The sequence below is a fragment of the Streptomyces sp. NPDC007896 genome (genome assembly GCF_042959425.1).
Taxonomy (GTDB): Bacteria; Actinomycetota; Actinomycetes; order Streptomycetales; family Streptomycetaceae; genus Streptomyces.
This window is the reverse complement of sequence record NZ_JBIBKX010000003.1, coordinates 1-54,993: the sequence shown is the minus strand read 5'-3', so window position 1 is coordinate 54,993 and position 54,993 is coordinate 1. Positions and strand designations below refer to the sequence as shown.

At 69.5% G+C, this 54,993-nt stretch carries 55 protein-coding genes, 1 rRNA gene, 1 pseudogene and 1 riboswitch (1 of these 58 only partly in view); of the genes and pseudogenes, 18 read left to right on the top strand and 39 right to left on the bottom strand.

Features of this window, described 5'->3' with window-relative positions:
- The 4 genes from ACFZDJ_RS11445 to ACFZDJ_RS11430 form a co-directional block, all read right to left on the bottom strand.
- A protein-coding gene (locus ACFZDJ_RS11445; RefSeq protein WP_391057961.1) for a nucleotidyltransferase crosses the window boundary here: on the bottom strand, positions 1–594 show its beginning. Its footprint begins 720 nt before the window's first position; the window shows 594 of its 1,314 coding nt (coding positions 1–594); its start codon is at positions 592–594; the stop codon falls past the left edge of the window.
- Positions 595–740: 146 nt separating this feature from the next.
- The gene (locus tag ACFZDJ_RS11440) at positions 741–1,832 is read right to left on the bottom strand and encodes an integrase core domain-containing protein (RefSeq protein ID WP_099923902.1); all 1,092 of its coding nucleotides are present in this window, start codon (positions 1,830–1,832) and stop codon (positions 741–743) included.
- A 518-nt stretch (positions 1,833–2,350) separates the two neighbouring features.
- A complete protein-coding gene (locus tag ACFZDJ_RS11435; RefSeq protein WP_143687851.1) occupies positions 2,351–2,818 on the bottom strand; it encodes a hypothetical protein in 468 nt (155 codons plus the stop codon).
- Between the two features lie 152 nt (positions 2,819–2,970).
- On the bottom strand, positions 2,971–4,206 hold the full coding sequence (locus tag ACFZDJ_RS11430; RefSeq protein WP_391057958.1) for an ImmA/IrrE family metallo-endopeptidase: 1,236 nt from the start codon (positions 4,204–4,206) through the stop codon (positions 2,971–2,973).
- Positions 4,207–4,662: 456 nt separating this feature from the next.
- On the opposite strand from ACFZDJ_RS11430, the gene ACFZDJ_RS11425 reads away from it, so the two are divergent.
- Complete coding sequence (locus ACFZDJ_RS11425; protein ID WP_391057955.1) at positions 4,663–5,433, top strand: methyltransferase domain-containing protein; 771 nt, start codon at positions 4,663–4,665, stop codon at positions 5,431–5,433.
- 154 nt (positions 5,434–5,587) lie between these two features.
- Here the strand turns inward: ACFZDJ_RS11425 and ACFZDJ_RS11420 are convergent, their stop codons facing one another.
- Positions 5,588–6,163, bottom strand: coding sequence for a hypothetical protein (locus tag ACFZDJ_RS11420; RefSeq protein ID WP_391057952.1), 576 nt, complete (start codon positions 6,161–6,163; stop codon positions 5,588–5,590).
- 512 nt (positions 6,164–6,675) lie between these two features.
- On the opposite strand from ACFZDJ_RS11420, the pseudogene ACFZDJ_RS11415 reads away from it, so the two are divergent.
- Positions 6,676–6,816 (top strand): annotated as a pseudogene (locus ACFZDJ_RS11415) (undecaprenyl-diphosphatase); the annotation flags it as partial.
- A gap of 35 nt (positions 6,817–6,851) precedes the next feature.
- On the opposite strand, the gene ACFZDJ_RS11410 reads toward ACFZDJ_RS11415, so the two are convergent.
- Positions 6,852–7,427 carry a carboxymuconolactone decarboxylase family protein gene (locus ACFZDJ_RS11410; RefSeq protein ID WP_390937116.1) on the bottom strand — a complete coding sequence of 192 codons (576 nt, stop codon included), beginning with the start codon at positions 7,425–7,427 and terminating at the stop codon, positions 6,852–6,854.
- A 251-nt stretch (positions 7,428–7,678) separates the two neighbouring features.
- Between ACFZDJ_RS11410 and ACFZDJ_RS11405 the strand changes: the two genes are divergently transcribed.
- Positions 7,679–7,972 carry a winged helix-turn-helix transcriptional regulator gene (locus ACFZDJ_RS11405; RefSeq protein WP_391057949.1) on the top strand — a complete coding sequence of 98 codons (294 nt, stop codon included), beginning with the start codon at positions 7,679–7,681 and terminating at the stop codon, positions 7,970–7,972.
- Between the two features lie 159 nt (positions 7,973–8,131).
- Complete coding sequence (locus ACFZDJ_RS11400; protein ID WP_075032584.1) at positions 8,132–8,311, top strand: hypothetical protein; 180 nt, start codon at positions 8,132–8,134, stop codon at positions 8,309–8,311.
- 60 nt (positions 8,312–8,371) lie between these two features.
- Here the strand turns inward: ACFZDJ_RS11400 and ACFZDJ_RS11395 are convergent, their stop codons facing one another.
- The 4 genes from ACFZDJ_RS11395 to ACFZDJ_RS11380 all read right to left on the bottom strand — a co-directional run bounded on the left by ACFZDJ_RS11395 (position 8,372) and on the right by ACFZDJ_RS11380 (position 11,825).
- Positions 8,372–9,112: an SDR family oxidoreductase gene (locus ACFZDJ_RS11395; RefSeq protein ID WP_390937112.1), complete on the bottom strand. Its 741-nt coding sequence runs from the start codon at positions 9,110–9,112 to the stop codon at positions 8,372–8,374.
- A gap of 205 nt (positions 9,113–9,317) precedes the next feature.
- The gene (locus ACFZDJ_RS11390; RefSeq protein WP_390937109.1) at positions 9,318–9,866 is read right to left on the bottom strand and encodes a hypothetical protein; all 549 of its coding nucleotides are present in this window, start codon (positions 9,864–9,866) and stop codon (positions 9,318–9,320) included.
- Between the two features lie 252 nt (positions 9,867–10,118).
- Positions 10,119–10,820 (bottom strand): 1,4-alpha-glucan branching protein, encoded by a 702-nt coding sequence (locus ACFZDJ_RS11385; RefSeq protein ID WP_384907840.1) that lies wholly within the window; start codon positions 10,818–10,820, stop codon positions 10,119–10,121.
- Between the two features lie 3 nt (positions 10,821–10,823).
- Positions 10,824–11,825, bottom strand: coding sequence for an MsnO8 family LLM class oxidoreductase (locus ACFZDJ_RS11380; protein ID WP_391057947.1), 1,002 nt, complete (start codon positions 11,823–11,825; stop codon positions 10,824–10,826).
- Positions 11,826–11,941: 116 nt separating this feature from the next.
- On the opposite strand from ACFZDJ_RS11380, the gene ACFZDJ_RS11375 reads away from it, so the two are divergent.
- Together ACFZDJ_RS11375 and lnt are read left to right on the top strand one after the other, a co-directional pair.
- Positions 11,942–12,427 carry a nuclear transport factor 2 family protein gene (locus ACFZDJ_RS11375; protein WP_390937104.1) on the top strand — a complete coding sequence of 162 codons (486 nt, stop codon included), beginning with the start codon at positions 11,942–11,944 and terminating at the stop codon, positions 12,425–12,427.
- Positions 12,428–12,554: 127 nt separating this feature from the next.
- Complete coding sequence (lnt, locus tag ACFZDJ_RS11370; protein WP_390937102.1) at positions 12,555–14,165, top strand: apolipoprotein N-acyltransferase; 1,611 nt, start codon at positions 12,555–12,557, stop codon at positions 14,163–14,165.
- Here lnt and ACFZDJ_RS11365 read toward each other — a convergent pair.
- Positions 14,083–14,994: a Gfo/Idh/MocA family oxidoreductase gene (locus ACFZDJ_RS11365; RefSeq protein ID WP_391057945.1), complete on the bottom strand. Its 912-nt coding sequence runs from the start codon at positions 14,992–14,994 to the stop codon at positions 14,083–14,085. The genes lnt and ACFZDJ_RS11365 overlap by 83 nt on opposite strands.
- Positions 14,995–15,174: 180 nt before the next feature.
- On the opposite strand from ACFZDJ_RS11365, the gene ACFZDJ_RS11360 reads away from it, so the two are divergent.
- Together ACFZDJ_RS11360 and ACFZDJ_RS11355 are read left to right on the top strand one after the other, a co-directional pair.
- Positions 15,175–15,687, top strand: coding sequence for a DinB family protein (locus ACFZDJ_RS11360; protein ID WP_384907851.1), 513 nt, complete (start codon positions 15,175–15,177; stop codon positions 15,685–15,687).
- Positions 15,688–15,818: 131 nt separating this feature from the next.
- Entirely contained in the window at positions 15,819–16,301 is a 483-nt protein-coding gene (locus ACFZDJ_RS11355; protein ID WP_391057941.1) for a hypothetical protein, read from the top strand.
- Positions 16,302–16,322: 21 nt separating this feature from the next.
- Here the strand turns inward: ACFZDJ_RS11355 and ACFZDJ_RS11350 are convergent, their stop codons facing one another.
- From ACFZDJ_RS11350 to ACFZDJ_RS11320, 7 genes are all read right to left on the bottom strand, one after another.
- A complete protein-coding gene (locus tag ACFZDJ_RS11350; protein ID WP_384907855.1) occupies positions 16,323–16,904 on the bottom strand; it encodes a hypothetical protein in 582 nt (193 codons plus the stop codon).
- Between the two features lie 156 nt (positions 16,905–17,060).
- Complete coding sequence (locus ACFZDJ_RS11345; RefSeq protein ID WP_351311953.1) at positions 17,061–17,744, bottom strand: uracil-DNA glycosylase; 684 nt, start codon at positions 17,742–17,744, stop codon at positions 17,061–17,063.
- A gap of 138 nt (positions 17,745–17,882) precedes the next feature.
- Positions 17,883–19,463 (bottom strand): ABC transporter substrate-binding protein, encoded by a 1,581-nt coding sequence (locus tag ACFZDJ_RS11340; protein WP_391057938.1) that lies wholly within the window; start codon positions 19,461–19,463, stop codon positions 17,883–17,885.
- Positions 19,464–19,672: 209 nt separating this feature from the next.
- Complete coding sequence (locus ACFZDJ_RS11335) at positions 19,673–20,434, bottom strand: SDR family oxidoreductase (protein ID WP_384907859.1); 762 nt, start codon at positions 20,432–20,434, stop codon at positions 19,673–19,675.
- A gap of 16 nt (positions 20,435–20,450) precedes the next feature.
- Positions 20,451–21,212 (bottom strand): 3-oxoacyl-ACP reductase FabG, encoded by a 762-nt coding sequence (gene fabG / locus ACFZDJ_RS11330; protein ID WP_099923884.1) that lies wholly within the window; start codon positions 21,210–21,212, stop codon positions 20,451–20,453.
- Positions 21,213–21,401: 189 nt separating this feature from the next.
- The gene (locus ACFZDJ_RS11325) at positions 21,402–21,785 is read right to left on the bottom strand and encodes a DUF3037 domain-containing protein (RefSeq protein WP_168507082.1); all 384 of its coding nucleotides are present in this window, start codon (positions 21,783–21,785) and stop codon (positions 21,402–21,404) included.
- Positions 21,782–22,546 (bottom strand): HipA family kinase, encoded by a 765-nt coding sequence (locus tag ACFZDJ_RS11320; RefSeq protein ID WP_168507084.1) that lies wholly within the window; start codon positions 22,544–22,546, stop codon positions 21,782–21,784. The genes ACFZDJ_RS11325 and ACFZDJ_RS11320 overlap by 4 nt, the downstream gene beginning before the upstream one ends.
- A gap of 197 nt (positions 22,547–22,743) precedes the next feature.
- On the opposite strand from ACFZDJ_RS11320, the gene ACFZDJ_RS11315 reads away from it, so the two are divergent.
- Positions 22,744–23,241, top strand: a complete 498-nt coding sequence (locus tag ACFZDJ_RS11315) for a Rieske 2Fe-2S domain-containing protein (RefSeq protein ID WP_391057936.1) — start codon at positions 22,744–22,746, stop codon at positions 23,239–23,241.
- Between the two features lie 18 nt (positions 23,242–23,259).
- On the opposite strand, the gene ACFZDJ_RS11310 is transcribed toward ACFZDJ_RS11315, so the two are convergent.
- Complete coding sequence (locus ACFZDJ_RS11310) at positions 23,260–23,898, bottom strand: isochorismatase family protein (RefSeq protein ID WP_391057933.1); 639 nt, start codon at positions 23,896–23,898, stop codon at positions 23,260–23,262.
- A 153-nt stretch (positions 23,899–24,051) separates the two neighbouring features.
- On the opposite strand from ACFZDJ_RS11310, the gene ACFZDJ_RS11305 reads away from it, so the two are divergent.
- Positions 24,052–24,519, top strand: a complete 468-nt coding sequence (locus ACFZDJ_RS11305) for a pyridoxamine 5'-phosphate oxidase family protein (protein WP_101407952.1) — start codon at positions 24,052–24,054, stop codon at positions 24,517–24,519.
- Between the two features lie 360 nt (positions 24,520–24,879).
- Here ACFZDJ_RS11305 and ACFZDJ_RS11300 read toward each other — a convergent pair whose 3' ends face one another.
- Positions 24,880–25,782, bottom strand: coding sequence for a LysR family transcriptional regulator (locus ACFZDJ_RS11300; RefSeq protein WP_384907922.1), 903 nt, complete (start codon positions 25,780–25,782; stop codon positions 24,880–24,882).
- Positions 25,783–25,856: 74 nt separating this feature from the next.
- Between ACFZDJ_RS11300 and ACFZDJ_RS11295 the strand changes: the two genes are divergently transcribed.
- On the top strand, positions 25,857–26,792 hold the full coding sequence (locus ACFZDJ_RS11295; protein WP_391057930.1) for an EamA family transporter: 936 nt from the start codon (positions 25,857–25,859) through the stop codon (positions 26,790–26,792).
- A gap of 64 nt (positions 26,793–26,856) precedes the next feature.
- On the opposite strand, the gene ACFZDJ_RS11290 is transcribed toward ACFZDJ_RS11295, so the two are convergent.
- Complete coding sequence (locus tag ACFZDJ_RS11290) at positions 26,857–28,188, bottom strand: aminotransferase class I/II-fold pyridoxal phosphate-dependent enzyme (protein WP_390937081.1); 1,332 nt, start codon at positions 28,186–28,188, stop codon at positions 26,857–26,859.
- Between the two features lie 35 nt (positions 28,189–28,223).
- Between ACFZDJ_RS11290 and ACFZDJ_RS11285 the strand changes: the two genes are divergently transcribed.
- Complete coding sequence (locus ACFZDJ_RS11285) at positions 28,224–28,913, top strand: pyridoxamine 5'-phosphate oxidase family protein (RefSeq protein ID WP_225900241.1); 690 nt, start codon at positions 28,224–28,226, stop codon at positions 28,911–28,913.
- A gap of 73 nt (positions 28,914–28,986) precedes the next feature.
- On the opposite strand, the gene ACFZDJ_RS11280 is transcribed toward ACFZDJ_RS11285, so the two are convergent.
- From ACFZDJ_RS11280 to ACFZDJ_RS11270, 3 genes are all read right to left on the bottom strand, one after another.
- On the bottom strand, positions 28,987–29,967 hold the full coding sequence (locus ACFZDJ_RS11280; protein ID WP_391057928.1) for an EamA family transporter: 981 nt from the start codon (positions 29,965–29,967) through the stop codon (positions 28,987–28,989).
- A gap of 228 nt (positions 29,968–30,195) precedes the next feature.
- Entirely contained in the window at positions 30,196–31,206 is a 1,011-nt protein-coding gene (locus ACFZDJ_RS11275) for an EamA family transporter (protein ID WP_391057925.1), read from the bottom strand.
- Positions 31,207–31,252: 46 nt separating this feature from the next.
- Positions 31,253–31,882 (bottom strand): Clp protease N-terminal domain-containing protein, encoded by a 630-nt coding sequence (locus tag ACFZDJ_RS11270; protein ID WP_391057923.1) that lies wholly within the window; start codon positions 31,880–31,882, stop codon positions 31,253–31,255.
- Between the two features lie 322 nt (positions 31,883–32,204).
- Here ACFZDJ_RS11270 and ACFZDJ_RS11265 point away from each other — a divergent pair, with 322 nt between their 5' ends.
- Entirely contained in the window at positions 32,205–32,633 is a 429-nt protein-coding gene (locus ACFZDJ_RS11265; protein WP_384907933.1) for an SRPBCC family protein, read from the top strand.
- Positions 32,634–32,734: 101 nt separating this feature from the next.
- Here the strand turns inward: ACFZDJ_RS11265 and ACFZDJ_RS11260 are convergent, their stop codons facing one another.
- On the bottom strand, positions 32,735–33,388 hold the full coding sequence (locus tag ACFZDJ_RS11260; protein WP_391057920.1) for a helix-turn-helix transcriptional regulator: 654 nt from the start codon (positions 33,386–33,388) through the stop codon (positions 32,735–32,737).
- A gap of 175 nt (positions 33,389–33,563) precedes the next feature.
- Between ACFZDJ_RS11260 and ACFZDJ_RS11255 the strand changes: the two genes are divergently transcribed.
- The gene (locus tag ACFZDJ_RS11255; protein WP_391057917.1) at positions 33,564–34,379 is read left to right on the top strand and encodes a PhzF family phenazine biosynthesis isomerase; all 816 of its coding nucleotides are present in this window, start codon (positions 33,564–33,566) and stop codon (positions 34,377–34,379) included.
- 140 nt (positions 34,380–34,519) lie between these two features.
- Here the strand turns inward: ACFZDJ_RS11255 and ACFZDJ_RS11250 are convergent, their stop codons facing one another.
- Positions 34,520–35,320, bottom strand: a complete 801-nt coding sequence (locus ACFZDJ_RS11250; protein ID WP_385374177.1) for a CPBP family intramembrane glutamic endopeptidase — start codon at positions 35,318–35,320, stop codon at positions 34,520–34,522.
- A gap of 198 nt (positions 35,321–35,518) precedes the next feature.
- Between ACFZDJ_RS11250 and ACFZDJ_RS11245 the strand changes: the two genes are divergently transcribed.
- Positions 35,519–37,288, top strand: a complete 1,770-nt coding sequence (locus tag ACFZDJ_RS11245; RefSeq protein ID WP_391057914.1) for a substrate-binding domain-containing protein — start codon at positions 35,519–35,521, stop codon at positions 37,286–37,288.
- Positions 37,289–37,474: 186 nt separating this feature from the next.
- Here ACFZDJ_RS11245 and ACFZDJ_RS11240 read toward each other — a convergent pair whose 3' ends face one another.
- A complete protein-coding gene (locus ACFZDJ_RS11240; protein ID WP_168507108.1) occupies positions 37,475–38,995 on the bottom strand; it encodes a glutamate-cysteine ligase family protein in 1,521 nt (506 codons plus the stop codon).
- A gap of 537 nt (positions 38,996–39,532) precedes the next feature.
- On the opposite strand from ACFZDJ_RS11240, the gene ACFZDJ_RS11235 reads away from it, so the two are divergent.
- Together ACFZDJ_RS11235 and ACFZDJ_RS11230 are read left to right on the top strand one after the other, a co-directional pair.
- Positions 39,533–40,117 carry a hypothetical protein gene (locus ACFZDJ_RS11235; RefSeq protein WP_101406377.1) on the top strand — a complete coding sequence of 195 codons (585 nt, stop codon included), beginning with the start codon at positions 39,533–39,535 and terminating at the stop codon, positions 40,115–40,117.
- Between the two features lie 391 nt (positions 40,118–40,508).
- A complete protein-coding gene (locus ACFZDJ_RS11230; protein WP_054229126.1) occupies positions 40,509–40,715 on the top strand; it encodes a DUF5999 family protein in 207 nt (68 codons plus the stop codon).
- Positions 40,716–40,814: 99 nt separating this feature from the next.
- Here the strand turns inward: ACFZDJ_RS11230 and gcvP are convergent, their stop codons facing one another.
- The gene (gene gcvP / locus ACFZDJ_RS11225) at positions 40,815–43,700 is read right to left on the bottom strand and encodes an aminomethyl-transferring glycine dehydrogenase (protein ID WP_391057910.1); all 2,886 of its coding nucleotides are present in this window, start codon (positions 43,698–43,700) and stop codon (positions 40,815–40,817) included.
- Between the two features lie 180 nt (positions 43,701–43,880).
- A riboswitch (glycine riboswitch) is annotated at positions 43,881–43,976 on the bottom strand.
- Between the two features lie 114 nt (positions 43,977–44,090).
- Here gcvP and ACFZDJ_RS11220 point away from each other — a divergent pair.
- The gene (locus ACFZDJ_RS11220; protein ID WP_054229128.1) at positions 44,091–44,462 is read left to right on the top strand and encodes a PRC-barrel domain-containing protein; all 372 of its coding nucleotides are present in this window, start codon (positions 44,091–44,093) and stop codon (positions 44,460–44,462) included.
- Between the two features lie 91 nt (positions 44,463–44,553).
- Here the strand turns inward: ACFZDJ_RS11220 and ACFZDJ_RS11215 are convergent, their stop codons facing one another.
- The 11 genes from ACFZDJ_RS11215 to rrf form a co-directional block, all read right to left on the bottom strand.
- The gene (locus ACFZDJ_RS11215; RefSeq protein ID WP_391057909.1) at positions 44,554–45,948 is read right to left on the bottom strand and encodes a DNA polymerase IV; all 1,395 of its coding nucleotides are present in this window, start codon (positions 45,946–45,948) and stop codon (positions 44,554–44,556) included.
- Between the two features lie 44 nt (positions 45,949–45,992).
- A complete protein-coding gene (locus ACFZDJ_RS11210) occupies positions 45,993–46,637 on the bottom strand; it encodes a MerR family transcriptional regulator (protein WP_390937055.1) in 645 nt (214 codons plus the stop codon).
- A 311-nt stretch (positions 46,638–46,948) separates the two neighbouring features.
- Positions 46,949–47,422 carry a bifunctional nuclease family protein gene (locus tag ACFZDJ_RS11205; RefSeq protein WP_006123076.1) on the bottom strand — a complete coding sequence of 158 codons (474 nt, stop codon included), beginning with the start codon at positions 47,420–47,422 and terminating at the stop codon, positions 46,949–46,951.
- Between the two features lie 86 nt (positions 47,423–47,508).
- Entirely contained in the window at positions 47,509–48,273 is a 765-nt protein-coding gene (locus tag ACFZDJ_RS11200; protein WP_101406373.1) for a MerR family transcriptional regulator, read from the bottom strand.
- A gap of 42 nt (positions 48,274–48,315) precedes the next feature.
- Positions 48,316–49,281, bottom strand: a complete 966-nt coding sequence (locus ACFZDJ_RS11195) for an FHA domain-containing protein (protein WP_101406372.1) — start codon at positions 49,279–49,281, stop codon at positions 48,316–48,318.
- A gap of 61 nt (positions 49,282–49,342) precedes the next feature.
- Complete coding sequence (locus ACFZDJ_RS11190; RefSeq protein ID WP_391057906.1) at positions 49,343–50,185, bottom strand: DUF881 domain-containing protein; 843 nt, start codon at positions 50,183–50,185, stop codon at positions 49,343–49,345.
- Between the two features lie 5 nt (positions 50,186–50,190).
- Positions 50,191–50,523: a small basic family protein gene (locus ACFZDJ_RS11185; protein ID WP_003988855.1), complete on the bottom strand. Its 333-nt coding sequence runs from the start codon at positions 50,521–50,523 to the stop codon at positions 50,191–50,193.
- The gene (locus ACFZDJ_RS11180) at positions 50,520–51,425 is read right to left on the bottom strand and encodes a DUF881 domain-containing protein (RefSeq protein ID WP_384907950.1); all 906 of its coding nucleotides are present in this window, start codon (positions 51,423–51,425) and stop codon (positions 50,520–50,522) included. The genes ACFZDJ_RS11185 and ACFZDJ_RS11180 overlap by 4 nt, the downstream gene beginning before the upstream one ends.
- 98 nt (positions 51,426–51,523) lie before the next feature.
- Positions 51,524–54,019 (bottom strand): mannose-1-phosphate guanyltransferase, encoded by a 2,496-nt coding sequence (locus tag ACFZDJ_RS11175; RefSeq protein ID WP_168507118.1) that lies wholly within the window; start codon positions 54,017–54,019, stop codon positions 51,524–51,526.
- Between the two features lie 116 nt (positions 54,020–54,135).
- Positions 54,136–54,744 (bottom strand): CDP-alcohol phosphatidyltransferase family protein, encoded by a 609-nt coding sequence (locus ACFZDJ_RS11170; RefSeq protein ID WP_054229135.1) that lies wholly within the window; start codon positions 54,742–54,744, stop codon positions 54,136–54,138.
- 166 nt (positions 54,745–54,910) lie between these two features.
- A 5S ribosomal RNA gene (gene rrf / locus ACFZDJ_RS11165) occupies positions 54,911–54,993 on the bottom strand; the annotation flags it as partial.

The following is a 54,993-nucleotide window of genomic DNA, read 5'->3' as shown; positions in this document are numbered from 1 at the left end:
GTAGACGAGGGTGTCGATGAGCAGGCCGCCCATGTTTACGCCGTTCGCGTTCTTCCATGCCCGTGCCATCCGGGCAAGGTGGCGCATGTTCGTCGAGGTGCGGTCGTTGCACTCCTTGGTCGCGGCGATCTCCTCGCGCGGCTTGGTGACCTTCCAGCTCTCAGCCTTCGTGTCGGGGTAGTCGAAGCTGCCATCGGCGTTCTCGAATGCCGGCTGGACCTCGAACTTGAAGGCGTTGGACGTGAATCGCACTCGGACGACGCACTGGTCGACACGGATCTCCGTGTTCTTATACCGCGCCTTGAGGTCGTCGCGGACCCTCTCGAGAATCCTCCGCGGGCCGGTGTCCCCCTCGTAGCTCGACCGGATCCCGGGCGGGAGGATGAAGATCATGTCGAGGTCGGACACTCCCTTGATCGCGGTGTGCCGGCCGAACGATCCGACCATCAGCTTGTAGTCGGTGCAGCCGTCCTTGTCGCGGAAGTCCTTGTTGAGCGCCTTCGTGATCTCGTCCCGGCGCGAGGCGACCGTCGTGGCCGTCTCCCCGACCTTCAGGTTCTGGAGCAGCGTGTCGAAGATCTCTGAGGTCTTCATCGTCATGCCTCGCCTTCGCCGAGCCGGAGCGCCTCCGGGAGGAAGAGGTCGATCTCGCGCGAGGTGAACGTCATCTCCTCGTTGTTTTGCAGCCCGCCCTGGGCGCGCGCGAACGCTGCGGGTGCCGATTATTACGTCCGAGCTGGTCAGGCCGCATGTGTGTACTCGTGGAAGTGGCCGCCGAGTCGGTCACGTCGACGGACGTCGAGGCGGTCGAGGCGATCAGGTTCGGTGATCGGTTCTGGGAGCGGCCGCAGGGGAGCCGCGCTGTGGAGGGTGCGGTGAGGCCGATTCTGGTTGTAAACCGACTCGAACTCGCCGAGCGCATGGAGCAGGTGGGCCTGGTTCAAGATCAAGGTGCGGTCGAGGAGCTCGTGCCGGCAGGTCTGCACCCAGCGCTCCATGATCGAGTTCATGCGGGGAACGCGGATGCCGGTGGTGACGACCTCGATGCCCTCGGCCTCGAAGACGGCATCGAACGCGCGGGTGAACTTGCTGTCGCGGTCCCTAATCAGGTGTCGGACGGCGGCGCCAGCATCCTGGAGGTCCATGACCAAGTTCCTTGCGGCCTGGGTGACCCAGTCCGTGGTGGGGTGGGCGGTCGCGCCGACGATGCGGATGCGGCGGTTGGCGTGCTCGATGACGGCGAAGACATAAAGGGCCGGTCCGTTAAGGGTGGTGGCGGTGAAGAAGTCGCAGGCCAGGATCGCGTGGGCTTGGCCGCGCAAGAACGCGGCCCAGGTCTGACGGACACGTCCGGGCACCGGCTCGATCCCGTGCGCTCGCAGAATCTCCCAAACTGTGGAGGGTGCCACCTTGATGCCGAGCACGGCGAGTTCGCCGTGGATGCGCCGATACCCCCAGGAGCTGTTCTCGCGGGCCAAGCGCAGAACAAGGGCCTGGATACTGCGACGGGTCGGTGGCCTGCCGGACCGCTGGCGTCGGGAGGCGTCAGCGTGACGACGGCGCATGAGGTCGCGGTGCCACCTCAGGACCGTCTCCGGCGAGACGATCAGGTGCAGCTGCCACAGCTTGGGCCTAGGGAGCCTGTGGAGGAGCGCGGCCAGGAAAGCGCGGTCCGCGGGGGTGACGCGCGGCCTGTCGATCTGCCTCTGTAGGACAGCCAACTGGTGACGCAGCGTCAATATCTCGATGTCCTTGTCCACAGCGCTCACGGGCAGCAGCCGGATGAAGGCGAACACGCTCGACACGGCGAGGTAAGGCAGTCGCAGCAGCACGATCGATCAGCCTGACACGCCGGTCCAGCAACCAACGACCGTTCGCGAGAACCCGCACGTCACAGGCCATGGATGGGCTTCTCGGCACCCGCAGCGGCTGAGACGATGGCGGCGACGTTACGGCTGCGGACGAAGGTCTCCAGGAGTGTCGGAGCCGGGCGGGCGCTGCCCTCGTCGGCCCACTCGTCCAGACCGTCGACGCCGAGCAGGGCAGTCGGTCATCGGCCAGGGCCCGCACCACCAGATGGTGCATGTGCTGCGCAGAGTCGCGGGTCAGCCAGGCCCGGACAGCGGACTCCACCGACCGCTCGGCATCCCCCTTGAGGTATTCGCACAGAAACGAGAACGGCAACCACACCGACAGATGCGAGCCGAACTTCGCGGCCAGCGCTGCCGAACGGGGCCCGTCGTCCAGAAGGCAGTAGTCCTGGAAGCAACTGCCTCCCCGAAGCGCCTATCCGCCGCACCGCCGGTACCGGAGCCGCTGTCTGTGGGCCACACAGCAGGGAGGAAGATCGCTAAGGACGTCCGACGCGGCCCAGTCGACCAGAGACAAAGTCCTCGGCGGTGTAGTCCTTGCCCCGGTCCGCAGCCATCAGAGCGTCTGCGAACTCCACCGCGCGTTCAGGGGTGAGCCTACGGGCTCGAACCATACGCGCCAGGAGCTTGTGCACGCTCAACGGCACACACCCGTGGTGGCAAGATTCGACTCGGGCGTTGTAATCCTCGCTCAGGAAGTGTGCAGTCGTCTGTTGCAGCTGTTCCCCCAGGCACATGATCACCGATTCGGCCCAGTGTTCGAAAGCGTGCTTCAGAGGCCGACCGCTACGTAGCACGTCCTGGATGTCCAGAACACGCTCGGCTGCGACCTTGTCGCTGGTGTCCACGGGCGTGCCGAGCCAGCCGAGCTGGCCAAGCGCAGCTGCGGCCAGGCTCTTGATATCCGGGGCTCCCTCACTGGCCAGTCGTTCCAGTTCGTCGAACACGACGTCTAAGAGGACGCGGGGCTGTGTCCCAATTTCGGCTTGTACTGCTTGACGCAGCCCGTCGTCCACAGCCAGGGAGAGAAGGACTGACGTGTCGATGAACCAGACAGGTGGCCTCTCGGGCGCGGGCGGCGTCACCGCGCCGGCCGGGTTCAGGCGAACACCTCTGATTCTGGCTTCATCACGTCATCCCACAGTGCGTCATCGTCGTCGCGCTGCAGAAGCGTAGCAACTACACCCAAGCCTACGTGTTCACTTCGCGCAGCTTCCACCGCAGCCCCCAGAAGTCGCTCAGGGGCACGCACCGTCTGGAGCGCGTGGATGCCTGCGCCGGTGGGTGCCACCGAAGCGTGCCGCGCAACGAGCTGGCGTGCTCCCGCCCTGATCAGTCGCTGGCTCTGCTCGGGGGTAACCAGGCTCATGACGCGTAGCTGGAAGAGGAGGGCCGCGAGAGACACACCGAACTGCTCCATGAGCGCCACCAGGCTCCGTTCGGTGACGCGTCCGCCACTGAGCCATCCCAGCGTTTCACGGATACCGTCTTCCGGCATCAGGAGATGACCGGCAAAGGCGTTGACCCGCTTCTCCGCCAGGTCGTCGGCGTACATGTCGTGTTCGCCTTCATTGATCACGTCTCGCGGATCGTTCAACAGGTGATGTCCAAGCTCGTGGGTCAGCGTGAATCGCACGTGGCCTTGCGAGAAGTCGGTCGATGCGACGATCAGGGCGACGCCTTCGCCGTGGAGGCAGAGCCCGTCTGCCTCGTTTCCCAACGGCGACAGTGCCACGTCAACACCGAAATGCCGCTCAATCAAGCCGGGCAGATCACCCAGTTCATACGACCCCAGGTCCAGTTCGTGACGGGTCCGTTCGGCCAGTCGCTTACCCTGACGTTCCGCTTCGAGCCTGGTCCGGGGGCGTTCCGACAGCTCACTGCGGGCAAGCTCAAGTACACGCCGCCCGGCCGGGGTTGCCGCAGAGGGCCAGGTCTGTACGCGCTGCGCCACGATGTCTTCCACCTCCAGCAACTCCAGCGCACGACGTTTGGCGTTATTGTCCTCGCCTGGTCCGCTGTCGCCAGCCAGCCGATGCGCCATCGCCAGGGTCGGACGGCAGGGCTGGCCGAGCAGATGGGCAACGGTCACGCCCAGTGCCTGCGCGAATTTCGGCAGTTCACGGACGCTCACCTTGCGTCGGCCGTTCTCCACTTTCGAGATCTGGTCCTTGCCCAGGCCGACGAGAGTGCCGAGCGCCTCTCCGGTCAGCGCCCGACGCAGACGCGCCTGGCCTACCCTCCGCCCGACATCAGCGGGGGCTGCAGCACCCGCACTGGACGCTACAGGCAGTAGCGGTCCCAGGGCCTCTACACCAGTCAGTCCGTCACCCATCACGCCTCCCTTCACAGGCAGCTATATCGCATTGCTTACGTAGCAGTGTCGCAGCCCAGCCCCCGTAATCGCAACTTTTTCTACACCGTGGTTGCTGCAAAATTCCCGAGCGCTCCCCGTTTGGTGATTCAACCGGCGCATGGGACTGCTGTGGTCGTTGATGCGTTTATGCCTGGCTCACTCGCGGGCTGTCTTCTCTGGCGCCGGTCTCTTCCGCGCTTGTGTCCTTCTCAGGCTGCATGGCCCCGCGCACATCGCCGAAGAGGTTGATCGTGGTGATCCGAGGGCGCTGCCCGACGCCGTTAAGCGCGATGATCGACACCAGCCCCCAGACGACGGCCACCAGGCCAGCCGCGGTGCCCCGGGCTGCCTGTCCGGTCCCATACTGGTGAAGAGGCAGTGTTCCAACCCTGCACTATTCGGTACGGCGGGCCCGCCTGGCTCTAGGCTGCGACGATGGAACGCGCAACCGACATACCCGAGAGCTTCGCGGATTCTGCGGAACCGACCCGGGTGAACGACTACGACAGTTTCGCCGAGGCGTACGCGGCGGAGAACGAGAACAACCTCGTGAACGCGTACTACGAACGGCCCGCGATGTTAACCCTCGCCGGAGACGTGGCTGGCCACCGAGTTTTGGACGCCGGCTGCGGCTCGGGCCCACTGACCGCCGCACTGCGCGACCGCGGCGCGGTCGTCACCGGCATCGACGCCAGCGCCGGGATGCTCGCACTGGCCAGGCAGAGGCTCGGTGATGACGTAGCCCTGCACATGGCCGACCTGGGTGACCGCCTGCCGTTCAAGGACGGTGCGTTCGACGACGTGGTCGCGTCGCTGGTCCTGCACTACCTGGAGAACTGGGGGCCGACGCTGGCCGAGTTTCGGCGAGTACTCAGGCCCGGCGGCCAGCTGATCGTGTCCGTGGATCACCCGGTCACGGCGTACACGTTCCGGGACCCTAGGCCCGACTACTTCGCGACCACGAGCTACACCTTCGACTGGTGGCTCGGCGGGCAGTCCACCCCGATGCGCCTCTGGCGAAAGCCGTTGCACGCAATGATCGACGCTTTCACGACTGCGGGCTTTGGTCTGTCCGTCATCAGCGAGCCGCAGCCTGACCCAGCCGCCCGGGCACTGTTCCCCGATGGCTTTGAAGACCTTTCGACCAAGCCCTGCTTCCTGTTCTTCGTCGTCGAGGCGCTGCCGTCGGTCACTGGTCCGGAGTAGCGAGTCGAGGCCGCTGGAGACGTCGAGGTCGCCCAGGTGAGATGACGTCAGGTGCCTGCGCAACCGTGTCACCTCACCTGGGCCCCTCCTTCGGCTGCACGCAGCGCGGTTCGGGTGCCTCCCACTCTTTGGGATCAGCCGTCGCTGTCGCTTCTTAGGGCGGCGAGGTAACCGGCCCAACTGTCCTGAGCCAGGGCGGCCCATTGGGTGGCGGCAGCGGTTCGCGACGGGCGGCGGCGCGCAGCCACGGCCACAGGCGCGCGATCAGGTGCCATGGTTCGGCGACCAGGAGGAGCCCGGAAAGGGCGACCGGGTCGGTGATCACGATCCAGCCCGGGGCGTGCGCGGCAAGGGCTACCAGGTGGAGCGAGGCGCCGACGGCGGCGATCAGACAGCCGAGCGTGCGGCCGAGCAGCGTCGTGGCGGCGTGCCAGCGCTCGCTGTGCCGCACCGTGATGTCGGTGGCGGCGGTGGAAGCCGCCAGTCCCATTTGGCCGGCCACTTCGGTGCGCAGCGCGTGGCCTTGGTCGAGGAGAAGGCGTGCGGTGCACAGAGCCTGAGCCGGGTCGGCCAGGAATGCCGCCTGGTCCAAGTCCTGGGCGCTCTCCTCCGGTTGTGGGGTGGCTGCCTCTTCCTTGGCGGGGCCGGCCAGACGGAGGAGGGCGAGTTCTTCTTCCAGTTCCAGGCAGCGGTGGCGGCAAGTTTCTCCGCTTCGTTCGAGCACCAGCATGCTGCGTGACCAGGCCGGATGAGGTTTCCGGCAAGGGCAACGGCCCTGCGGGACGACGAGCAGCCAGCCGCCATGCAACGACTCCTGCGCCCGCGAACTGGGAAGAGGCTTCCAGTCCACCCGGTAACGCCAGCGCTGTACCTTCCGACGCTGCCGCTCACGCCGCCGCCACGACGACAGGGCCGGCAACACCGTGTGCAGAGCCTCTGGATCTTAAGCCCAACTCCTCGGCCACAACCGCCGAGTCCTAGCGCTCGACCGCATCCCAGAAGGCGACGTCTGCATCACCGTCAACGCCCCCCGCACTGGGCCACGAGGCCGCCGGCGTGGAAGGTCTCTACTCGCACGTCACCCTGACCATGGAGCAGGAGATTGCTGATTCGCTGCACACCAGGTGGCTGCGCTTCGTGGCCAGCGAAAGAGAGCACTGGAAGGTGCCATCTCCCACTGCTCTCGCATTCGATCTTGAAAAGTGGTGGAAAACCGCAGGTCAAGTACACTCCGTCAAAGTCGTCATAAGTTTGTTCATGAAGTTCATCTCGCACAAGAGCTTCATGCCGTTCGTCTGGTACCGGATCGCGCTCGGCATCGTCATCATCGCGCTGGTCTCGACCGGCGGGCTGAGCCCGCACGCGGCCGAGTCCGCGGGCTGAGCGGCCCAGTCCGCGGGCCGACGGCTCACCACCCCTCAGGCGCCCGAGCGGTCCGTCCCGGGGAGGGCGAGCGCCCAGGGTTCCGGGTCGATCCGCGCACCGTTGGCGACGTAAGCGATCGTGCGGTACCAGCCCGCGAGGACCAGCAGTTCGAGGACTTCGGGCTCGCCGAGGTGCTCCCGCAGTGCGCTCCAGGCCGCGTCGCTCACCCGGGCCGTGTCGTGCAGCTCGTCGACGGCACACAGCAACGCCGCCTGCCGGTCGGACCAGGCCGGGTGGTCGGGTCCGCCGGTCGCCGTGAGCGTCACCTGCCGCGGGGTGAGTCCGGCCGTCTCGGCGTACGTCGCCATGTGGACGCCCCATTCGTACGCGCATCCGGAGCGGGCGGCGACGCGGGCGATGACGAGTTCTCGGTCGGCGTCGCTCAGCAGGCCGTGGACGAGGAGGCCCGCGCCCAGTGCTCTCATACGTGAGGCGAGTTCCGGGTGGCGCTCCAGCACCTTGAACAGCATCAGGGGTTCGCGGGCGACACCGGGCGGCATCCACCGGCGCAACGCGCGGTCGGTCTCGGGCTCGTAGGGCGGCGTGACGCCGTCGATGCGCTGCTTCATGGCTCGCAGCCTTGCGCTTCTGAAATCGAAGCGCAAGGGTGGGAGGTGAGCGACTCCCAGCGAGAGGTACTCACTTGGGCACGACACCCGCGCCGAACGATTCTGCTTCCGGCATTCCGAGGCGGGGCCGTCCGGGCCCCGGCAGCCCTTTCGAGGCCACGGACGCTTCGGCTCCCGGTAACCCCCATCAGAACTCGGACGCTCCCGCCCCCGGCCGCCCCGTCCGCGGCTCGGCCACCGGTCGTCCCGTCATGGCGGCGCTGGATCTGCTCGGCCGGCGCTGGACGCTACGAGTCATCTGGGAACTGCACGGCAACGGCGCCCCGATCGGCTTCCGGGACCTCCAGCGCCGTTGCGACGGCATGTCCTCCAGCGTCCTGTCCACGCGCCTCACGGAACTCCGCGAGGCGGGCATCGCGGCGTCGACAGCGACGGCAGCGACGGCAGCGCAGCCGGCGTGGCACCTCACCGCACTCGGCGACGACCTGGTCACCGCGATGGGACCGCTGCTGGACTGGTCCCGCACCTGGGCCGAGCGGCGGTGATCGACGAGGCCACGGGGCGCTCAACTCCAGGGCCGGCGGACCGTCGTACAAATCGACCGAGCCCGTTCGCGTCACTCCGCGTCGGCCGTGACGAACCGCATACGGGATGAGTAGCCGCCCGGTAGCGCAGTGTCAGTCCTTGCCCCTAGGCTGGTGCGCATGTCCCCCGATTTAATGTCCTCTGGTTCCGTGCGGTCCGCTGCAGCGCTGAACGAACAGATCCGCGCCTTGTGGATGCGCGCGGGCGGCTCCCTTTCCGCGCAGGAGCGCGCGGAGTACGAGCTGCTGGTCGTGAAGTGGGCGGAAGCGATACGCGGAGAGGTCGTCGAGGCCGCGTGAGATCGGGCATGGGGACCTGCACGAAGTCCAAGGGGCGATGACCGGCACCCTTGTCGGGGCTCACCGCCCCCCGGACACCCGCAACACCGCCCCCGTCGTGTACGACGCATCGGGCGACATCAACCACGCGATGGCCGCGGCGACTTCCTCGGCCTGACCGACGCGGCGCAGCGGAATCGACGAGGCGGCTCGCTCGGCGCGGCCCGGATCTCCGCTGGTGGCGTGCATCTCCGTGGCGATCATGCCGGGTGCGACCGCGTTGACGCGGATGCCGTCCGGGCCGAGTTCCTTGGCGAGGCCGATTGTCAGGGCGTCGACGGCGGCCTTGGTGGCCGCGTAGTGGACGAAGTCACCGGGGCTGCCGAGTGTGGCCGCCGCCGAGGACACATTGACGATGACGCCGCTCCCCCAGGCCGCCATGGACCGGGCGGCCCGTCGCGAACACAGCAGTGTGCCCAGCAGGTTGACGTCCACCACGCGCCGTAGATCGGCGGGGTCGGTGTCCGCGAGCCTGCCGAGCGGACCGGTCACGCCGGCGTTGTTCACCAAGCCCGTCACCGGCCCGAGCCGGTCCGCCGCCGTGTCGAAGAGCCGCTCGACATCGTCCTCGTCGCAGGTGTCCACGCGTACCGTGACGCAGCGGGCCCCCGCCGCGCGGACGGCGCTCGCGGTCCACTCCGCGGCGGCGCCGTCGCTCACGTACCCCACCGCCACGTCGTGGCCGTCCGCCGCGAGACGCGCGCACGTCGCGGCACCGATCCCCCGGCTGCCGCCCGTGACGACGGTGACATGGCGTGTCATACGTGCCTCCTGGTGGCGAACGGGCAACCCGGATCCGTAGCGAGCCCGTACTGGTCTTCGATCACTCTACGATCGAGGCCGCATCGCCGGGCAGGGGGCAAAGGGGCGCCGACACGCCCTCGTCCAGGGTGCCGCCCAGCCGAAGCCCTCCCGGCTGATCTCGAAGGCGGGAATGCTGCGGCTCCTCGGCGATCCGACGGACGTCCTAGGCGACGGGGTCCGCAGCGCCGGTGGGCACGCGGAACACGCGGCGTCGGGATGATCCCCGCAGACCGGGGACGCCCTGCCACAGCACGGCCCCGTTGGCGCGCTCCCAGCCCGCGGTCGCCCGGGACCGCGCCCACTGGGTCAGGGCAAGCGTGACCATCATGATCGGCGGCATCACTTGATGGGACGTCAGGCCGATGAACAGCAGCCAGCAGGCCAGGGCACCCACGAATCCCGCCGTGCGCCGCAGCGACAGCCGCCGCACCGCGTCCTGTCCGTCGCGCGGTTCGGCGACGCTCGCGATCGGCGCGGCATCGTCGTAGGTGCGGCGCAGCCGGGCGGGGAGACGAAGACACATCGGCAGCAGCACCACGGACACGAGAACGATCGCGACCGATCCCACCATCAGCATCTCGCGGTGGTGAGCCGTGCCGACCAGGGCGAGCAGCACGGCTTCGGACAGCACCGCGCCCGCGGCCATCATCAGCGCGGACATCCGCTCCAGATACACCACGCGTATCAGCCCGTCGCGGGCGTCACCAGCCACCGTCGTACCTCTCTCACCGCCCGGACACCCGCACGGGCAGGCAAGATCCAACTCCGGGCGGAACACAAGGTCAATACGCGGCAGTTCCAGGATGCGCGGTCTTGACCTCCCCTTGGCCGACGCGCGACCGAGTGGGCGAGCGGGGTACGGCGAGCACCAGGCGTAGGCAGCCGCGGTTTTTGTCCGGCTGGGACGGGTGGGAGAGGCGGGAGAGGTGGGAGGGGGGACTACGGTCGGCGCCGGGGAGTCCGGTCAACGCGCTGTGTCGCGCAGGACGACAAACAGACCGCGGCTCTCGTCGCCGTTCTTCGAGCGCCAGTCGGCAACGACATGTCCTCGGGCCGCCCGGGCCGCATGGGCCTGGGAAACCTGCGTGTCGGGCCGGAGGACACGCATCACGTCGATGGTCACGGCGCCCGCCGACCGACTGTGCGGCCCGGCTTCTTCCTTGGTTTCCACCACGATGGCGGTGCCGTGCTGTCTGTCGTCGACGACTGCCGACGCGATCACGGTTGAGAAGCCGACCCCCGTGAAGCAGCTCGTGACGGAGGGGGCCGGGGCGTTGGACTCGCTCTGCGCCTGCGGCACGGCGCGGCCCTGGAGGAGATCGAGTAGTTGAGCGACGAGGACCGGGTCATGAGTCCCGTCGTACACCCACCGCCTTCCCAACACCCCGTGCTCGGACGTGCCGATGAGCCCCCGATCGGCTCCGTCGAGCGGCGCCCCGCGGTAGCTGAGCGGCACGTGGTAGGAGCGCGGTCGCTCGCCGGAGGTGTCCGTGACCACCATGAACTCGATTCCCACCTCCCCTTGCGGATCATCGAGCCGGAAGCCACCGGCCTTGGTCAGGTGCGGCTCACTCGCCATGCCGATGTACCACGGCTGCCTGGGCAGCCAGGCGGTAAGGAGTTCCAGCTTGCTGGGCGTCATCGTGGTCTTGTAGATCACAGCCATGCTTCATGAACGTCGTCCGTCGGCGCGAGGTTCCTCCATGACGTGCCGCTTGACGAGTTCGTACGACCTCAATCGGTCGGCCAACGCGTAGATGGGCGTCACCAGCATGAGTTCGTCCGCACCCGTCAGGTCCACCAGGTCCGTCAGGTGTTTCGCAACGGTCTCGGGTGAGCCGTGTACCTGTTGGGCACGGAAGCTCGTCAGCGCCCGCACCTCTTCCGCGGTGAACGAGTGGGTCGCTGCCTCTCCGGGTGTGGGGAAGGGGATGTCGCCTCGCCCCTTGAGGAGTCCGGCCTTGACGACATCCATCGGGCCGGCCAGCCGGGCCGCCTCCTCATCCGTCTCGGCGCATACCGTTTCCACGCAGATCAGCACGCGCGGGCGCGCGCACCAGCGGGAGGGGGAGAAACGTTCGCGGTAGTGGCTGAGCGCGGCCAGGGTGTTGTCGGGACGAATGTGATGGGCGAAGGCGACCGGCAGCCCGAGTTCCGCGGCGAGCGCGGCGCCGGCCGTGCTCGAGGACAGCAGCCATGGCTCCGGGAGCGGGCTGAGTGCGACCTCGTCCACCAGGAAACGCAGAGTCGACGACACGTCGTCGCGGTACTCGTCGTCCGTTGCCGGACCGGCCCCGCGGCGCAGGGCCCGCGCCGTGGAATCGTCGAAGGTACCCGGGCCGCGGCCGATGCCCAGGTCGATCCGGCCCGCGTGCAGTGCGGACAGCGTGCCGAATTGCTCCGCCAGCATGATCGGGGCGTGGTTCGGAGCGAGAACACCCCCGGAGCCGAGACGGATGGACGACGTCAACGCGGCCGCGTGGGCGGTCAGGACGACGGGCGGGAACGCTCCGATGGCCGGGGAATGGTGATGCTCGGCGTACCAGAGTCGCAGGTATCCGAGGCCTTCAAGACGCAGGGCGAACTCGGTGGTGTCTCGTAAGGTGTCTGCGGCTCGGGCGCCTGCTTGGACCATGGCCACTTCGAGCGCGCTGAGCGGTACGGTGATCATCCGATCAGTATAGAAATCGCCCATCCGCACCAACTCCCTTTGTTTACGAGGCGGAGTTATGCACCTGTTGGCGCACGCCCCTTGGCTGCGCACCCGCCGTAGCCAACACTGAGCCGATGACGCAGCGTGTGGAGCTCGCGACCGTAATGGACCGATTCGCCGTGGACGGACTCGTCACCGAGTACGCGGTGGCCGTCGACGACGGCGACTGGGAGGCGTACCGGAGGCTGTTCGCACCGGACGGACGCGCCGACTACCGCTCGGCCGGAGGTATCGAGGGCGGCGCCGACGAGGTCGCTGGATGGCTCGCGCAGAGCATGGAACTCTTCCCCATGCGCCAGCATCTGATCGTGAACCGGCGGCTGCGGTTCGAGTCGCTGGACCAGGAAACGGGCGACACGGCCCGGGTCCAGGCGGACTACATCAATCCGATGCGGTTCGCGGGCCACGACGGTGGGTCCACCGCGCCCGACTTCGTGTGCGGCGGCCGGTACGCCTTCGGACTGGTGCGTACGGACCTCGGCTGGCGCCTGCGCGAGGTCGTCGTCCAGGAGAAATGGCGCCGCGCTCCGCAGCCGAGCCAGGAACCCGCCGCCACCTGACGGGACACCCCCGACCGCAAGCCGCCTGAGCGGGGCCCCCGGCCGGAAAGCCCTGGCCGGACGCCCTCTGTCGGAGATCGTCGCCGACGCGCACACTGGAGGCATCCCCCGGGGAGGGAGGCCCTGCATGAAGAGGCCCGAGCGTTGGCCCGAGCGTTGGCTGGGCAGTGGACCCGATCTTTGGCTCGCCTCCCCGTGGCGGCGCGCGATCGTCGCCGCACTGGCCGGCGCGCTGCCGATGCTCGCCTTCCCCGCCCCTTCGTGGTGGTGGTTCGCCTACGTCGCCCTGGTGCCCTGGATCCTGCTGGCCCGCTCGGCCCCGACGGGCGGGCGGGCCGCCTGCGACGGCTGGTTCGGCGGGCTGGGTTTCATGCTGGCCGTGCACCACTGGCTGCTGCCGAGTCTGAATGTGTTCACGGTCGTCATAGCGGCACTGCTCGGCGCGCTGTGGGCGCCCTGGGGCTGGCTCGTCCGGCGGTTCCTCGGCGGGGTGCCCTCGGCGGGACGGGTCGGGGCCGCGCTCCTGGTCCTGCCGTCGGGGTGGCTGATGGTCGAACTCGTCCGGTCCTGGCAGGGCCTCGGCGGGCCCTGGGGACTGCTCGGGTCGAGCCAGTGGCAGGTCGGGCCCGCGCTGCGGCTCGCGTCTGTCGGCGGGGTGTGGCTGCTCAGCTTCCTGGTGGTCGCCGTCAATGTGGCGGTCGCCGTACTGGTCACGGTGCGTGAGTCCCGTATGCCCGCCGTCGCCGGACTGGTCGCGACGGCCGCCGTGACCTCGGCGACCTGGGTGTGGTCGCCACGCCCGGACGTGACGGGCCAGGTCCGGATCGCCGTCGTACAGCCCGGGGTGATCGGCGGCGCGCACAGTGCCGAGGCGCGTTTCTCACGCGAGGAGGCCCTCACCCGCACCCTCGCAGGACAGGATCCCGACCTCGTCGTCTGGGGCGAGAGCAGCGTCGGCTTCGACCTCGCGGACCGCCCCGACCTGGCGAACCGGCTCGCCGCGCTGTCCCGGCTGACCGGCGCCGACATCATGGTGAACGTCGACGCGCACCGCTCCGACCGGCCCGGGATCTACAAGAGTTCCGTCCTGGTGGGACCGCGGGGCCCGACCGGCGACCGCTACGACAAGATGCGGCTCGTCCCCTTCGGCGAATACATACCCGCCCGTTCCCTCCTCGGCTGGGCGACCTCAGTCGGGAAAGCGGCGGGCGAGGACCGCAGGAAGGGCACCGAGCAGGTCGTGATGAACGTCGGGCACGGACTGCGCGTCGGCCCGCTGGTCTGCTTCGAGACGGCCTTCCCCGACATGAGCCGCCATCTCGCCCAGGACGGCGCCGGGGTTCTCCTCGCGCAGTCCTCGACCTCGACCTTCCAGCACAGCTGGGCCCCCGAGCAGCACGCCTCGCTCGCCGCGCTGAGGGCCGCCGAGACCGGCCGCCCGATGGTGCACGCGACGCTGACCGGGGTCTCCGCCGTGTACGGCCCGAGCGGCGAGCGGATCGGCTCCTGGCTCGGCACGGACGCGAGCGCGGCGGTGGTGTACGACGTACCGCTCGCGCGCGACGTCACCCCGTACGTCCGGTTCGGCGACTGGCCGGTGCACGCGGCGCTGCTGATCCTGGCGGCACTGTGCGCGACGGAGGGCTTCCGGGCGTTCAGGCTTCGGCGGACCGCTCCTGAACCTCTCGTACCACCCGCTCGCACAGCTCATGAGTCGCCAGCGCGTCACGGGCACTGAGCACCTTGCCCGCGCGCACCGCGTCGAGGAAGGCGAGTACGCCCTGCTCGATGCCGCGCTGCCGGGCCACCGGCACCCAGTCCCCGCGCCGCCGCACCGACGGCTGCCCCTTGTGGTCGATCACCTCCGCGAGGTTGACCACCTGGCGCTTGGTGTCCTGCCCGGAGACCTCGAGGATCTCCTCCGCCGAACCGCTCAGCCGGTTCATCACGCCGAGCGCCGTGAAGCCGTCACCGGCGAGTTGCAGTACGACATGGTGGACCAGGCCGCCCTCGACCCGGGCCCGCACGGTCACATCGTCGATCGGCCCCGGCGCCAGGAACCGCAGCGTGTCCACGACGTGGATGAAGTCGTCGAGGACCATCGTGCGCACGTCCTCGGGCAGCCCTATCCGGTTCTTCTGCATCAGGATCAGCTCGCGGGGGTGATCGGCACACTGCGTGTACCCGGGAGCGTGACGCCGGTTGAAACCGACGGCGAGGCTGACGTTCCGCTCCTCCGCGAGGCGCACCAGACGCTCGGAGTCGGCGAGTTCGTAGGCGAGCGGCTTGTCGACGAAGGTCGGCACGCCCGCCTCCAGGAGCCGCGTCACGATCTCGGGGTGTGCGACGGTCGCCGCGTGCACGAAGGCCGCGTCGAGGTTCTGCGCCAGCAGGTCCGACAGGTCGGTGTGCCGCTGCTCCGGCGGCAGATGGAGGCTGTCGCCGACCCGGGCCAGGGTCGCGGGCGTCCGCGTCTGCAGATGCAGCTCGACCCCCGGCTGGACGCCGAGCACCGGCAGGTACGCCTTCTGCGCGATGTCGCCGAGTCCGATGCAGCCGACCTTCACCAGGGTCTCCTTCAGTTGCCGACGCGGGCCTCGCCGGAAGCATACGGCCGCTGCGGCGGCCGCCTGTCGGCGATGCCGTCGAAGCTCCGCGGGAACAGCGCGGGAGCGGCCTCGGGGGCCAGAGCGGCGTTCGCAGGAAAAGCCCTGGTGGACGGCCGTGCCCTCGACGAAAATGCGGGCATGACGAAGCAGCGCACCGAACCCGCCACCAACGCCGACGAACGGTCCATGCTGGAGGGCTGGCTCGACTACCACCGCGAGACCCTCGAGATGAAGTGCGCGGGCCTCGACGACGCCCAGCTCAAGACCGCCTCGGTCGAGCCCTCCGAGTTGTCCCTGCTCGGTCTGGTGCGGCACATGGCGGAGGTGGAGCGGGGCTGGTTCCGCAAGGTTCTGGTGGGCGACGATCCGGGGCCGATCTACTACAGCGACGAGGACCGGGACGGAGAATTCCATCTCACCGACGCGGACACCTGGGACGAGGCGTACGCCACCTGGCAGGCCGAGATCGGGATCGCCCGGCGCAACGCGGCTCGTTTCGCGCTGGACGACGCCTGCGCGGGCAAGAGCAAGTTCACCCAGGACCCCATCAACCTGCGGTGGATCTACACCCACATGATCGAGGAGTACGCGCGTCACAACGGTCACGCGGATCTGATCCGGGAGCGGATCGACGGTGCCACGGGTGAGTGACAAAGGGTGATGCGGCGTCGGGTCACCTTGCGGACACCGGCGCCCTCCGCAGGAGCGCAAGGATCACCCATGAGGGGCAACCTCCGCTTGTCAGCTCCCCAAAGCGGGCCTGACGCAGCAGAGTTGAGCGGGTGCATCGAACGACGACCGCCGCAACGCTCCTGGTCACCGTGGCCACCGCCGCGCTCACCGGCTGTGTGACCGTCCAGCGACCGCCCGCTCACTCCCTGCCGACCGCGCCGTCCCGGCCGTCGCCGCCGCGTCCTGACGGCAAGGCCGGGCCGCCGATCGTGCAGGCGCCGGCGCGCGAGGCGCTGGAACTCATCGGGCCGTCCCGGAAGCCGTCACCGAGCGCTCCGGCGCCGCACCGTACGCCCGTCCCGGCGCCCGCCGCCCCGCAGGCCCCTTCGCGCCACCCGGGTGCCGAGCAACACCCGCACCCGCAGCCTCATCCGCACCCACGACCCCACCGGTCCGCACCCCGCACCGACGTCCCGCCCGTCGCACCCGAACAGCCGAGCAGCACGGATGTGTGTGCCCTCGGCCGGAAGTACGGGGGCTGGAAGGCGGACAGTCCGGAGGCGGTCATCTGCAAGGGCACGTACGGGCATTGACACGACCGGCGTCCGCAGGACCTAGGGGCGCTGTCTCGGCGGCCCCAAGGTCTCTCCTCCGGACCCGCCGAAGGGACCGGGCCCCTCGACGGTGCCCGGGCCCTCTCCCGGCCCTCCGTGCGACGGGCCCTCCCCGTCGAGTCTCAGCTCCAGACGGCCGATCGCCGCGCGTACGCCGTCCCCGTAACGGTCGTCCCCGAGGGCTCCGACCGCCCCGCGTGCCCGGCGCAGATGACTGCGGGCGGCTTCGGAGCGGCCGAGCTTCACATAGTCGGCCGCCAGGTTCAGATGCAGCGACGGGTAGAACGCGCGCGCCTCGAGCGACCGGTGGCGCTCTGCGACGTCGCCGTCGGTGAGTTCCTCGGCCGCCGACAACGCCCTCAGGTCCCAGGCCAGTTCGTCCGCGGGATCGTCCTGCGTGTCCGCCAGGTAGTGCGCCAGGGTGCAGCGGTGCAGGGGGTCGCCGTCCTCGCCGATCTCCCCCCACAGGTCCAGGAAACGCCCCCGAGCCTCCTCACGGTCGCCACCATGGTGCAGCATGACGACCTGTCCGATCCGGGTCATCATGGCGTCCGGCGCCGCCTGCTCCTGTTGCTCCGCCACCGCGTCCTCCAGGCTCGTCGCTGTCCCTTCCGACGCTAACCGGACACACTGACAATCACGCTCAGGCGCCCCCGGACACCACTGAGCCGCCCCGGTGACGGCCGGACCGGACGCCCCCCGCACCCGGCCCGGGCCGCTTCCGGTCTCGGTCCCGGATCAGCCGAGGTTCGGAATCCGCCAGTCGATCGGCTCGTGGCCCTGCCCGGCGACCGCCTCGTTGATCTGCGTGAAGGGGCGGGAGCCGAAGAACTTCTTCGCGGAGAGCGGCGACGGGTGCGCACCCTTCACGACGATGTGCCGCTTCTCGTCGATGAGCGGGAGCTTCTTCTGCGCGTAGTTCCCCCACAGGACGAAGACGGCCGGGTCGGGCCGGTCGGCCACGGCACGGATCACCGCGTCCGTGAACTTCTCCCAGCCCTTGCCCTTGTGCGAGTTGGCCTCACCGGAGCGCACGGTCAGCACCGCGTTCAGCAGCAGGACGCCCTGCTCGGCCCACGGCATCAGATAGCCGTTGTCCGGGATCGGGGTGCCCAGCTCCTCCTTCATCTCCTTGTAGATGTTGCGCAGCGAGGGCGGGGTCTTCACTCCCGGGCGGACCGAGAAGCACAGGCCGTGGCCCTGGCCCTCGCCGTGGTACGGGTCCTGGCCGAGGATCAGCACCTTCACCCGCTCGTACGGAGTCGCCTCCAGCGCCGCGAAGACCTCCTCGCGCGGAGGGTAGACGGGACCGCCCGCGCGCTCCTCCTCGACGAACTCGGTGAGCTCCTTGAAGTAGGGCTGCTGCAGTTCGTCACCCAGGACGCCGCGCCAGGACTCGGGCAGCATGGCGGTGTCGGTCACGTCAAGTTCCTCCGATGTGCGGTCACTTCCAGGTCTCAGAACCTACAGGCGACCACTGACAATCGGCCCCGCACCCCGTGGGGCCAGGCTACCCGCCGGGTCCTGCACGTGGCCTACCAGCCGGGTCCTGCGCATGACCTACCAGCTGGTCTTGCGGTGCAGCTCCCACATCATCATGATCGTCGAGGGGTCCAGGGCCTGCTCCCCGCCCGCGATCTCCTCGCTCGCCGCCACGAACTGCTTGCCCTGCCACAGCGGCAGCAGCCGTGCGTCGTCGACGAGGATCTGCTGGGCCGCCTCGAACTCCTTGACCACCGCTCCACGGTCGCTCTCGCGGCGCGAGGCGGGCAGCAGGGTGTCGGTGATCCGGGGCGCCGGATAGGGCGTGCCGAGCGCGTTCTGCCGGCCCACGAAGGGCGCGATGAAGTTCTCGGCGTCCGGGAAGTCGGGGAACCAGCCCCGGCCGAACACCGGGTACTCGCCCTTGCGGTAGCCCTCCTCGTACGTCTTCCAGGGGCGCCCGTTGAGCGATACGCGGAACAGACCGGAGTCCTCGAGCTGCCTCTTGATCTCCTGGAACTCCGGGGCGGTCTCGGAGCCGTAGCGGTCCGTGGTGTACCAGAGGGTGAGCGGGACGCGCTCGGTGATGCCCGCCGCCGAGAGGATCTGCCGGGCCTTGGAGGAACTGGGGTCCCCGTAGTCGTCGAAAAAGCCCGTGGTGTGACCGGTCAGGCCCGCGGGGACCATGGAGTACAGCGGGTCGACCGTGTCCTTGTAGACCTTGTGCGCGATCGCCGCACGGTCGATGACCTGGGCGACCGCCTTGCGCACCGCGAGCTTCTTGGCCCACGGGTCCTTCGGGCTGAACACCAGGTAGCTGATCTCCATGCCGGCGCCCTCGACGAGCTGAAGGCCGTTGTCCGCTCCCTTGGTCCGGAGCGAGACGATGTCCTTGGAGGCCAGGCCGCGGAACGTGACGTCGATCTTCTTGTCCTTGAGGGCGTCGACCATCTGCCCCGAGTCCTGGAAGTAGCGGATCGTGACCGCGTCGTTCTTGAGCTCGGCGAATCCCTTGTAGTGGTCGTTCCTGACGAGTTCGGCCTGCTTGCCCTCCTCGTAGGAGCGCAGGCTGTACGGCCCCGACCCGAAGACCTTGCCGTCCTTGCGCAGCGAGTGCGCGGGGTAGTCGTCGGGGTCGACGATCGACATGGCCGGAGTGGCGAGGACGAACGGGAAGGTCGCGTCCGATTTGTTCAGGTGGAAGACGAGTTCGCGCTCGTTCAGTACCTGGATCCGGTCGAGGCTGCCGAGGAGACCGGCGGGACCGCCGGGCAGGTTGATCTTCTTGATCCGGTCGATCGAGTACTTGACGGCGTGGGCGTCCAGCGGGTCGCCGTCGGAGAACTTCATGTCGGCGCGCAGCTTGCAGCGGTACACGAGGTTCGAGGTGTCCGCGAACCCACAGCTCTGGGCGGCGTCGGGCTCGGGCGTGGTCGCCCCTGAGGGGTAGCTCAGCAGTGTCTGGTAGATGTTGCGGAACAGCTCCCAGGAGCCGTCCCAGGAGGCGGCCGGATCCAGCGTGCTCGGGGCACTGGTGGTGCCCACGACGATCGGTCCCTTGTCGTCGGACGACGCCGAGGTGAGGACGCCGCACCCGGCCACCAGGGTGATGGACGTGACCGCCGCCAGTTGCCGCAGACATGGGTTCCGGTTGAACACGCGCACGCTCCTCGATCTGCCGTACCAAGGGTCGGCAGACCATACCGCAGCGTCACACCGGTGAACCCGTGTTCCCGGCAGGGCACTTGATCAGCGCGTTTGTGACTACGTTGTCATTTGGCTGTACGTCTTCATACGTCGACGCGGGCGCCGATTTCGTCCATCAGCGCCCGCGTCGATGCTCCGTTCGTCCCGTCTCGGGGCTCCGGTCAGCCCACTCCGGCGTTCAGGAAGATGCCGCCGTCGACGACGAGGGTCTGACCGGTGATCCAGTCCGACTGCGTCGAGGTGAGGAAGGCGGCGGCGCCCCCGATGTCGGAGGGCACACCGAGCCGGCCGAGCGGGTAGGACGCGGCCGCCTCCGCCTCCCGGCCCTCGTACAGGGCCTGCGCGAACTTGGTCTTCACGACGGCGGGCGCGATCGCGTTGACCCGTACCTTGGGCGCGAACTCGTGCGCCAGCTGCACGGTCAGGTTGATCATGGCGGCCTTGCTCATGCCGTACGCGCCGATGAAGGGCGAGGGCGCGAGGCCGGCGACGGACGCGATGTTGACGATCGCGCCGCCGTTCTCGCTCTGCCAGGCCTTCCAGGTCAGCTGGGCGAACCCGAGCGCCGAGACGACGTTGGTCTCGAAGACCTTGCGTGCCACGTCCAGGTCCAGGTCGGCCATCGGGCCGAACACGGGGTTCGTTCCGGCGTTGTTGACCAGGTAGTCGACGCGGCCGAAGGCCTCCATGGTGCGCTCGACGACCGTGGCCTGGTGGGCCAGGTCGTGCGCCTTGCCGGCGACGCCGATGACGCGGTCGGCACCGAGTGCCTCGACGGCCTCCTTCAGGGCGTCCTCGTTGCGGCCCGTGATGCACACGCGGTCACCGCGCGCGACGAGGGCCTCCGCGATGCCGTAGCCGATGCCGCGGCTCGCGCCCGTGATGAGCGCGACCTTGCCGGAGAGTTCGGGGAGTGTGGTCATGTCGTGCCCTCCGGCGTCAGTTGAGCGGTCCGCCGGCCACGTACAGGACCTGGCCGGAGACGAATCCGGCGGCCTCGCCGGTGAAGAAGGCGATCGCGTTGGCGATGTCGTCGGGGTTGCCGACGCGCTGCACGGGGATCTGGGTGGCGGCGGCGGCCTGGAAGTCCTCGAAGCCCATGCCGACGCGCTCGGCGGTGGCCGCCGTCATGTCGGTGGCGATGAAGCCGGGCGCGACGGCGTTGGCGGTGACGCCGAACTTGCCGAGCTCGATGGCGAGGGTCTTGGTGAGGCCCTGGAGACCGGCCTTGGCGGCGGAGTAGTTGGCCTGGCCGCGGTTGCCGAGCGCCGAGGACGACGACAGGTTGACGATCCGGCCGAACTTGGCGTCCACCATGTACTTCTGGCAGGCCTTGGCCATCAGGAAGGCGCCGCGCAGGTGCACGTTCATGACCGTGTCCCAGTCGGACGCGGCCATCTTGAACAGCAGGTTGTCGCGGAGCACGCCCGCGTTGTTCACCAGGACGGTCGGCGCACCGAGCTCCTCGGCGATCCGCGCGACCGCGGCCTCGACCTGGGCCTCGTCGGAGACGTCGCAGCCGACCGCGATGGCCTTGCCACCGGCGGCGGTGATCTTCTCGACGGTGTCCTTGCACGCGGCCTCGTCGAGGTCGATCACCGCGACGGCGCGGCCCTCTGCGGCCAGTCGTACGGCGGTCGCGGCGCCGATGCCGCGCGCGGCACCGGTGACTACGGCGACGCGCTGCTCAGTGGTGGACATTGCTGGTTCTCCTCGCCCTTGAAAAGCCCTGCGGCTTGAAATGCCCTGCGGTGGAATGTCCTGCGGCGGAATGTCTTGCGGCTCACACGGTACGCCCGTCCGGTGAGCGACCGCTTAGTACCTTCGGTAGACGTGACGCTAGAAGCCCTGGCACCCGGTGTCAACGGCACACCACGCGGGTGTGATCCATTACCTGACCAGCAACTGGAGCAACCGCTCCGTCTCCGCCTGCGGATCGGCGGTGAGTCCGGTGTGCACGGGCCCCGGCTGCACGACCGTCGAACGGGGCGCGATCAGCCAGCGAAAGCGCCGCCCGGCATCGTCGCCAGCGGCCTGACCTGCCGCTTTACCACCCGCACAGACCCCCTCGACCGCCCCCAGCGCGGCCCGTACACCGGCCACGTCGGCCTCCGGGTCCAGGGCCAGCAGCTTGGTCTCGTCCAGATGGGTGCGTACCCCGACGAAGGATTTGGCGCGGCAGTACACCAGTACGCCCGCGTTGAAGCACTCGCCGCGCTCGATCCGCGGCACCACGCGCAGCAGCGCGTACTCGAAGACGTCCCGCTCGCTCACTTGTCCCCCTCGAAGCCTTTGATACGCCCCTCGATCACACCGGCGCGCGCCAGCAGTGGCTGCGCGTAGGCACGCCGGAGGGCGTCCGGCGAGTCGAAGCCGGGTTCGTCGGCCAGCCACGCGTCGGGGATCTCCGCGGTCACCTCGGCCAGCAGGTCCTCGGTCACCAGTGGCGCCAGCTCGGCCGCGGCGGAGGCGATGTCCGGGCCGAAGGGCGCGAGCGCGTGGTCGGAGGCGTCGTAGGGCTTGGCCGCGGAGGTCGCCGCGCCCGGCCAGTGGTGGTGCCAGATCATGGTGGCGCCGTGGTCGATGAGCCACAGGTCGCCGTGCCACATCAGCAGATTGGGGTTGCGCCAGGAGCGGTCGACGTTGTTGACCAGCGCGTCGAACCAGACGATCCGCCCGGCCTCCTCGGCGCTCACCGCGAAGGCGAGGGAGTCGAAGCCGATCGCGCCGGGCAGGAAGTCCATCCCGAGGTTCGGCCCGCCGCTCGACTTGAGCAGCTCCTGCACTTCCTGGTCCGGCTCCCCGAGCCCCAGGACCGGGTCGAGGCCGAGTGTCACCAGGCCGGGCACGCGCAGGCCGAGCCGGCGGGCGAGTTCACCGCAGACGACCTCCGCGACGAGCGTCTTGCGCCCCTGCCCCGCGCCGGTGAACTTCATGACGTACGTCCCGAGATCGTCGGCCTCGACGAGCCCCGGCAGCGAGCCGCCCTCACGCAGCGGCGTGATGTAGCGGGTCACGATGACTTCCTTGAGCATCGCCCCAGGCTACTGGGGTGGTCACGGCCACCGGAGGCGACCCGTGGGCGCCCGCGGCGGCGATGTCCCGAGCAGGTCGGCGCGGCTGTCGAACCGCTGTCGATTCGGTCAAGAAGTCCTCAGCTCCTGAACAGGGCACACGGGCGGACCGTACCTCTGTACGGATCACCATCACGTCCGTTGAAGGGAATGTCAGCATGACCAGCGAATCGCTTCACCCCGTTCCGGCCCCGGCCCGCCGCACCGTCGTGGCGGCGGTCGGCACGGCGGGACTCGCCGTCGCGCTGACCGCGTGCGGGTCGGACAACAAGTCCTCCGACTCCACCAGCTCCAACTCCGGCTCCGGTGCGAGCGCGAGCAGCGGGGGTACGGGCGGGGGCGACAACGCCACGGCGGGGAACGCGGGCGGCACGGTCCTCGCGAAGACCACCGACATCCCGGAAGGCGGCGGCAAGGTCTTCGCGTCCCAGGGCGTCGTCGTCACCCAGCCGATCGCGGGCACCTACAAGGCCTTCTCCTCCAAGTGCACCCACCAGGGCTGTGCGGTGAAGGGCATCGCCGACAACGTGATCACCTGCCCGTGTCACAACAGCCAGTTCTCCGCGACCGACGGCAGCGTGAAGAAGGGGCCCGCGACGCAGCCGCTGGCCGCCGCCAAGATCACCGTGGACGGGGACTCGATCAAGCTCGCGTGACGCGGCAGGGGCCGCGCCTCAGCGGCGCGGCCGCTCGAAGCAGGCCAGCACGTCGTCGGTCGCCGTGATCGTGGCGACCAGGGCGAGCGTGTTGCGGATCATCGCGGGGGTGTAGTCGGAGGGCACCCCCGCGATGGCGTCCGCGGGCACCACGGCGGTGTAGCCGCGGTTCACGGCGTCGAACACGGTGTTGGGGACGGCCACGTTGGCGGAGACTCCGGTCACGATGAGGGTGCGGCAGCCCAGGTTGCGCAGCAGCGCGTCGACGTCGGTGCCCGCGAGCGGGGACAGGCCGTGCAGGCGGCGTACGACGAAGTCCTCTTCGGCGACCTCGATCGGCGGCGCGACGCGGACCGCGGTGGTGCCCGACAGCTGGTGCACGGGCAGCCGTTCGGCCGCGCGGAACAGGCGGGCGTTGCGGTTGGCGCCCCGCCCGTCGGGCCGTCGTTCGGCGATCGCGTGGATCACCTGGACGCCACCGCGGTGGGCGCCGGCCACCAGCCGGGCTACGTTCGCGAGCGCCCCCGACGACCGGGCCTCCTTGGCGAGTTCGGGCAGTGCGCTGTCCGGGCCGACGACGCCCTGCTGGCACTCCACGGTGAGCAGAACGGTGCCGTCCGGGTCGAGGAGTGTGCTGAGCTGTTCATGCGACGGCATGACTCCCCTTGTCGTCGAGGGTCGGGCGGGCGAGCGTAACGAGCATTGCGCACGGACGGAAGACGGCCCATGCTTTTCTGACGCACCGTCAGAGGATCTCTGTCGACGCAGAAGATCGACGCATCAGGTCGACATGAAAGAAGAGGTGACCGCATGACCGTCACTCAGCGCAGGGGTCGGAAGATCATGATGACGCCCGGCGAGCTGGACGAGTTCCTCACCACCCAGCGCACCTGCCGCGTCGCCACGGTGTCGAAGGACGGCACCCCGCACGTGAGCGCGCTCTGGTTCGTCTGGGACGGCACCTCGCTGTGGCTGTACTCCGTGGTACGCAGCAAGCGCTGGACGGAGCTGAGCCGCGACCCGCGGGTCGCGGTGGTGATCGACACCGGCGAGGAGTACGGGGAGCTGCGCGGCGTCGAGCTGTCCGGCACGGTGGAGTTCGTGGGCGAGGTCCCCCGCACCGGGGAGCTGTGCGCCGAACTCGACGTCCCCGAGACCTTGTTCGCCCGCAAGAACTTCGGCCTGGAGGAAATGCCGCACGACGGCCGCCACGCGTGGGCCCGGCTGACGCCGACAGCCATCGCCTCCTGGGACTTCCGCAAGCTGCCGCCGCTCTAGAACTCGGGCGATCCCGGCCGCCGCCAGAGCACCTCACGAGCCGACGGCACCACGGACCCTCAGCGAGGCGGGAGCACTGCGGACCCTCCACGAGGCGGGAGCACTGCGGACCTTCTGCGGGGCGACGGCGCTACGGAGGCAGCCGCCGGCCTGCGCAGAACCTCGCGAGGCCGCGTCACCGAAGAACCTCGTGAGGAGACAGCGCCGCAGAGCTTCCCCGGGGCAAGCCCCGGCCACCGCGAGGCGTCCGCGAGCTCCCCCACCGCAAGACGTCCGCCGGCCGCCTCGGACACCGGCATCACGGGCCAGTCCCCGCTGTCGGACTCGCCCGAGCCGCCCCGTCACCGCCCAGGTGGGCGCTCAGCCGATGCTCTCCCCCGCCGCCCGCAGCGCCGCCACCGCCGCTCTGATCGACGGGCGGCGGTCGGCGTCCGCGCGCCAGATCACGTAGACATGCCGCCGGACGGCCTGCCGCAGCGGCACCGTGACGACTCCGTCCGGCATCGGATGGCGCCCGAGCAGCGGCGCGATGCAGACACCGAGCCCCGCGGCGACCAGCCCGAGCTGGGTGTGCGTTTCGGCGGCGCGGTGGCCGATGTGCGGCTCGACGCCCTTGGAGCGCAGGGTGAACATCAGCCACTCGTGGCAGAACTCACCCTCGCCCCAGGTGATCCACTCGTCGTGGGCGAAGTCGCCGAGGTCGACCTCCGCGCGGTCCGCGAGCCGATGGCCCACCGGCATCGCCACGTCGGCCGGGTCGTCGAGGATCGGGGCCTTGACCAGGCCGTCGGGCAGGGGCATCGGCTTGTTGTACCAGTCGAGCACCACCGCCAGATCGAGGTCACCCCTGATCACTCCGGCGACCCCGGCCTCGGGCTCCAGCTCACTGGAGCGCACCCGCAGCCCGGGGTGCTCGGCGCGCAGCGCGGCGAGCGCGGTGGGGAACAGCCCGCGCGCGGCGGTCGGAAAGGCGGAGAGCCGCAGCTCACCGACGACCTGACCGCGCTGGGCCTCCAGGTCGGACTGGGCGAGCTCGACCTGCGACAGGATGCGCGCGGCATGGTCGGCGAGCAGCCGCCCGGCATCCGTCAGACGCACCCCGCGCCCGTTCTTGGCGAGCAGCTGCTGCCCCACCTCGCGCTCCAGCTTGGACATCTGCTGGGAGACGGCCGACGTCGTGACGTGCAGCCCCTCGGCCGCGCCGCTCACCGAACCGTGCCGGGCGAGGGCGTCGAGGGTGCGCAGACGCTCCAGATTCAACATGTAAGTAATTCTACGAGATACTGCTCGAAAAATCTCGCTTGTGCTACGAGATCGTCTGCCTCATCGTTACGTCCATGAGCGCCGTGACCACTCCGCGAACCGACACCCCGACCGCCACGACCCCACGCCGTCGCACCGCCCTCGACTGGCGGATCCGCTTCGGCGCCCTCTCGCTGATCTGGGGTTTCAGCTTCCTGCTCATCAAGGTCGGCACGGAGGGCTACGCGCCGTTCCAAGTCACCTTCGGACGGCTGCTGTTCGGGACGGCGGTGCTCGCGGCGGCGATGGCGGTGAAGCGGGAGCGGCTGCCGCGCGGGGCCGGCACCTGGGGTCATCTCGCGGTCGCGGCCTTCCTGCTCAACGCGCTGCCGTTCTCGCTCTTCGCGTACTCCGAGCTGACGATCCCGTCCACGCTCGCGGGCATCTGCAACGCGACCTCACCCCTGTGGGGCATGGCCCTGTCCCTGGTCGCCCTCTCCGAGGACCGTCCGACCCGGCGCAGGGTCGCCGGTCTCGGCATCGGCTTTCTCGGCGTCCTGACGGTCCTCGGCATCCGGCAGGGCTTCCACGGCCTGGACGCCACGGGCACGGCGATGGCCCTGCTGGCCTCGCTGAGCTACCCGATCGGCTGGATCTACGTACGCCGCACCCTGGCCGGCACCGGCCACTCGCATCTGTCGATGACCGGCGCCCAACTGCTGCTCGCCACCGCCCAACTGGCCCTCGTCACCCCGCTGTTCACCGCACTGCCGAGCCACTTCCCGGTCGTCCCGCTGCTCGCGATCGCCGCCCTGGGGGCCCTCGGCACGGGTCTGGCCATGCTCGTCCAGTACGGCATCGTCGCCGAGGTCGGCCCGACGACGGCCCAGATGGTCACGTACTTCATCCCGGTGATCGCCACCGCCGCGGGCGTCGCGATCCTCGGCGAGTCGCTGAGCTGGTCGACGCCGGTCGGCGCGGTGATCGTCCTCGCCGGCGCGGCACTCACCCAGGCCGGGCCGCGCCGCTGACCGCGCCCTCAGGACGTACGGACCCGACTCACACGTAACCGCACGCAACCGCGAACGGACCGACTCACACGTACCCACGCACGGGCGCCGGTCCGACGGCGGAGGCGACGGCGTCCGCCAACGGCTCGATGTCGTCCGGCGTCAGAGTCGAGACGGTGATCCGTATCCCGGGCGGCGCGCTCATCCGGAAGCGCGCCCCGGGCGCGACCGCCCAGCCGGCGTGCAGCAACCGCGCGACCGCCCCCGTCTCGTCCGGGACGGGGATCCACACGTTCATCCCGCTGCGCCCGTACGCCTCGATGCCACGCCGCTTCAGGGCGTCGATCAGCGCGTCCCGGCGCCGCCCGTACGCCGCCGAAACGGACGTCACGTCCACCGCGCCGTTCGCCCACAGGTGCACGACCGCCCGTTGCAGCAGATGGCTCACCCAGCCGGGCCCCAGCCGCTGCCGCCCGTGCACCCGGTCCATGGTGACGGGGTCCCCGGTGAGGACGGCGAGCCGCAGGTCGGGGCCGTAGGCCTTGGCGACGGAGCGCACGAAGGCCCAGTCGCGGGTCACCCCGGCCAGGGGGTGCAGCGGCAGGTCGACGATCCGGTGCCCGTGGTCGTCCTCGACGAGCAGGACGTCCGGGTGCTCCTTCAGCACGGAACGCAGGGCACGCGCGCGGGGGGCGCCGACCGCGGCGCCGGTCGGGTTCTGCGCCCGGTCCGTGACGATCAGCGCGCGGGCACCGGCCTCCAGGGCATGGCGTACGTCGTCGGGGACCGGGCCCTCGTCGTCGACGCGCACCGGGACCGTGCGCAGCCCGAGCGCCGGGGCGAGGTCGAACACGCTGCCCCACCCGGGATCCTCGACGGCGACGGCGTCCCCGGGCTTGAGATGGGCCGCCAGCACGCGCTCGATGGCGTCGAGCGATCCGGAGGTGACGACGACGGGCCCGTCGGGCACGCCGTCGGCGTCGAGGTCGGCGCGCGCGAGCCGCTCCAGCTCCGCCTCGACCGCGGCCTCCCCGTACATCACGGGATCCCGGTCCGACCGTCCCGCCGCCGCCGCGAACGCCTCGGCGAGGGCGGGCAGCAGTGCCGGGTCGGGGTTGCCGTCGGCCACGTTCCGCACGCCCTCCGGCACCTCGACCCGGATGTAGTCGCGTCCCGTCGTGGCGGGCTTCGAGCGGATCCGGCTGCCCCGCCGCCCCGCGGTCTCGATCACCCCGCGTTCGCGCAGGGTGCGATAGGCGGCGGCGACGGTATTGGGATTCACCCCGAGCCGCTCCGCCAACTCCCGCATCGGCGGAAGCAGTTGCCCCGGCTCGAGGTCCCCGCTGCCCACCGCACGCTCGACGCTCGCGGAAATGTCTGCTGCGCGACGCCCTTCGATCCGATACTCTCCTAGCACAAAGAAGATTATGCACTAGTGCAATGGAGAGCGCAATGTCGGAGACGAGCACTCAGCCCGGGACGACGCGGCCCGCCGCCTACACCCCGACCGACCGCACCGTCCCCACCCGTTCCAAGGAGCGTGCCGCCTACGACCACGAGCTGGTCCACGCGATACTCGACGAGGGGTACGTCTGCCACCTCGGCTTCGTCCGGGACGGCGCCCCGGTCGTGCTCCCCACCCTCTACGGGCGGGTCGGCGAGCGCCTCTACGTACACGGCTCGACGGGTTCGCGCCCGCTGCGGATGACCGGTCAGGCCGACCCCGGACTGCCCGTCTGCCTGACCGTGACCCATGTCGACGGTTTGGTCCTGGCCCGCTCCGCCTTCCACCACTCGATGAACTACCGCTCCGTGGTGGTGCACGGCATCGCCCACCAGGTGACGGACCCGGACGAGAAGCGGGAGGCCCTGGACGCGCTGGTCGACCAGGTCGTCCCCGGCCGTTCGTACGACTCGCGCCCTGCCAACGCCAAGGAGCTCGCCGCCACCGCCGTGATCCGCCTCGACCTGAACGAGGTCTCCGCGAAGCTGCGCACCGGCGGCCCGAACGACGACGCGGAGGACCTCGCCCTCCCCCACTGGACCGGGGTCGTCCCCCTCACCAAGGGACACGGCACCCCGATCCCCGCCGACGACCTGGCCCCCGGCATCGAGCTCCCCGACTACCTCGCGACCCTGTGACGCCGAGGCAGCCGAGGCACCGCGCGGGATCCCCCCGGTGCCTCGGCCTCATGCCTCATACCTGCGTCATGCCTCAGACGAGCGCCCGTTCCTCCTCGGGCGCCCTCCGGGTGTCGCCCCGAATGCCCCGCGTCTCGGCCACCGCGAGCCCCGCGACGGAACCCAGCATCAACAGGGTGCCCGCGAGCGTCGTCATGGTCAGCCGTTCGCCGAGCAGGCCGACGGCCAGCACGGCCGCGCTCACCGGCTCCAGGAGCATGATCACGGAGACGGTCGCGGACCGGACCACGGCGGCGCCCGCGAAGAACAGGGCGTAGGCCAGCGCCGTGGGGACGGCGGCGATGTAGATCAGCAGGGCCAGCACGTGAGCCGGTCGGGCGGTGTGCGGGACCAGCCCCTCGGCCAGGCCCAGCGGCAGCAGGCAGACCGTGGTGACGGCGAACGTCCACACCGTCGTACCGGAGCCGTCGACGCGGCCGTCGCGTCCCCACCACCGGGTGAGCAGCGTCATCGTGGAGTATCCGGCCGCGGACACGACCGCGAGCACCACACCCCAGGGCCGCACCGTGGCGCCTCCGGCGCCCAGCGCGAGCACCCCGAGCCCGCCGAGTGCCCCGGCGACCGCGGCGCTCCCGCCGCGCCCGAGCCGCTCCCCCAGGGTCAGTCGCGCGCCGAGGGCGATGAGCACGGGCCCGGCGCCCAGGCTGACGACGGTCGCCACCGCGAGTCCGGTGGCCTCGACGGCGGCGAAGTAGGCGGTCTGGAAGACGGCGAGCCCAAGGCCCGTGACACCGATCCGCAGGGCCTTGCGGCCGAGCGGCTCCCCGGCGGTCGGCGCGACCCGTCGGCGCCACCGCCGGTGCCGCGGCAGACGCACGGCGAGCAGCAGCACGAGTCCGCCCGCGCAGCGCCAGAAGGAGAGGGCGATCGGCCCCATGTCACTGGCCCGGTAGACCAGTGACGCGGCCGCGCCCGCGGTGCCCCAGGCGGCACCGGCGACGATCAGATAGAGGAGGCCTCGCCCGAGGGGCAGGCCGGAAGCAGCATGCGACACGTGTTTGTCTCCGCGGATACGCGCGGCCGCGCACAAGGCAGCCGCGCTGAAGTTCGGGAAGGACCACGTCGCAGCCCGTGCCCAGCGGGCAGGGGCGTACGGGAAGGTCCTCGGACTTCTTCTGCGGGCAGCGCCGTGCACCCGGCATCAGGCCGGGTGGGAACTCCGGAGGGCCCGCCTCAGGCGGCCGGAGGCGGCAGAACGAGCGTCGAAGGCATGGTCAGCACCTTAGACGGCGGTCCCGTGGACCGACAACTCCCTCCCGGCGTCGCTCCCGCCGCTCGCGACCGGCCCGTCCGAGGGCTTCGCGGGCGCCGACGACTGTGCGATGAACGCGCCGACCAGCACCACAGCGCCGCCGAGGATCTGCGGCGCCGCGAGATGCTCACCGAGCAGGACCCAGGCGAGAACGGTCGCGATGACCGCCTCCAGGCAGGCCACTACGCCCGCGACCTGCGGGGAGAGCCTGCGCACGGAGAGCACTCCGGTGACGTAGGCGACGACGGTCGCGATCAGCACGATCCAGCCGAGCAGCAGGGAGGCGGCGACGGATGTGCCGTTCATGTCCGCGCTGCCCCCGAGCACCGACCAGTCCATGGTCCAGGGATGTGCGACGACCGTCAGCACGAGGGTGCCGACGAGCAGGCCGTACGCGATGACGCCGAGCGGGTCCGGTGCCTCCTCGCCCGCGTCGCTGCCCTGGTCGGACAGGACGAAGTAGCCGACCTGGCAGCAGGCGGCGCCCAGCGCGAGCAGCAGCCCGACGGCGTCGAAGCTCAGCCCGGACCACACCTGGACGACACAGGCGAGCCCGCCGACCGCGAGGACGACCCCGAGCGCCGCGGCGCGTGTCACGGGCCGGCGCTGCACAAACCGCACCCAGCCGAGCACGAGCGCCGGCGCGAGGTACTCGACGAGCAGTGCGACACCGACGGGGATACGGGAGATCGCGGCGAAGTAGCAGGCCTGGACGCCCGCCACGGCGAGCAGTCCGAACCCGACGAGCAGCGCGGGGCGCCGTCGTACGAGAGCGCGATGGCGCACGGCCAGGGGCAGCATCACCAGGGCGGCGCCCGCGACCCGCAGCCACACCACGTGGAGCGGGTCGAGTCCCGCCTCGATCAGCGGCTTCGCCGCGACACCCGATCCGCCGAAGGCGACCGCCGACGCGAGCGCGAGGCCCAGCCCGACGCCCTTCCCACGGTTGTCCTGACTGCCCTGAGAGGTATGCACCGCCACATGATGACAGGCGACGACATGAGCGTCACCCCCAATGACACCTGTCTCAACGCTTGGACCGGCAGCCCTGGTCGCCACCGCCGACGTACGTCTCGAAGTCGGGGCGGAACCCGCACGCGAACTCGTCCTCGATGTCGAAGGCGTTCTCGATGCGCAGAAGCAGCGTCTGGACGTCCACACCGGCCCGCCGCAGGACCTCGACGGCCCGCGACTGCGGATCGGTGACGATCGCGGCGAGCAGATCGAGACAGCGGGCCCGCTCGTCACCCCGCAGTTCGGCACGCTCGCACGCGCTCTCCATGGCACCGGCCGCCACCGGCGACCAGCCCGCTTCGGCCACGACCGGTGACCAGCCCGCGTCGGAGACGACCGGAACCGCCCCCGAGTCCTCGACGCCGCTCTGCCAGCGCAGTCCGTAGCCGATGCTGCGCTGCACGAGATAACCGAGCAGCCGGGCGACCTGCGGGGCGCCGTCGAAGACGGTGCGCACCTGGGGGTCGGCCTCAAGCAGTGAGTGCAGCAGATGGGCGGTGTCGATCTGCCGGTCGCCGTCCCGCAGCGCCCGCCTGCGCGCGCCGGAGACCACCGACGCCAGCTCGGCAGCGAGCCTGGCATCGAGTTCCGTGCGGTGGGAGCCGCTCTCGGCGGCCGGTTGCTGGGGGATACGCGGTGGCACAACCCCTACCCCATCAGTCCCGGCGACCCGGGTCATCCTCGGTGGGCAGCATCTTCACGTCCCACACAGGGTGGGCTTCCGCGGGTACGTTCTCCTCCTCACGGATGACTTCGCACCGTTTCTCCCTCAGGTTCTCCCTCAGGGCGCGCGCCGCCTTGCCTCACGCCCCGTGCGCAACCACGCCGCTTCGACGTGGGTTGACTTCAGGCCGACTTCACAATTCCTGACGGTTCATCAGTATTGAATGTTCCGAGGGCCCGGGCTACGTTCCGCGACACCGTAGCTGCGCCGGGCGCAGCGCCTGACACAAAGGGGTGGTCGCATGGCCGAAGTCAGCGCGGAAGCACGCGTCGAGGCGCCTGCCGAGAAGGTCTGGGCGCAGCTCACGGACTTCTCCTCGTACGGCGAGTGGAACTCGACCCACACCAACTTCCCCAAGGGCGGCCCCGCCTCACTCGAGGTCGGCGGCACCTTCCAGGAGAACATGAAGCTCATGGGCTTCCCGGCCGAGGTCGAGTGGACCATCGAGGAACTGGAGCCCGTCCGCACCCTGGCCATCCGCGGCAAGGGTCCGATGGCGGTGACCGTCGCCACCCGCTACACCCTGACCCCCGACGGCGACGCCACCTCGGTGCGGATCGACGGGGAGTTCACCGGCGCGGCCGTCTCGCTGATGGCGGGCAAGCTCAAGGACTCGGCGACGGCCGCCCTCAACGAATCGCTGCGCAAGCTGGCCGGACTGTTGACCTGAGTCCCGTACCTGCCCCGAGGCCCGCACCCAGCCCCCGTACATCGACAGGCGCCCCGCGGAAACACTTCCACGGGGCGCCGTCAGGTACCACAGCATGCCCGTCAGTCCTCGTCGGCGAGGATCAGGTACAGCTTCTTGCGGGCTTCGTTGATGACCGCCAGCGCCTTGTCGCGCTGGTCCTTGCTGCCGGTCTTCCAGACCTGGCCGAAGGCCTCCATGAGACCGAAGCCGGCCTGCCGGATCTCGTGCAGCGTCTCCCAGTCGACCCCGCGCCCGGCCTCTTCCCACGGCGCCTCGGGACCCGCCTCGGCCGCTGCGCGGCCTTCGTCGGTGAGCGAGAACAGCTTCTTGCCCCCCTCGGCCGCGCTGGTGATGAGGCCCTCGTCCTCCAGCAGCTGGAGGGTCGGGTAGACCGAACCCGGGCTGGGCTTCCATGCCCCGCCACTGCGCTCGGCGATCTCCTGGATCATCTCGTAGCCGTGCATGGGCCGGTCCTTGAGAAGGGCCAGGATCGACGCGCGTACGTCACCGCGCCGCGCCCTGCCGCCCGGACCGCCCCGGCCGCCGCGCCGGCCACCCCAGGGGCCCGGCCCGAAGCCGAACCCGGGGCTGCCGGGGCCACCGCCCGGACCACCCGGCCCGAAGGGCCCGAAAGCCCCACGCCGCCCTTCGAAGCGGCCGCGGTCACGCGGACCGGGCCCGCCGTGCCGGCCATGTCCACGTTCGAATCCAAATTCCTGTCCTTGGGGACGCATCGCCATCACTCCATTCACTCGTTGATCGGTCGCGATGCGTCAACGATATATCGGAATAGCTCGCCTGACAAGACCCGAGGATCCGGGCAGGTCAGGGGGCCGGACAGCCACAACCGGTCCAGATCCCCGGAATTGGCCTTGTCCCGCGGCCCGCTCGGGCCGCTAGCGTCGGGGCATGCGGATTCGAATCGTCGACGCCTTCACCGACCGTCCCTTCACGGGCAACCCGGCCGGGGTCCTCCTCCTCGACCACGACACCTTCCCCGAGGACAGCCGGCTCCAGAGCATCGCCCTGGAGGTCAACCACGCGGAGACGGCGTTCGCGCACCGCCTTCCCGAGGGCGGCGACGCCGACTGGGCGCTGCGCTGGTTCACCCCCGTCGCCGAGGTCGCGATGTGCGGGCACGCGACCCTCGCCACCGCACACGTCCTGCGCACCACGGGCGCCCACACGGGACCGGTGCGGTTCGCCACGCTCAGCGGCGTGCTCATCGCCACGCCCCACGAGGACGGTTCCCTGACGCTGGACTTCCCCACCGCTCCGCTCACCCCGGTCGAGGTCCCGGACGGCGTCGCCGAGGCCCTGGGCGCCGAGCCGCTCACGACCCTCGACACCGGCCCGAACACCGGCGACCTGCTGATCGAGGTCGCCGACGAGAAGACGGTCCGGGGACTCACCCCCGACCACAGGGCCCTCGCCCGGTACTCCGAGCGCGGCATCATCGCGACCGCCCGCGCCGAAGACCCCTCCCAGGGCTACGACTTCGTCTCGCGCTGCTTCTTCCCGAACATCGGCATCGACGAGGACCCGGTCACCGGCAGCGCCCACACCGCCCTCGCGCCCTACTGGTCCGAGCGCCTCGGCCGCCCCGGCCTCACCGGCCTGCAGGCCTCCCCGCGCTCCGGCCTCGTCCGCACCGAGCTGCGCGGCGACCGTACGCTGCTCACGGGCCACGCGGTCACGGTCATCGAGGGCGAGCTGCTCGCGTAGCGACGCGCGAAAGACGAAAGAGACGTACTAAGGCACACGAGGCGTACTAGGCGTACGAAAGAGACGCACGAAAAAGCCGTACAAAAAAAGGGGCGTACAAGACTGCCGTACGCCCCTTTCGGACCCGCTCACCCCGCTGCTCAGGCGGTCGGCAGCCAGCCCACCTTCCCCGCCAGCAGCGCGTATCCCACGAACGCCCCGATGTCGAGCAGCGAGTGCGCCACCACGAGCGGGCCGACCCGGCCCCACCGCCGGTACAGGTAGACGAAGACCACGCCCATCGCCATGTTCCCGATGAAACCGCCGATGCCCTGATAGAGGTGGTACGAGCCGCGCAGCACCGCGCTCGCCGCCAGCGCGGTCCCCGGCGTCCAGCCCAACTGCCCGAGCCGGCGCAGCAGGTACCCGACGACGATGACCTCCTCCAGTACGGCGTTCTGCACGGCCGACAGGATCAGTACCGGGTACTTCCACCACACGCCGGGCAGTGCTTCCGGCACCACGGTCAGGTTGGCGCCGAACCCCCGGGCCGCCAGATAGAAGGCGATGCCCGTGCTGCCGATCACCGCCGCGATCGCGGCCCCGCGCCCGAGGTCGGGCCAGGGCCGCGTGCGGTCGAACCCGATCACACGCAGTCCCTTGCCCTCCCTCATCAGGAAGTGCGCGACCAGTGCGACCGGGACCAGGGCCGACGCGATGCCGAACAACTGCCAGGCCAGATCCAGCCAGGGGCGACCCGGCGCGGCCGAGGCGTTGAGGGTGGCCGCCTGGTCCTTGAGGCCTCCCGGTTTGGTGACCGACCCGACAAAGCTGATCAGCGCGGACACTCCGCTCGCCCCGAGCGACAGGCCCAGGACGAGCAGTGTCTCGTCCCGGAAAATCCGTCGCGTCAGCCGCTCCTCGGGAAATGAATCGGCCACCGACCCCGCCTCCACCTGCACTCCCGCCTCCAGTTGAGTAATCCCGCCTCATCCCCATCTTCGCCCCGCTAGGGTCTCGAAAGAAGTTGCGAAGATCGTGTGCGACAGGCCGTCGGGGGGACGGACGCCGTACGGGCGTACCTCCCCTCGCCTTCTGCCTCACGGCTGTTTCTACGGCTTTCTCGCGACTCCGGCTCATTCAGGGAGGGCACCACCGTCATGGGACGTCACAGCTTGCCCGATGCGTACGGGGCGGGCGCGGCCGACCCCCGTCCACGCGCACGCCGCCGTACGGTGGCCATCGCGACGGTGCTGGTTCTCACGGTCGCCGCGGGCACGGCGGTCGCGGTCCGTGGTGGTCTGCTCTCCTTCGGCTCGTCCTGCCGGGACAACGCCGTACCCCTCAAGATCACCGCGTCCCCGGACATGGCGCCCGCCCTCAGGGCCGTCGCCGAACACGCCCGCGACCACAACATCACTTCCGACGGCCACTGCATCGCCGTCACCGTGACGGCCCGCGAGTCGTACAAGGTCGCCGACGCGCTGAGGTCGGGCGACAAGTCCGACGTCCAGGCGTGGGTGCCGGACTCCGCCCTGTGGGTGAGCCGGGTCACCGGTGAGAGCAACGCGACGCGGGTGACCGCGGCGGGCAGCGTCGCCTCCTCTCCGGTCGGCGTCGCGATGGTCCCGTCGGCCGCGAAGTCGCTGGGGTGGCCGGAGAAGACGTACACCTGGACCGAGTTGGCGGGCGCCTCGATGCAGGACGACCGGCTGAGGCTCGGTGCGGCCGACCCGGTGCACAGCGCGGCCGGCCTGCTCGCGCTGACCCAGCTCGGCACCGCCGCGGCCACCATCAAGGGAGGTGACGCCCAGGCGGCGGCCATGGCGAAGACACTCTCCCAGCGCACGTCCGACAGCGACAGCCAGGTTCTGGACACCCTCCCGCACGACTCCTCCGGCACCGAGCAGGGCAACCCGAACCGCAACCAGGCGCTGATCCTCTCCGAGCAGTCGGCGTTCGCGTACAACTCCTCGGCCGACAGAGGCGCCGGACTCGACCTCTTCTACCCCAAGGACGGGTCACCGCGGCTCGACTACCCGTTCACCCTGGTCGACGAGTCACGGCTGAACACCGACACGAGCCGTGCCGCGCTTCGGTTCATGACGCTGCTCGGCGAGTCGGACGGGCGGCGGATCCTGGAGCGGTACGGGTTCCGCACGGACGACGAGAAGGTCTCGCCCGCGCTGGTCACCAAGGCAGGCGGCCGCGCCCCGCAGCCGTTCGCCGGCGCACCGCTCGACCCCGCCCCGGCGAAAGCGGTCGACGAGGCACTCGGCACGTGGACGATCACGGTGCAGAGCGCCCGGATCACCACGGTCGTCGACGCCTCCGCGTCCATGGCGCAGCCGGTGCCGGGCACCGGCCAGTCCCGTATGGACGTCACCAGGGCGTCCCTGCTGCAGGCCCTCGCGACCTTCACCTCGCAGGACGAGATCGGGCTGTGGAAGTTCTCCACCCGCCTGGACGGCGACCGCGACTACCGAGTGCTGGTGCCCACGGAACGCCTGGGCGACCGCAAGGGCAACGGCACCCAGCGGGACAGGCTGTCGGCGGCGTTCAGCTCCCTGACTCCCGTGCCGAACGGCGCGACGGGCCTGTACGACACCACGCTCGCCGCGTACAGGGCGGCCACCTCCTCCTATGTCAAGGGGAAGTTCAACGCGCTGGTGCTGCTGACCGACGGCGTCAACCAGGACCCGGGAAGCATCTCGCGCTCCGCCCTCGTCACCCAACTGCAGAAGCTCACCGACCCGCGGCGCCCGGTGCCGCTCATCGCGATCGCCGTGGGCCCGGACGCCGACAAGGCGGAGGTCCAGGAGATCGCCAAGGCGACCGGCGGCTCCGGCCAGCAGGTCAACGACCCCACGCAGATCCACTCGGTGATCCTCAAGGCGATCGTGGCAGCGGGCAGCCAGAGCCAAGGCTGACACCCAAAAACCACCACCACAGCCCACCCTGCCCAGGGACAGAGGGACACTCCCGCGGGCCATCCCGGTCCAGGAGCCCCCACACAGGCCATCCGCCCCAGCCACACCCACTACAGACAGCGTGCGCCAGGGACACCGCCTCGGGGAGCTCATCCCCGCACCTCCACTACGACCAGCCCGCCCCGATCAGCCCAGCGGTACCGGCTCCGGCAGTCCCACCGGCCAGGTGTGCACGGGCTCACCGAGGTGCATCAACTCGCCGTAGCGCCGGGTGGTCGCGGCCAGCGCGGCATTCCTCCCGAGGCCCTTCTCCAGCGCCTGGTGGAAGGTGGCCGCCTGCCAGGTCGCCCCGTTGGCCCGCAACCGGCACCGGTCCTCGATCACCCCCAGGTAATAGTCCCGGTCGGCCGGCTCGACGCCCCACGCGTCCAGCCCCGCCGCGGCGAGCGGCAGCAGTTCGTCACGGACCAGGTGCACGGCCTCGACCTGCGCGGTGGTAGCCCCGTACCGTCCCCGCCGCGGCCACTCCAGACGCGCGTCGATGCCATGGCGGCAGGCCGCGTCGAAGTTGGCCGCCGCTGCCTCGAACGACAGCCGTGTCCACACGGGCCGCGCCTCCTCGGCGAGCGCGCGCACGACCCCGTAGTAGAACGCCGCGTTGGCGACGACATCGGTGACGGTGGGACCGGCGGGCAGCACCCGGTTCTCGACACGCAGGTGCGGGACTCCGTCGGCGACGTCGTACACGGGCCGGTTCCAGCGGTAGACCGTGCCGTTGTGCAGCACGAGTTCGGCGAGCCTGGGAATGCCTCCGGCGTCGAGGACCGCGAGCGGGTCCTCCTCGTCGCTGATGGGCAGCAGAGGCGGGAAGAAGCGCAGGTTCTCCTCGAAGAGGTCGTACGCCGAGGAGATCCACCGCTCGCCGAACCAGGTGCGCGGACGCACCCCCTGCGCCTGGAGCTCGGGCGGCCGGGTGTCGGTGGACTGCTGGAACAACGGCGGGCGCGACTCACGCCACAGCTCACGGCCGAACAGGAAGGGCGAGTTGGCACCGATCGCCACCTGCACGGCGGCAACGGCCTGCGCCGCGTTCCACACGTCCGCGAAGCGGGCCGGAGTGACCTGGAGGTGCAACTGCACGGAGGTGCAGGCGGCCTCGGGTGCGATGGACTTCGACGTACAGACGAGGCGCTCCACCCCGTCGATGTCGAGCACGAAGTCCTCGCCGCGGGCGGCCACGATCTGATCGTTGAGCAGGGTGTAGCGATCGACGTCCGACAGGTTCGAGGAGACCAGGTCGTCACGGTCGAGCGTCGGCAGAATCCCGATCATCATGATTCCCGCGTCGAGTTCGCCGGCCTTTCGATGGGCATATGCGAGTGAGGTGTGCAGCTCCTCGGCGAGCCGGTCGAATACCCGGCCGTCCAATCGATGTGGGGCTATGTTGACTTCCAGGTTGAACATGGCAAGTTCTGTTTGAAAGTCTCGGCTCGCAATCCTTTCGAGTACTTGCGCATTCATCATCCTGGGCATGCCGTCGGGCCCGGCGAGATTCAGTTCGATCTCCAGCCCCATGAGATTCTTCGGGCGATCGAACCGCTTCTCCTCCAGCAGCCGCGCCAGCCCCGTCAGACACTGCCGGAGCTTGCCTCGGTAGTGTCGGCGATCGGACAGGTCGTACGACCCTGCCACGACCTTCTCTCCCATCGAAGCATCCCTCCTCGAATGGGCAGACCGATCCTCCGGCCCCTGCCGTCCCGGAGGATGATGCCCAGGCAACACGATCGATAACGCCCTGCAGGGCCTCGCCGACCGCTACCCTGGTACCCGTTGTCCGGAGGCACATTCACGGGGCATGAACCAGGGCACAGTTTCAGCCTGACACGATCTCGTGAAAAACGCCGACGAGAATCGGCCGACCGCTCCGACAAAGCAATCCGAGGTCACCGACGGGCCCCGACGCGGAATCGGGATGAACCTCTCGTTTCATCGACCGAATATCGCCTTGCTCTTCATATTCAGGACAGCTAGATGAAACACCATCTGAACACGTGTCGTATAAACTCCGCAAACGAGGCGGAGAGTTGGCGCTCGCGGTCCTAGGTCCTGTCGTCGAGGTGACGTGCGGCAGGCGACATCCTGTCGGCAGATCCAGACCCCTCGCCCCTCCGACCCCGAGAGCTGACAGCGCCGTCCGCCCCCGCCCTCGCGCCACTGTGCCTGTCGAATGAGAGGCGACCCACCATGCCGCTGCATGTCCCCCCGGCTCCCTCGCCCGCCCTGCGCACCGTCCTCACGGCACTCGGTTCCCCCACCGCAGTCCGCGAGGCCCGCACCCCGTCCCTACGTATGGCCCAGGGACCCGTCACCCCCGAACTCCCGTTGCCCGTACACGTTCTGGACCGCATCACACCGGCCGGCGCCTCCACCACCCGGCTCGCCGGATGGCGCTTCCTGATCCGCTGCGGCGAGCGGTCGGTGGCCGCGGCCGACACCATGCTCACTCCCGACGGCTGGGCCTTCTCGCACTTCTTCGAAGGCCCCTACATCGCCTCCACCGAGCGCGCCCTGCGTCACGCCGAGAACATGGGCCAGCCGTACCAACCACGGCTGTTGTCCGTTCCCGAGCTCTACATGCTCACCCTCTGGCTGCACGGCGACTGCGCGGCGGACGGCGCCACCGGGCACCCGGCCGCCACCGATCTCCTGGTGCCGCTGGCGCCCGCGCCGCCCGGTATCGCCGCGCATCGCCCGCACCGCGTCGCCGAACTCCTCCCGGTCCTCACACACCGGCTCACCCCCGCCCCACTGCTCAGCTCGCCCGCGTAATCACCCACCCGGAGAAGCACACCGAGCGCATAGCCCCGTGCCCCGCCACCGTTGTCCCGGTCGCGGGGCACGTTGCCGCCCGAACCCGCCCGCTCGTTCGGGCCCCACAGCGCTCGTACGAGGGAGAACGCCCCTCCGCCCCGACCGGACTAGCCCCATCCGGCCACCGCGAACCCCCCGAAGGGACCGTGCAGTTGGACTGAACCGTCCGCACGGGTGACGCGTCTCCAACCTGTGAGGAGCGCTGCTGCGAAATCCCTGCGGATTGACGCCCGTAGGGCAACACTGGGTTCCAAACACACACCACCGGGGGGCGGCCATGAACACTTCAAGCCGCGGGAAAGACACCACAGCCACCACTCATCTCTCATCCCAGCGAAAGATCCCATCCATGTGCCAGCACCAGCCACCGTGTCCGACAGCCGAATCAGCCGACCGGGAGTCCGCCCGCCTCGTGGCGCACCACCCGGAGCAGGGATGGAGCCTGCTGTGCAACGGCGTTCTGCTCTTCGAGGACACCGGTGAGCTCCTGCCCGACGGCCAGATCATCGCCCCGCACCGCCCCCAGGGCAGCGAGCACGTGATGACGGCCGCCTGAGCCGCACAACCGGGTGGCGGTGACCGTCGCCCAGACATGGAGAGGGGCCGGCCCGGAGACGTGATCTCCGAACCGGCCCCGACGCGTATCCGAGGGTGACTACTCTTCGTAAGCGTCCAGCGGCGGGCAGGAACAGACCAGGTTCCGGTCGCCGTACGCCTGGTCGATGCGGCGCACCGGCGGCCAGTACTTGTCCGCGGCCGAGACGCCGGCCGGGAAGACGGCCTCCTCGCGGGTGTACGCGTGCTCCCACTCGCCGCCGAGTGCGGCGGCGGTGTGCGGCGCGTTCCGCAGCGGGTTGTCCTCGGCCGCCCAGACGCCCGAGCCGACCTTGTCGATCTCCGCACGAATGGCGATCATCGCCTCGCAGAACCGGTCGAGCTCGATCAGGTCCTCGGACTCGGTGGGCTCGATCATCAGCGTGCCGGCCACCGGGAAGGACATCGTCGGCGCGTGGAAGCCGTAGTCGATGAGCCGCTTGGCGATGTCGTCGACGCTGACACCGGTCGCCTTGGTCAGCGGACGCAGATCGATGATGCACTCGTGCGCGACCAGCCCGCCGGGGCCGGTGTAGAGCACCGGGAAGTGCGGCTCCAGGCGCTTGGCGATGTAGTTCGCGGACAGCACCGCCACCTGCGTGGCCCGCTTGAGTCCCTCACCGCCCATGAGACGGACGTACGCCCAGGAGATCGGCAGAATGCCCGCCGAGCCCCAGGGAGCGGCCGAGATCGGTCCCACGCCGGTCTCGGGACCGGCCGCGGGCTGCAGCGGGTGGTTCGGCAGGTACGGCGCCAGGTGCGCGCGTACGCCGACCGGGCCCACGCCCGGACCGCCACCGCCGTGCGGGATGCAGAACGTCTTGTGCAGGTTCAGGTGGGAGACGTCACCGCCGAAGTGGCCCGGCTTGGCGAGGCCCACCAGTGCGTTGAGGTTGGCACCGTCGACGTACACCTGCCCGCCCGCCTCGTGCACCTGCGCGCAGATGTCGGCGACGTGCTCCTCGAACACACCGTGCGTCGAGGGGTACGTGATCATCAGCACGGACAGCTCGTCGCGGTACTGCTCGATCTTCGCGCGCAGGTCCTCGACGTCGATCTCGCCGTCCTCGGCGGTCTTCACGACGACGACCTTCATGCCGGCCATCACGGCGCTCGCGGCGTTCGTGCCGTGCGCGGAGGACGGGATCAGGCAGACCGTGCGCTGGTCATCGCCGTTGGCCCGGTGGTAGCCGCGTACGGCCAGCAGCCCGGCCAGCTCGCCCTGGGAGCCCGCGTTCGGCTGGAGCGACACCTTGTCGTACCCGGTGACCTCGGCGAGCCGCTCCTCCAGCTCCTGGATGAGGGTGAGATAGCCCTGCGCCTGCTCGGCGGGCACGAAGGGGTGCAGCTGGCCGAACTCGGGCCAGGTGACCGGCTCCATCTCGGTGGTCGCGTTGAGCTTCATGGTGCAGGAGCCCAGCGGGATCATGCCGCGGTCGAGCGCGTAGTCACGGTCGGACAGCCTGCGCAGGTAGCGCAGCATCGCGGTCTCGGAGCGGTACTGGTGGAAGACCGGGTGCGTGAGGTAGTCGTCGGTGCGCAGCAGCGCCGCGGGCAGCGTGTCCTCGGCGCTGGCGTCCAGGGCCTCGATGTCACCGTCGACGCCGAACGCGGTCCACACGGCGCCCACCTGCTTGCGGGCGGTGGTCTCGTCGCAGGCGATCGACACGTGGTCGGCGTCGACGAGATGGAGGTTGACGCCTCCGCTGCGCGCGCCCGCCACGACCTCGGCGGCCCGGCCCGGCACCCGCGCGGTCAGCGTGTCGAAGTAGGCACCGTGCACGACCTCGACCCCGCCGGCCGTCAGGCCCGCGGCGAGGATCGTGGCGTACCGGTGCGTACGCCGCGCGATGGTCCGCAGGCCCTCGGGACCGTGGTAGACGGCGTACATGCCGGCCATCACCGCGAGCAGCACCTGCGCCGTACAGATGTTGCTGGTCGCCTTCTCGCGGCGGATGTGCTGCTCCCGCGTCTGCAGAGCGAGCCGGTACGCCTTGTGTCCGTCGGCGTCCACGGAGACGCCCACCAGCCGGCCGGGCAGGCTGCGCGCGAACTTCTCGCGCACCGCCATGTATCCGGCGTGCGGACCGCCGAAGCCCATCGGCACGCCGAAGCGCTGGGTCGTACCGATCGCGATGTCGGCGCCGAGCTCACCGGGCGAGGTGAGCAGCGTGAGGGCGAGCAGGTCGGCGGCGACCGTGACGACCGCGCCGAGCTCGTGCGCCTGCTCGATGACGGGCTTCAGGTCGCGTACGGCACCGGAGGCGCCCGGGTACTGGATCAGCACGCCATTGATCTCACGCCCGGCGATCTCGGCCGGGATGCCCTCGCCCAGGTCGGCGACGACGATCTCGACGCCGGTCGGCTCGGCGCGGGTCTCGATGACGGCGACGGTCTGCGGCAGGGTGTCCGCGTCGACCAGGAAGAGGCCCTTCTTGTTCTTGCCCATGCGTCGGGACAGCGCCATCGCCTCGGCGGCAGCGGTGCCCTCGTCGAGCAGCGAGGCGCCGGAGGTGGGCAGCCCGGTCAGCTCGGCGACGACGGTCTGGAAGTTCAGCAGCGCTTCGAGCCGCCCCTGGGAGATCTCCGGCTGGTACGGCGTGTACGCGGTGTACCAGGCCGGGTTCTCCATGACGTTGCGCAGGATCACCGGCGGCGTGAACGTGCCGTAGTAGCCGAGGCCGATCATCGAGTCGAGCACCTGGTTGCGGTCCGCGAGAGAGCGCAGCTCGGCCAGTACCTCGGCCTCGGTGCGCGCGCCCGGCAGCTCCAGCGCCTCGGCGTTCTTGATGACGTCCGGCACGGCGGCGGCCGTCAGCTCGTCGAGCGAGCCGTACCCGACCTGCGCGAGCATCTTGGCCCGTGCCTCGGGGTCGGGCCCGATGTGGCGCTGCTCGAAGGGGATTCCCTGTTCGAGCTCGGAGAGCGGAATGCGATGGGCGGTCATTGCGGAGGCCTCCTGGTCTGACACGACCTTCGAGGGGCACCACGGCGCGGGTACCCCGACGGCCTCCCCCTCTGTCATCTCAACCTGAGAGCTTCACCGGACCGCCCGCTCACTGCGACCCGGCTTTCACCGTCGGTGAGAGCGGAGGCCTTCGACACCCGCCCTGCTTTCCAGAGTGACCTCGTCCGTGCGGTACGTGTGCCTGAGAGATTCCGGGGAGGATTTGCTCCTTCGGCGCCTCCGATGATGTCTGGAGGACTCTCCCGCACGGGGTCAGCAGCCGCTTGCCAGCGTACCAGCGAGGACAACGCACGAGCTTTCGAGTGGCCACCTTCCCGAATGTGCTCTTTTGTAGTGCTTACGGATGAGTTGCTAGCGAGTGGAGGGACCGTGCAGACCGACATCGATCCGCGCAACCTGATCGGCCGCAAGGCGCTCGACCGCAACGGCGCCAAGATCGGCACGGTCGACGAGGTCTATCTCGACGACGCGACCGGCGTCCCGGAGTGGGCCGCCATACGGACGGGCCTGTTCAGCAGGGACGCCTTCGTCCCCCTGGAGCCCAGCGAAGTCGTCGAGGGCACCCTGCGTGTCCCCTTCGACCGCGCCCTGATCAAGGACGCCCCCGACTTCGGCGTGGGCCGCCACCTCTCCCCCGAACAGGAACTCCAGCTCTACCACCACTACGGCCTGGACGTGACACCCCCACCCCCGCCCCCGGACCGCGACTTCGGCCGTCTGGCGGGCACGGACGAAGGGTGACCTCTCGGCTTGCGCCCCGCTGGCGCGCCCCTCCAGGGGCGCGGGAAACTGCGCGACCAGCCACAGACAACCCGCGACTGCCGAACCGACCTCACCCCCCACGGCGATCGCACACGGCCCCCATCACCAACGGCAACGGATCCGCCAACTCCAACGCAACATCATCCGTACGAAACGTCCGCACACGCCCCGGCTCGGAGTAAGGCGTCTCGAACCGCACGGTGACCCTGCCGAGCCCACTCCCCTGCACCCACCCGTGCCCGAACTCCGCATGCCGCACGTCATGCCCCGCAGGCCACCGCCGCTCGGCAGGCGGCGCCTGCTCGGCAGCCGCTTCCTCCGCCCTCTCTTCGCCCGGATGCTCGAGCACCGCCGACTCCCCCGCGGCGGCCTCCGCCTCCGCTTGCGCCTGGGCCTGGGCCTGGGCGAACAGGTCCTCCTGCGTGTAGTCGGCGAGCCCCGAGACGCCGACCCCCAGCAGCCGCACGCCCCCGGTCGTGTCCACCGCCTCCAGAAGCCGCGCGGCGGCCTCTCGTACGACGCCGGGGTCGTCCGTCGGCCCCCGCAGCGTCTCGGACCGGGTCAGCGTCGAGAAGTCATACCTGCGCACCTTCAGCACGATGGTCCGCCCGGACAGCCCCGCACCCCGCAACCGCCGCACACACCGGTCGGCGAGCCGCTGCACCTCCAGGCCCACCCGCATCCGATCGTGGATGTCCACGTCGTACGTGTCCTCCACCGACACGGACTTCGTCTCCCGCTCGGCCACCACGGGCCGCTCGTCGTGCGCCAGCGCCATCGCGTACAGCGCGTGCCCGTGCGCCTTCCCCACCAGCCGTACGAGCTCGTCCTCGCCCGCCTCGGCGATCTCGTCGACCGTGGTGATCCCTGCCCGGCGCAGATGGTCCCCGGTCGCCGGCCCGACACCCGGCAGCGTCCGCACCGACATCGGCCCCAGCAGCGCGCGCTCCGTCCCCGGTTCGATGACCACGAGACCGTCGGGCTTCGCCTGCTCCGAAGCGATCTTGGCGAGCATCTTGGACGCGGCGAGCCCCACCGAACCCGTCAGCCCCGTGACGGCCCGTATGTCCGCGCGCAGCTTCACCCCGGCCAGCCGCGCGGAAGCCTCGTCCCAGGCGGCTTGCCCCGCCTCCAGATCGACGAACGCCTCGTCCAGGCTCAGCGGCTCCACCAACGGCGACAGCGCCCCCAGCAGCCCCATCACCTGCTCGCTGACCTCCCGGTAGAGCGTGAAGCGGGGCACGAGATACGCGGCGTTCGGCGCGAGCCGCCGTGCCTGGGCCATGGGCATCGCCGAGTGCACCCCGAAGACCCGTGCCTCGTACGAGGCGGTCGCGACGACTCCGCGGGGTCCGAGCCCGCCCACGACGACGGCCTTCCCGCGCAGGCTCGGCTTGGCTGCCTGCTCCGCCGAGGCGAAGAAGGCATCCATGTCGAGATGCAGGATCGTAGGCGCGGTTCTCACATCTCCGATGCTGCCCTACGCCACTGACAATGCCTCTGCGGACCTCAGACGGCCCGATTGCGCCGACGCGCCAGCTCGTCCGTCGGGTTGTGCCCGACGAGCGTCTCGCCCGTGTCCACGCGCTCCCCGTGCAACTGCGAGAGCGCGCTCTCGACGTCCCGCCACACCACGCCCACGGCGATCCCGAAGACGCCCTGGCCGCCCTGCAACAGGGCGTGGACCTCGTCGGGCGAGGAACATTCGTAGACGGTCGCGCCGTCGCTCATCAGCGTCATCCGCTCCAGGTCCCGGAAGCCGCGTTCCCTGAGGTGCTGGACCGTGGAGCGGATGTTCTGCAACGACACTCCCGTGTCGAGGAACCGCTTCACGATCTTCAGGACGACGACGTCCCGGAAGCTGTAGAGCCGCTGGGTCCCCGACCCGTAAGCGGGCCGCACGCTCGGTTCGACCAGACCGGTCCTGGCCCAGTAGTCCAGCTGCCGGTAGGTGATGCCCGCGGCGGCACACGCCGTAGGACCGCGGTAGCCGATCTCCTCGGCCGCCGCCCCTCCCCCACCGTGCTCGCCAGACACCGCTGTCGGCCGCTGCGGAACGTGATCGGCCGCGCTGCCGTGAAGCGGGTACGGGCTGCTCTCCCCCAGACTTCGTCCGGGGGCACCCCCAGCCGTACCGTCGCCGCTGCTTCTCACGCCGACCTCCGTCCTTGACCTGCCCTCTCGACGGTAGGCAGTCACCGGGGGTGCGTCAACGATCGCCACACTCGGCACGCCGAGTGATAATCACCCTAGGAGTGGTTTCCCGTGTCCCACCGCGGGGAAAGGCTAGCCGAATGCTCTCGGAGCGGGCCGCAGCGCGCCACACGGGCCACGGGCAATTGCCGCCCCCGAGTCCTGCGATCCATCGTTTTGTCAGGGGGCGGACGCCACGCCCTGACCCGCGAGCCCGGCGTCCGATCGCCCACCCGCGGGCGATCGGTCCCGTCACCCGTTGACCGGTCCCCCTACTGGCTGTTGGTCCCGAAGTCCTCGGGCGAGATCTGGTCGAGGAACTCTCGGAACTTCTCCACCTCGTCCTCCTGCTCGTCCGGGATCGCGATGCCGGCGTCGTCGAGCACCCCGTCACTGCCGTAGATCGGCGTTCCGGTGCGCAGCGCCAGCGCTATGGCGTCGGACGGGCGGGCACTGACCTCGACCCCGCTGGCGAACACCAGCTCCGCGTAGAAGACCCCCTCGCGCAGATCAGTGATGCGCACCTCGGTGAGCTCCTGGCCGACGGCTTCCAGCACGTCCTTGAACAGGTCGTGGGTCAGCGGTCGCGCGGGGGCCATGCCCTGCTGGGCGAAGGCGATCGCCGTCGCCTCCCCCGGTCCGATCCAGATGGGGAGGTAACGGTCGCCTCCCACTTCACGCAGGAGCACGATCGGTTGGTTGGAGGGCATTTCGACCCGGACACCTACGACATCGAGCTCGTTCACACAGTAACCCTAGGCCGTGCCCGGGACGTTTGGGTAGTCGGGCACAGAACGGGTGGCCGATCCGGACGCCCGCCGGGCACTTCGGGTCAGGGAAGCCGCACGCCCAGCGCGGTCTGCACCAGCGCCGCGTGCAGCTTCACCGTCAGCCCCGCCAGCTCCTTCGTACGGGCCTCGGCGTGCGCCCTGGTCTGCGGATTGCGGTGGCGCCGCAAAGGGGCCACCACCTGGTCCACGAGCCCCGCGTCACGGTCGGCCGCGGCCTTCATCGCACGCAAATGGCGTGGCTCGATCCCGAATCGCCCGAGCTCGACGACGAGCGCGGCGACCGTCACCGCCTCGGCGTCATATGCCCCGTCCGGAAGCGGGGCGAGGAGGCCGTACGACTCCCACTCCTGAAGCTCCTGCTCACCGATCTCGGCGGCGGCCAGCAGCTCCGCACGGCCCACCCGGGCCGCTGTGGGTGCCTCGGGCTCCCCGAAGAGGTCACCGAGCCCACCGAACGGCTCCCCGTCACCGGAGTCGCGCTGCCGCCCCACGGACGGCAGCCGCACCGGCTCCCCACGCTCCAGAGCGTCCAGATGCTCGCGGATCACCTTCAACGGCAGATAGTGGTCCCGCTGCATCCGCAGTACGTGCCCGAGGCGCTCGACGTCGGCCTGGCTGAACTTGCGATACCCCGAGGGGGTCCGCTGCGGCTCGATGAGCCCCTCCGACTCCAGGAACCGGATCTTGGAGATCGTGACTTCGGGGAACTCGTCGCGCAGCGTGTTCAGCACCGAGCCGATGCTGATCAGCCCACTGTCCGCTGCGGCGGTACCGCTCCCGGCACCGCCGCTCGGTGATCGAAGCATGGACCTTCCTGAGGGTCCCCCCGGACGGAGTCCGGGGGAGGGTCAGATGCCTCGCTGGCTCGCGTAGAAGACCAGCCGGTACTTGCCGATCTGCACCTCATCGCCGTTCGACAGCGGGACCGAGTCGATTCGCTCCCGGTTGACGTACGTGCCGTTCAGGCTGCCCACGTCCGCGACCGTGAACGAGCCGTCCGCGGCGCGACGGAACTCCACGTGGCGACGCGACACGGTCACGTCGTCCAGGAAGATGTCGCTCTGCGGATGACGCCCGGCCGTGGTCAGGTCACCGTCCAGCAGGAAGCGGCTGCCCGAGTTCGGACCGCGGCGCACCACCAGGAGCGCAGAGCCGAGCGGCAGCGCGTCGACGGCCGCCTGCGCCTCCGGAGAGAGCGTCGGCATCTGCGTCTGGCCGGTGACCTCGGCATCGTAGGCCTCGATGCCCGAAATGGAGATCGTGGATGTGGTCTCGGACGCACGCTCCGGGACCGCACCGGGCCGCAGCGGCGCACCGCAGTTGGAGCAGAAGCGGCTGTTCTCCGCGTTGCGGTTACCGCACCTCGTACACACCAGGGCCGACATGGACGGATCCTCCTGCCGCGGCTGCCCCCCAGGGGCATGGGACGCGTACGGGTCGGAGGCGAACCCTCCACCCGCACTTGAGGCTGACGGTTCCCCGAAACCTATGCGTCCGGACTGGGCAGGGTCAACAGACGGCGCGCCCTGACCACCGGGAATGTCACCGACCTGGTCCCGGAACAGCGGGCGGTCGCCGCTCTGGCCCTCCGCGTCACCATGGCGTGGGGCACGGTGTCGGGCAGTCGCGTTGTCGCTGCCCTCTCCTCGTGCGCTCTTGCCGAACAACTTCGCAAACAACTTCACGGGCGATTCCCCTTGACCGAAACAGACCCGCCCGTGGGGCAGGACGAACACTGATTGAACACACCGGTCGACCCGGACATCCTCACAACGTCCGTATCCACCAGACAGTTTCCACCACGCACCACCCATTCGGTGCGCCGACCCCCCGCAACCTCATGCCCTCGCCGGACGACGCCCATGCACCCCCGGTTCACTGGGAGGACGACCGAGCGTAGTCAGGCTGCTTCGCAGCCCGCAAGGCATCCACAATGATCTTCGTCGCACGCTCCACCGTGACGGTGGCCTGCTCCTTCTCAAGAGTCTGCACCACGCCTCCGGGGATGTTGAGCGCCGGCTCGAGGTCCTGCGGCTTACCGATGACCTTGAAACGATAAGGCTGAGTGATCTTGTTCCCGTCGACACTCACGCCCTTGCCGGAGTCGGCCAGATAGGTGCTGGCGACGACCCGTACACCGTTCACCTGGATCGCCTCCGCCCCGGCGGCGCGCAGCTCCTGGATCGCGTCAAGCAGCATGTCCGCCTTGACCGTCCCCTTCGTGTCGTTGATCGTCAGCGTGATGCCGGGTCCCTGCGCCGCCACCGTGCCCGCCAGAATGCCGAGTTGCTTCTCCTTCTCGGCGGTCTGCTTGCGGGCCTCCGCGGCCTGGTTCGAGCTGTTCTCCAGCTCGGTGCGCTGATCTTCGAGACCCTGCTTCTCGTCTTCTAGACGCTGCGTACGGTTGTCGAGTTCATCGAGGATGCGTACGAGATCCTCTTGACGCGCGCCGCGCAGTGCGCTGCCGCTGTCGCTGTTGGAGGCCACCTGGACGGCCAGGCCGAAGCCGAGGCCGAACAGAAGCAGGGCGACGATGAGTTGCGCGCGCGTCACCCGCGGCGGCCACAACCCCTTCACGAGCCGCTGCCGGCCGGTCAGCGACGGCTCGTCCTTCTCGTCGCGCTGCTCGGGCCCCGAACTCTCGGGAGCCGCTGCCGGGACCTCTTCGGGAAGTTCCCTGCGCAGCCGGTTCTCGGGTGTCTCGCCCTCGTTGCTCATCGGCCTCACGCCCGGAAAACGTGACGGCGGATCGCCGCGGCGTTGGAGAAGATGCGGATGCCGAGGACGACCACGACGCCGGTGGAGAGTTGGGCGCCCACGCCCAACTTGTCGCCCAGGAAGACGATCAGTGCGGCCACGACCACGTTCGACAGGAAGGAGACCACGAAGACCTTGTCGTCGAAGATGCCGTCGAGCATCGCCCGCAGCCCTCCGAAGACGGCGTCCAGCGCCGCCACGACGGCGATCGGAAGGTAAGGCTCGACGACCGCCGGAACCTCGGGCCGGACCAACAATCCAGCCACGACTCCCACGACGAGGCCCAGTACGGCGATCACGATGTGCCCTTCTCTGTGCTCGGCTGTGCTGTACGTACGATCACACTCGGTGCGGCGGACAACTGGACGTCCTTTTCGACGGAAATGGCGGTCCGGATGCCGTAGTTCTCCTGCAGGGCGTGCAGATACAGGCCGTCGGCACTGTTCTGGAACCTGGTGCTGAGCCGCTCGCCGTCCCCCACCGCCAGCACCGTGTAGGGCGGCACCAGCGGCTTGTTGTCGACCAGTATCGCGTCACCCGCTGCCCTGATCGCCGACAGTGCCGTCAGCCGCTGCCCGTTGATCGAGACAGCCTCCGCGCCGGACTCCCAGAGCCCGTTGACGACCCGCTGCATATCACGGTCGCGGACGCGCCCGGTGTCGGAGAACCCGCTGGTCTCACGAGGATTGCCGTCGCCGCCCTCGGTGGCTTCCTTGGCGTCGTTCACGACGAGCTTCACACCGGGCCCGTGGACGGCGACGGCACCCGACAGTACGCCCACCAGATCGGCCTGGCCGCTGCCCCCCTGCCTCTTCAACGCCTCGTTCTGCTTGGCGCTCACGTCGTCGCGCAGGGTGTCGACCCCGCTCTCGAGCTTGTCCGCGGCCGCGGTCTCCCGTTCGACGCGGTCGATGAGCTCCTGGCGCTCCTTGGCGACGACCGGAGCAGCAATCCGCGCGTTCGCCGCGCCCACGGTCACCACCAGGGCCGCGAGGACGAGACCGGCCGCGAGGCCCAGCTTCGCCCGCACCGTTTTCGGCATGCCGCCGGCACCCTCGGTCTGCCTACGGGCGGCCGCCTCGGCGTATCCGTCGTCGAGGCTGTGATCCATGACGTTGGTGAGCAGCGACATGGAGGCGTCCGGGCGCGGGGGGCGCGGAGGTGTGCTCCGAATGGGGGGCTGCTGCGGCATGCCGCACATCGTCGCACGTCGCGGGTGCTACCTCCGAATGGCCCCACCGGCGTGCCGGACAGGCCCCTTTGGGGGCACTTGTCCGGCACGCGCGCGTGCTGTCCGTTTCAGCGACCTGCGCTGTCCACGACGGCAGCCCACTCGTCGAGCAGGGCCTCCGCGGACGCGTCGTCGGGCCCCTCCGCCCACAGATGCGTCACCGCCTCGGCGGGGTCGGGAAGCACCATCACCCAGCGCCCGTCCGTCTCCACCACCCGTACGCCGTCGGTCGTGTCCACGAACCGGTCCCCGGCCGCCTCCACGACCCGGCGCATCACCAGGCCCTTGACAGCCCAGGGAGTGGCCAGGTCGCGCTTGAGGACATGCGCCCGCGGAATCCGCGCGTCGATCTGGCTCAACGTGAGCTGCGTCCGCGCCACCAGCCCGATCAGTCGTACGAAGGCCGCCGCGCCGTCGAAGACGCTGCTGAACTCCGGAATGATGAATCCGCCGCGCCCGTCACCGCCGAAGATCGTCGACTCCTCGCGTCCGACCCTCGTCAGATCGTCCGGAGACGTCGTCGTCCACTCCACCTGCGTCCCGTGGTACGCCGCCACCTGCTCGGCGATCCGCGTGGTGGTCACCGGCAGCGCCACCCGCCCACTGCGCCGTTCCGCGGCCACCAGGTCGAGCATGACGAGCAGGGCCCGGTCGTCCTCGACGATCCGTCCCTTCTCGTCGACGAGCGAGAGTCGCTCGCCGACCGGGTCGAAACGCACCCCGAACGCGGCCCGCGCGGACGCGACGATCTCGCCCAGCCGCACCAGACCGGCCCGCCGCGTGTCCGCCGTCTCCGTGGGCCTGGATTCGTCGAGACCGGGATTGATGGTCAGGGAGTCCACACCGAGCTTGCCCAACAGACTGGGCAACACCAGCCCCGCACTACCGTTCGAGGCGTCCACGACCACCTTCAGACCGGATTCGGTGATACCGGTGGTGTCGACATTCCTGAGCAGTGATCCGGTGTACGAGTCGAAGACGCTGGCCGGGAAGTGCAGATCCCCGATCTCACCCGGGAAGGCACGCCGGTACTCCTGCCGCGCGAACACCCGGTCCAGCTTCCGCTGACCCCCTTGCGACAGGTCGGCACCCTGCTCGTCGAAGAACATGATGTCGACGGAGTCCGGCACCCCGGGAGTCGTACGGATCATGATCCCGCCCGCACTGCCTCTGGCGGTCTGCTGACGAGCCACTGGCAGCGGTACGTTCTCCAGGTCGCGTACATCGATGGCGCTGGCCTGCAAGGCCGAGATGACCGCCCGCTTCAGCGCACGGGCGCCTCGGGAGTGGTCGCGGGCCGTGGTGACGGTGGAGCCCTTCTTGAGCGTCGTCGCGTACGCCCCCGCGAGGCGCACGGCGAGTTCCGGAGTGATCTCCACGTTCAGGATTCCGGTGACACCCCGGGCGCCGAAGAGATGCGCCTGACCTCGCGACTCCCAGATCACCGAGGTGTTGACGAAGGCGCCGGCCTCGATGGTCTTGAACGGATAGACGCGTACGTTTCCCTGGATGATCGATTCTTCACCGACGAGGCATTCGTCGCCGATGACAGCGCCGTCCTCGATCCTCGCGGCCCGCATGATGTCGGTGTTCTTCCCGATCACGCAGCCCCGCAAATTGCTGTGCGGGCCGATGTACACGTTGTCGTGGACCACGGCCCTGTGCAGAAAGGCCCCGCTCTTGACGACGACGTTGGAGCCGACGACGGTGTGCTCACGTATTTCGGCGTCCGCCTCGACCTTGGCGTAGTCGCCGATGTAGAGCGGGCCTCGCAGTACGGCGTCGGCGTGCACTTCGGCACCTTCGGCGACCCATACACCCGGGGAGATCTCGAAACCGTCGATCTCGACGTCGACCTTGCCCTCCAGGACGTCGGCCTGCGCCTTCACATAGCTCTCGTGGGTGCCGACGTCCTCCCAGTAGCCCTCGGCGATATAGCCGAAGACCGGCTTGCCCTCCTTCATCAGCTGAGGGAAGACATCGCCGGACCAGTCGACGGAGACATCGGCCTCGACGTAGTCGAAGACTTCGGGCTCCATCACATAGATACCCGTGTTGACAGTGTCGGAGAAGACCTGACCCCAGGTCGGTTTCTCCAGGAAGCGCTCGACCTTGCCCTCTTCGTCCACGATGGTGATGCCGAATTCAAGGGGGTTAGGCACACGCGTCAGGCAGACGGTGACCATCGCACCCTTTTCCTTGTGGAAATTGATGAGGTCGGTGAGATCGAAGTCGGTCAGGGCGTCACCGGAGATCACCAGGAAAGTGTCGTCCTTCAACGCCTCCTCGGCGTTCTTGACACTCCCGGCAGTACCGAGTGGCTTCTCCTCATTGGCATAGGTGAGCTCCATACCGAGCTCCTCGCCGTCACCGAAATAGTTCTTGACCAGCGAGGCCAAGAACTGGACAGTAACGACGGTCTCGTTGAGCCCATGCCTTTTGAGCAGCCGCAGCACGTGCTCCATGATCGGGCGGTTCACCACCGGCAGGAGCGGCTTGGGCATGCTTGAGGTCATGGGACGAAGGCGTGTGCCTTCGCCTCCGGCCATCACGACGGCCTTCATGTCGGAAGCGTCCTCCTTGAAGAGACGACGGTCTAGCCGACTTCACCCGTCCTGATTGTCCCGCAGTTTTCGAGTGCGGGCCATCCGGGCACTTCAGCTGCCCCATCGGGCCGAGCTCAATCGGCCATGGCGTCCGCCCTGAGAAGCCGGCGGACCTGCACCACGTAGAGGACTCCTGCCCACCAATAGAGGGTTGTACCCCACCCGGCGAACGCCCATCCGAAAATCGCGGCAAGTGAAGCGAGCCATCCGCTTCCGTCGCTGAGCAGCAACAGAGGGAAGGCGTACATCAGGTTGAAGGTGGCCGCCTTCCCGAGGAAGTTCACCTGCAGCGGCGGATAGCCGTGACGCCGGAGGACTGCCACGACCACCAGCAGAACCAGCTCACGCGCCAGAAGCACAGCCGTCAACCACAGCGGCAGAATCTCGCGCCAGGTGAGCCCCACAAGAGTGGACAGAATGTAGAGCCGGTCCGCCGCGGGATCGAGCAGTCGGCCGAGGCTGCTGATTTGGTTCCAGCGTCGCGCGAGCTTCCCGTCGAGATAGTCGCTGACGCCGCTCAGCATGAGCACGAGCAGCGCCCAGCCGTCACTCTTGGGACCGCCGAACTCCGGCCGGAGGATCAGCCACAGGAAGACGGGTACACCGACGAGGCGCGCCATGCTGAGGATGTTCGGGATGGTGAGGACCCGGTCCGTCTGGACGCGGGTCTCTTGGACCTCCACCCGGGGGCCTCCTGTGGGAAACGAGCCAACGATGCCCCCTGACCTTACCCGCAGCGCTCGCGTCGAGGTGCGGAGGGGTGGCGGAGCCACCGCGAAAACGGACTTGGCCCAGAACGCAGAAAACCCCCGTACCGATTTCCCGGTACGGGGGTTTTCCCTAAAATGAGTTCGGCGGCGTCCTACTCTCCCACAGGGTCCCCCCTGCAGTACCATCGGCGCTGTGAGGCTTAGCTTCCGGGTTCGGAATGT

Excerpts from the sequence above, each read along its gene's own strand:
- ACFZDJ_RS11430 (WP_391057958.1), bottom strand. The coding sequence starts at position 4,206 with ATGGGTGACGGACTGACTGGTGTAGAGGCCCTGGGACCGCTACTGCCT.
- ACFZDJ_RS11230 (WP_054229126.1), top strand. The coding sequence starts at position 40,509 with ATGTGCCAGCACCAGCCACCGTGTCCGACAGCCGAATCAGCCGACCGG.
- ACFZDJ_RS11260 (WP_391057920.1), bottom strand. The coding sequence starts at position 33,388 with ATGCGTCCCCAAGGACAGGAATTTGGATTCGAACGTGGACATGGCCGG.
- ACFZDJ_RS11195 (WP_101406372.1), bottom strand. The coding sequence starts at position 49,281 with ATGGGTGGTGCGTGGTGGAAACTGTCTGGTGGATACGGACGTTGTGAG.
- ACFZDJ_RS11300 (WP_384907922.1), bottom strand. The coding sequence starts at position 25,782 with ATGTTGAATCTGGAGCGTCTGCGCACCCTCGACGCCCTCGCCCGGCAC.
- fabG (WP_099923884.1), bottom strand. The coding sequence starts at position 21,212 with ATGTCCACCACTGAGCAGCGCGTCGCCGTAGTCACCGGTGCCGCGCGC.
- ACFZDJ_RS11315 (WP_391057936.1), top strand. The coding sequence starts at position 22,744 with ATGACCAGCGAATCGCTTCACCCCGTTCCGGCCCCGGCCCGCCGCACC.
- ACFZDJ_RS11295 (WP_391057930.1), top strand. The coding sequence starts at position 25,857 with ATGAGCGCCGTGACCACTCCGCGAACCGACACCCCGACCGCCACGACC.
- ACFZDJ_RS11305 (WP_101407952.1), top strand. The coding sequence starts at position 24,052 with ATGACCGTCACTCAGCGCAGGGGTCGGAAGATCATGATGACGCCCGGC.
- ACFZDJ_RS11310 (WP_391057933.1), bottom strand. The coding sequence starts at position 23,898 with ATGCCGTCGCATGAACAGCTCAGCACACTCCTCGACCCGGACGGCACC.
- ACFZDJ_RS11235 (WP_101406377.1), top strand. The coding sequence starts at position 39,533 with ATGCCGCTGCATGTCCCCCCGGCTCCCTCGCCCGCCCTGCGCACCGTC.
- ACFZDJ_RS11405 (WP_391057949.1), top strand. The coding sequence starts at position 7,679 with ATGGCGGCGCTGGATCTGCTCGGCCGGCGCTGGACGCTACGAGTCATC.
- ACFZDJ_RS11320 (WP_168507084.1), bottom strand. The coding sequence starts at position 22,546 with ATGCTCAAGGAAGTCATCGTGACCCGCTACATCACGCCGCTGCGTGAG.
- ACFZDJ_RS11255 (WP_391057917.1), top strand. The coding sequence starts at position 33,564 with ATGCGGATTCGAATCGTCGACGCCTTCACCGACCGTCCCTTCACGGGC.
- ACFZDJ_RS11385 (WP_384907840.1), bottom strand. The coding sequence starts at position 10,820 with ATGGCTGTGATCTACAAGACCACGATGACGCCCAGCAAGCTGGAACTC.
- ACFZDJ_RS11375 (WP_390937104.1), top strand. The coding sequence starts at position 11,942 with ATGACGCAGCGTGTGGAGCTCGCGACCGTAATGGACCGATTCGCCGTG.
- ACFZDJ_RS11400 (WP_075032584.1), top strand. The coding sequence starts at position 8,132 with ATGTCCCCCGATTTAATGTCCTCTGGTTCCGTGCGGTCCGCTGCAGCG.
- ACFZDJ_RS11180 (WP_384907950.1), bottom strand. The coding sequence starts at position 51,425 with ATGTGCGGCATGCCGCAGCAGCCCCCCATTCGGAGCACACCTCCGCGC.
- lnt (WP_390937102.1), top strand. The coding sequence starts at position 12,555 with ATGAAGAGGCCCGAGCGTTGGCCCGAGCGTTGGCTGGGCAGTGGACCC.
- ACFZDJ_RS11360 (WP_384907851.1), top strand. The coding sequence starts at position 15,175 with ATGACGAAGCAGCGCACCGAACCCGCCACCAACGCCGACGAACGGTCC.
- ACFZDJ_RS11190 (WP_391057906.1), bottom strand. The coding sequence starts at position 50,185 with ATGAGCAACGAGGGCGAGACACCCGAGAACCGGCTGCGCAGGGAACTT.
- ACFZDJ_RS11245 (WP_391057914.1), top strand. The coding sequence starts at position 35,519 with ATGGGACGTCACAGCTTGCCCGATGCGTACGGGGCGGGCGCGGCCGAC.
- ACFZDJ_RS11335 (WP_384907859.1), bottom strand. The coding sequence starts at position 20,434 with ATGACCACACTCCCCGAACTCTCCGGCAAGGTCGCGCTCATCACGGGC.
- ACFZDJ_RS11285 (WP_225900241.1), top strand. The coding sequence starts at position 28,224 with ATGTCGGAGACGAGCACTCAGCCCGGGACGACGCGGCCCGCCGCCTAC.
- gcvP (WP_391057910.1), bottom strand. The coding sequence starts at position 43,700 with ATGACCGCCCATCGCATTCCGCTCTCCGAGCTCGAACAGGGAATCCCC.
- ACFZDJ_RS11395 (WP_390937112.1), bottom strand. The coding sequence starts at position 9,112 with ATGACACGCCATGTCACCGTCGTCACGGGCGGCAGCCGGGGGATCGGT.
- ACFZDJ_RS11420 (WP_391057952.1), bottom strand. The coding sequence starts at position 6,163 with ATGCTGGTGCTCGAACGAAGCGGAGAAACTTGCCGCCACCGCTGCCTG.
- ACFZDJ_RS11175 (WP_168507118.1), bottom strand. The coding sequence starts at position 54,019 with ATGAAGGCCGTCGTGATGGCCGGAGGCGAAGGCACACGCCTTCGTCCC.
- ACFZDJ_RS11200 (WP_101406373.1), bottom strand. The coding sequence starts at position 48,273 with ATGCTTCGATCACCGAGCGGCGGTGCCGGGAGCGGTACCGCCGCAGCG.
- ACFZDJ_RS11265 (WP_384907933.1), top strand. The coding sequence starts at position 32,205 with ATGGCCGAAGTCAGCGCGGAAGCACGCGTCGAGGCGCCTGCCGAGAAG.
- ACFZDJ_RS11425 (WP_391057955.1), top strand. The coding sequence starts at position 4,663 with ATGGAACGCGCAACCGACATACCCGAGAGCTTCGCGGATTCTGCGGAA.
- ACFZDJ_RS11240 (WP_168507108.1), bottom strand. The coding sequence starts at position 38,995 with ATGGGAGAGAAGGTCGTGGCAGGGTCGTACGACCTGTCCGATCGCCGA.
- ACFZDJ_RS11380 (WP_391057947.1), bottom strand. The coding sequence starts at position 11,825 with ATGATCACCGTACCGCTCAGCGCGCTCGAAGTGGCCATGGTCCAAGCA.
- ACFZDJ_RS11410 (WP_390937116.1), bottom strand. The coding sequence starts at position 7,427 with ATGAAGCAGCGCATCGACGGCGTCACGCCGCCCTACGAGCCCGAGACC.